This is a genomic window from Streptomyces sp. NPDC047841 (assembly GCF_040704085.1).
Lineage (GTDB): Bacteria > Actinomycetota > Actinomycetes > Streptomycetales > Streptomycetaceae > Streptomyces > Streptomyces argyrophylli.
Map to the genome: position 1 here is coordinate 49,102 of NZ_JBEYRP010000014.1, position 57,318 is coordinate 106,419.

General features: G+C 73.0%; 49 protein-coding genes and 1 pseudogene (1 of these 50 only partly in view). 25 read left to right on the forward strand and 25 right to left on the reverse strand.

Features of this window, described 5'->3' with window-relative positions:
* A partial coding sequence (locus tag AB0947_RS24010) for an AAA family ATPase (protein WP_366752394.1) occupies positions 1-219 on the reverse strand: 219 nt, incomplete at its 3' end.
* A gap of 272 nt (positions 220-491) precedes the next feature.
* On the opposite strand from AB0947_RS24010, the gene AB0947_RS24015 reads away from it, so the two are divergent.
* Entirely contained in the window at positions 492-1,646 is a 1,155-nt protein-coding gene (locus AB0947_RS24015; protein ID WP_366752395.1) for a DUF2510 domain-containing protein, read from the forward strand.
* Between the two features lie 137 nt (positions 1,647-1,783).
* Here AB0947_RS24015 and AB0947_RS24020 read toward each other — a convergent pair whose 3' ends face one another.
* Positions 1,784-2,398: a TetR/AcrR family transcriptional regulator gene (locus AB0947_RS24020; protein ID WP_366752396.1), complete on the reverse strand. Its 615-nt coding sequence runs from the start codon at positions 2,396-2,398 to the stop codon at positions 1,784-1,786.
* A 232-nt stretch (positions 2,399-2,630) separates the two neighbouring features.
* Here AB0947_RS24020 and AB0947_RS24025 point away from each other — a divergent pair, with 232 nt between their 5' ends.
* On the forward strand, positions 2,631-3,431 hold the full coding sequence (locus AB0947_RS24025) for a phosphatase PAP2 family protein (protein ID WP_366752397.1): 801 nt from the start codon (positions 2,631-2,633) through the stop codon (positions 3,429-3,431).
* Positions 3,428-4,387, forward strand: a complete 960-nt coding sequence (locus tag AB0947_RS24030) for a hypothetical protein (RefSeq protein ID WP_366752398.1) — start codon at positions 3,428-3,430, stop codon at positions 4,385-4,387. Before AB0947_RS24025 ends, AB0947_RS24030 begins: the two co-directional genes overlap by 4 nt.
* A gap of 92 nt (positions 4,388-4,479) precedes the next feature.
* Here AB0947_RS24030 and AB0947_RS24035 read toward each other — a convergent pair whose 3' ends face one another.
* The 9 genes from AB0947_RS24035 to AB0947_RS24075 form a co-directional block, all read right to left on the reverse strand.
* A complete protein-coding gene (locus tag AB0947_RS24035; RefSeq protein ID WP_366752399.1) occupies positions 4,480-5,313 on the reverse strand; it encodes a phospholipid scramblase-related protein in 834 nt (277 codons plus the stop codon).
* Between the two features lie 66 nt (positions 5,314-5,379).
* Positions 5,380-7,428 (reverse strand): phosphocholine-specific phospholipase C, encoded by a 2,049-nt coding sequence (locus AB0947_RS24040; RefSeq protein WP_366752400.1) that lies wholly within the window; start codon positions 7,426-7,428, stop codon positions 5,380-5,382.
* A 204-nt stretch (positions 7,429-7,632) separates the two neighbouring features.
* Entirely contained in the window at positions 7,633-9,810 is a 2,178-nt protein-coding gene (locus AB0947_RS24045) for a discoidin domain-containing protein (RefSeq protein WP_366752401.1), read from the reverse strand.
* Between the two features lie 114 nt (positions 9,811-9,924).
* Positions 9,925-11,529: a glycoside hydrolase family 13 protein gene (locus AB0947_RS24050; protein WP_366752402.1), complete on the reverse strand. Its 1,605-nt coding sequence runs from the start codon at positions 11,527-11,529 to the stop codon at positions 9,925-9,927.
* Between the two features lie 33 nt (positions 11,530-11,562).
* A complete protein-coding gene (locus tag AB0947_RS24055; protein ID WP_366752403.1) occupies positions 11,563-12,444 on the reverse strand; it encodes a carbohydrate ABC transporter permease in 882 nt (293 codons plus the stop codon).
* Positions 12,441-13,394: a sugar ABC transporter permease gene (locus tag AB0947_RS24060; protein ID WP_366752404.1), complete on the reverse strand. Its 954-nt coding sequence runs from the start codon at positions 13,392-13,394 to the stop codon at positions 12,441-12,443. Before AB0947_RS24060 ends, AB0947_RS24055 begins: the two co-directional genes overlap by 4 nt.
* A 5-nt stretch (positions 13,395-13,399) precedes the next feature.
* A complete protein-coding gene (locus AB0947_RS24065; protein ID WP_366752405.1) occupies positions 13,400-14,752 on the reverse strand; it encodes an extracellular solute-binding protein in 1,353 nt (450 codons plus the stop codon).
* 128 nt (positions 14,753-14,880) lie between these two features.
* Positions 14,881-15,879 (reverse strand): LacI family DNA-binding transcriptional regulator, encoded by a 999-nt coding sequence (locus AB0947_RS24070; RefSeq protein WP_366752406.1) that lies wholly within the window; start codon positions 15,877-15,879, stop codon positions 14,881-14,883.
* Between the two features lie 375 nt (positions 15,880-16,254).
* The gene (locus AB0947_RS24075; protein WP_366752407.1) at positions 16,255-16,926 is read right to left on the reverse strand and encodes a hypothetical protein; all 672 of its coding nucleotides are present in this window, start codon (positions 16,924-16,926) and stop codon (positions 16,255-16,257) included.
* A gap of 241 nt (positions 16,927-17,167) precedes the next feature.
* Here AB0947_RS24075 and AB0947_RS24080 point away from each other — a divergent pair, with 241 nt between their 5' ends.
* From AB0947_RS24080 to AB0947_RS24090, 3 genes are all read left to right on the forward strand, one after another.
* Positions 17,168-17,824, forward strand: coding sequence for a helix-turn-helix transcriptional regulator (locus tag AB0947_RS24080; RefSeq protein WP_366752408.1), 657 nt, complete (start codon positions 17,168-17,170; stop codon positions 17,822-17,824).
* 14 nt (positions 17,825-17,838) lie between these two features.
* Entirely contained in the window at positions 17,839-18,396 is a 558-nt protein-coding gene (locus tag AB0947_RS24085) for a toxin-antitoxin system, toxin component (RefSeq protein ID WP_366752409.1), read from the forward strand.
* Between the two features lie 335 nt (positions 18,397-18,731).
* On the forward strand, positions 18,732-18,959 hold the full coding sequence (locus tag AB0947_RS24090; protein WP_366752410.1) for a hypothetical protein: 228 nt from the start codon (positions 18,732-18,734) through the stop codon (positions 18,957-18,959).
* 77 nt (positions 18,960-19,036) lie between these two features.
* Here the strand turns inward: AB0947_RS24090 and AB0947_RS24095 are convergent, their stop codons facing one another.
* Positions 19,037-19,729 (reverse strand): 4'-phosphopantetheinyl transferase superfamily protein, encoded by a 693-nt coding sequence (locus AB0947_RS24095; RefSeq protein WP_366752411.1) that lies wholly within the window; start codon positions 19,727-19,729, stop codon positions 19,037-19,039.
* The gene (locus AB0947_RS24100) at positions 19,677-20,582 is read right to left on the reverse strand and encodes a metallophosphoesterase (RefSeq protein ID WP_366752412.1); all 906 of its coding nucleotides are present in this window, start codon (positions 20,580-20,582) and stop codon (positions 19,677-19,679) included. The genes AB0947_RS24095 and AB0947_RS24100 overlap by 53 nt, the downstream gene beginning before the upstream one ends.
* A gap of 369 nt (positions 20,583-20,951) precedes the next feature.
* On the opposite strand from AB0947_RS24100, the gene AB0947_RS24105 reads away from it, so the two are divergent.
* From AB0947_RS24105 to AB0947_RS24115, 3 genes are all read left to right on the forward strand, one after another.
* The gene (locus AB0947_RS24105; protein WP_366752413.1) at positions 20,952-22,070 is read left to right on the forward strand and encodes an ATP-grasp domain-containing protein; all 1,119 of its coding nucleotides are present in this window, start codon (positions 20,952-20,954) and stop codon (positions 22,068-22,070) included.
* Positions 22,071-22,207: 137 nt separating this feature from the next.
* A complete protein-coding gene (locus AB0947_RS24110) occupies positions 22,208-23,893 on the forward strand; it encodes a carbohydrate binding domain-containing protein (RefSeq protein ID WP_366752414.1) in 1,686 nt (561 codons plus the stop codon).
* A gap of 1,050 nt (positions 23,894-24,943) precedes the next feature.
* Positions 24,944-26,338, forward strand: a complete 1,395-nt coding sequence (locus AB0947_RS24115) for a glycoside hydrolase family 16 protein (RefSeq protein ID WP_366752415.1) — start codon at positions 24,944-24,946, stop codon at positions 26,336-26,338.
* 141 nt (positions 26,339-26,479) lie between these two features.
* Here AB0947_RS24115 and AB0947_RS24120 read toward each other — a convergent pair whose 3' ends face one another.
* The gene (locus AB0947_RS24120; protein WP_366752416.1) at positions 26,480-27,370 is read right to left on the reverse strand and encodes an AraC family transcriptional regulator; all 891 of its coding nucleotides are present in this window, start codon (positions 27,368-27,370) and stop codon (positions 26,480-26,482) included.
* A gap of 146 nt (positions 27,371-27,516) precedes the next feature.
* Between AB0947_RS24120 and tkt the strand changes: the two genes are divergently transcribed.
* From tkt to AB0947_RS24165, 9 genes are all read left to right on the forward strand, one after another.
* Complete coding sequence (gene tkt, locus AB0947_RS24125; RefSeq protein ID WP_366752417.1) at positions 27,517-29,592, forward strand: transketolase; 2,076 nt, start codon at positions 27,517-27,519, stop codon at positions 29,590-29,592.
* Positions 29,593-29,662: 70 nt separating this feature from the next.
* Positions 29,663-30,808: a transaldolase gene (gene tal / locus AB0947_RS24130; RefSeq protein WP_366752418.1), complete on the forward strand. Its 1,146-nt coding sequence runs from the start codon at positions 29,663-29,665 to the stop codon at positions 30,806-30,808.
* Complete coding sequence (gene zwf, locus AB0947_RS24135) at positions 30,805-32,394, forward strand: glucose-6-phosphate dehydrogenase (protein WP_366752419.1); 1,590 nt, start codon at positions 30,805-30,807, stop codon at positions 32,392-32,394. Before tal ends, zwf begins: the two co-directional genes overlap by 4 nt.
* Entirely contained in the window at positions 32,391-33,317 is a 927-nt protein-coding gene (gene opcA, locus AB0947_RS24140) for a glucose-6-phosphate dehydrogenase assembly protein OpcA (protein ID WP_366752420.1), read from the forward strand. The genes zwf and opcA overlap by 4 nt, the downstream gene beginning before the upstream one ends.
* 1 nt (position 33,318) lies before the next feature.
* A complete protein-coding gene (gene pgi, locus AB0947_RS24145) occupies positions 33,319-34,971 on the forward strand; it encodes a glucose-6-phosphate isomerase (RefSeq protein ID WP_366752421.1) in 1,653 nt (550 codons plus the stop codon).
* A 2-nt stretch (positions 34,972-34,973) separates the two neighbouring features.
* On the forward strand, positions 34,974-35,852 hold the full coding sequence (gene gnd / locus AB0947_RS24150; RefSeq protein ID WP_366752422.1) for a phosphogluconate dehydrogenase (NAD(+)-dependent, decarboxylating): 879 nt from the start codon (positions 34,974-34,976) through the stop codon (positions 35,850-35,852).
* 6 nt (positions 35,853-35,858) lie between these two features.
* Positions 35,859-36,446, forward strand: a complete 588-nt coding sequence (locus tag AB0947_RS24155; RefSeq protein ID WP_366752423.1) for a histidine phosphatase family protein — start codon at positions 35,859-35,861, stop codon at positions 36,444-36,446.
* 123 nt (positions 36,447-36,569) lie between these two features.
* Positions 36,570-38,033, forward strand: a complete 1,464-nt coding sequence (locus AB0947_RS24160) for a membrane-associated oxidoreductase (RefSeq protein ID WP_366752424.1) — start codon at positions 36,570-36,572, stop codon at positions 38,031-38,033.
* A 107-nt stretch (positions 38,034-38,140) separates the two neighbouring features.
* Positions 38,141-38,806, forward strand: coding sequence for a TetR family transcriptional regulator (locus AB0947_RS24165; protein WP_366752425.1), 666 nt, complete (start codon positions 38,141-38,143; stop codon positions 38,804-38,806).
* Positions 38,807-38,811: 5 nt separating this feature from the next.
* Here the strand turns inward: AB0947_RS24165 and AB0947_RS24170 are convergent, their stop codons facing one another.
* Positions 38,812-39,429 carry a TetR/AcrR family transcriptional regulator gene (locus AB0947_RS24170; RefSeq protein WP_366752426.1) on the reverse strand — a complete coding sequence of 206 codons (618 nt, stop codon included), beginning with the start codon at positions 39,427-39,429 and terminating at the stop codon, positions 38,812-38,814.
* Positions 39,430-39,531: 102 nt separating this feature from the next.
* Between AB0947_RS24170 and AB0947_RS24175 the strand changes: the two genes are divergently transcribed.
* On the forward strand, positions 39,532-40,410 hold the full coding sequence (locus tag AB0947_RS24175; RefSeq protein WP_366752427.1) for an NAD(P)-dependent oxidoreductase: 879 nt from the start codon (positions 39,532-39,534) through the stop codon (positions 40,408-40,410).
* A gap of 31 nt (positions 40,411-40,441) precedes the next feature.
* Here the strand turns inward: AB0947_RS24175 and AB0947_RS24180 are convergent, their stop codons facing one another.
* Positions 40,442-40,879, reverse strand: coding sequence for a PPOX class F420-dependent oxidoreductase (locus AB0947_RS24180; RefSeq protein WP_366752428.1), 438 nt, complete (start codon positions 40,877-40,879; stop codon positions 40,442-40,444).
* Positions 40,880-40,972: 93 nt separating this feature from the next.
* Here AB0947_RS24180 and AB0947_RS24185 point away from each other — a divergent pair, with 93 nt between their 5' ends.
* Together AB0947_RS24185 and AB0947_RS24190 are read left to right on the forward strand one after the other, a co-directional pair.
* Positions 40,973-41,260 (forward strand): hypothetical protein, encoded by a 288-nt coding sequence (locus tag AB0947_RS24185; protein WP_366752429.1) that lies wholly within the window; start codon positions 40,973-40,975, stop codon positions 41,258-41,260.
* Positions 41,261-41,485: 225 nt separating this feature from the next.
* The gene (locus AB0947_RS24190; RefSeq protein WP_366752430.1) at positions 41,486-42,709 is read left to right on the forward strand and encodes a serine hydrolase domain-containing protein; all 1,224 of its coding nucleotides are present in this window, start codon (positions 41,486-41,488) and stop codon (positions 42,707-42,709) included.
* A 12-nt stretch (positions 42,710-42,721) separates the two neighbouring features.
* Here the strand turns inward: AB0947_RS24190 and AB0947_RS24195 are convergent, their stop codons facing one another.
* The 4 genes from AB0947_RS24195 to ribA form a co-directional block, all read right to left on the reverse strand.
* Complete coding sequence (locus tag AB0947_RS24195) at positions 42,722-43,879, reverse strand: saccharopine dehydrogenase family protein (protein WP_366752431.1); 1,158 nt, start codon at positions 43,877-43,879, stop codon at positions 42,722-42,724.
* Positions 43,876-44,934: a saccharopine dehydrogenase gene (locus AB0947_RS24200; RefSeq protein ID WP_366752432.1), complete on the reverse strand. Its 1,059-nt coding sequence runs from the start codon at positions 44,932-44,934 to the stop codon at positions 43,876-43,878. Before AB0947_RS24200 ends, AB0947_RS24195 begins: the two co-directional genes overlap by 4 nt.
* Complete coding sequence (locus tag AB0947_RS24205; protein ID WP_366752433.1) at positions 44,931-46,076, reverse strand: FAD-binding oxidoreductase; 1,146 nt, start codon at positions 46,074-46,076, stop codon at positions 44,931-44,933. The genes AB0947_RS24200 and AB0947_RS24205 overlap by 4 nt, the downstream gene beginning before the upstream one ends.
* A gap of 81 nt (positions 46,077-46,157) precedes the next feature.
* Positions 46,158-46,829 carry a GTP cyclohydrolase II gene (gene ribA / locus AB0947_RS24210; protein ID WP_366752434.1) on the reverse strand — a complete coding sequence of 224 codons (672 nt, stop codon included), beginning with the start codon at positions 46,827-46,829 and terminating at the stop codon, positions 46,158-46,160.
* 38 nt (positions 46,830-46,867) lie between these two features.
* On the opposite strand from ribA, the gene AB0947_RS24215 reads away from it, so the two are divergent.
* Positions 46,868-47,644 (forward strand): creatininase family protein, encoded by a 777-nt coding sequence (locus AB0947_RS24215; RefSeq protein ID WP_366752435.1) that lies wholly within the window; start codon positions 46,868-46,870, stop codon positions 47,642-47,644.
* Between the two features lie 155 nt (positions 47,645-47,799).
* Here the strand turns inward: AB0947_RS24215 and AB0947_RS24220 are convergent.
* The 5 genes and pseudogenes from AB0947_RS24220 to AB0947_RS24240 form a co-directional block, all read right to left on the reverse strand.
* Positions 47,800-49,041, reverse strand: a pseudogene (locus tag AB0947_RS24220) (lysylphosphatidylglycerol synthase transmembrane domain-containing protein); the annotation flags it as partial.
* Positions 49,038-50,030: a methyltransferase domain-containing protein gene (locus tag AB0947_RS24225; protein WP_366752436.1), complete on the reverse strand. Its 993-nt coding sequence runs from the start codon at positions 50,028-50,030 to the stop codon at positions 49,038-49,040. The gene AB0947_RS24225 and the pseudogene AB0947_RS24220, both read right to left, overlap by 4 nt.
* Positions 50,031-50,209: 179 nt before the next feature.
* The gene (locus AB0947_RS24230) at positions 50,210-51,391 is read right to left on the reverse strand and encodes a glycosyltransferase family 4 protein (protein WP_366752437.1); all 1,182 of its coding nucleotides are present in this window, start codon (positions 51,389-51,391) and stop codon (positions 50,210-50,212) included.
* On the reverse strand, positions 51,388-51,786 hold the full coding sequence (locus AB0947_RS24235; RefSeq protein ID WP_366752438.1) for a 6-carboxytetrahydropterin synthase: 399 nt from the start codon (positions 51,784-51,786) through the stop codon (positions 51,388-51,390). The genes AB0947_RS24230 and AB0947_RS24235 overlap by 4 nt, the downstream gene beginning before the upstream one ends.
* Before the next feature lie 114 nt (positions 51,787-51,900).
* Positions 51,901-52,884 carry a zinc-binding alcohol dehydrogenase gene (locus AB0947_RS24240; protein WP_366752439.1) on the reverse strand — a complete coding sequence of 328 codons (984 nt, stop codon included), beginning with the start codon at positions 52,882-52,884 and terminating at the stop codon, positions 51,901-51,903.
* Between the two features lie 107 nt (positions 52,885-52,991).
* On the opposite strand from AB0947_RS24240, the gene AB0947_RS24245 reads away from it, so the two are divergent.
* From AB0947_RS24245 to AB0947_RS24255, 3 genes are all read left to right on the forward strand, one after another.
* A complete protein-coding gene (locus AB0947_RS24245; protein ID WP_366752440.1) occupies positions 52,992-53,756 on the forward strand; it encodes a CDP-alcohol phosphatidyltransferase family protein in 765 nt (254 codons plus the stop codon).
* Between the two features lie 462 nt (positions 53,757-54,218).
* On the forward strand, positions 54,219-57,062 hold the full coding sequence (locus tag AB0947_RS24250) for an ABC transporter substrate-binding protein (RefSeq protein ID WP_366752441.1): 2,844 nt from the start codon (positions 54,219-54,221) through the stop codon (positions 57,060-57,062).
* A 64-nt stretch (positions 57,063-57,126) separates the two neighbouring features.
* A protein-coding gene (locus AB0947_RS24255; RefSeq protein ID WP_366752442.1) for an HD domain-containing protein crosses the window boundary here: on the forward strand, positions 57,127-57,318 show its 5' portion. Its footprint extends 411 nt past the window's final position; the window shows 192 of its 603 coding nt (coding positions 1-192); its start codon is at positions 57,127-57,129; the stop codon falls past the right edge of the window.

Consider the following 57,318-nt stretch of genomic DNA (forward strand, 5'->3'; position numbering starts at 1 on the left):
CGCGGACCAGACGGCGCAGCCGCGGCGTTCGGCGACGCGCCGGATCTCGGCCAGCAGCGCGGTCTTGCCGAGTCCCGCCTCGCCCCGGATGACCAGCCGGCTGCCCGCGGAGGACTGGTCCGCGCACAGGACGTCGAGCGCCTGTGCGACGGTGGCGAGCTCGGCGTCCCGTTCCCACAGGGGAGCCGAGCCGGCCGCCGCCGGCCGTCCCTCCGTCATCCCGTTACCTCCCCAGGTCGCCCGAATGACGTACGGAACCCGAGCGTAGCCGTCGGGCGGGACCTCTGGTGGCGCCTCGCGGCAGCTGTTGCCCGGCCGGGTGAAACGGGGGGCGGGCGGACGACGCGGCCGCCCGCGCGACCAGCGGACGGGGTGTCAACGACGGCTGCCCGAGGGGCCCGCCGAGAAATCCGGGGAGAAATGTTCGGCTTCGCCCCCTTGGCGGCGGATCCTCTCATCCCGCTTTCACGCTCGCCTCATACGGTGGGGGCATGACGCAGGTGACTCCTCCCGGGTGGTACCCCGACCCCGGGCAGACGAACGACGGTCCGCCCACCGAGCGCTGGTGGGACGGCAAGGCCTGGACGGACCAGACCCGCCCCGCCGGCACGGCCGCCGCGTGGGGTCCCCCGGGCGGCCCGGCGGCGGACGGCGGACCGCAGCCGGCCGGTCCGCCCCACCCGGCGGGTCCGGCACCCTCGGCGGGTCCGGCGCCCTCGGCTCCCGCCGGGTTCGGCGCCTACCCGGGGTATCCGGCGCAGCAGGGGTATCCCGGCCAGCAGGGGTATCCGGGCCAGCCCAGCTACCCGGCCTATCCCGCCCAGGGGCCCGCCCCCTCCCGGCGACGGCTGCGCACGGGCATAGCCGTCGCGGTGACGGCCGCGGTACTGGCGAGCATCGGGGTCGGTGTGTACGCCCTCACCGACGACGGCGGTGGGAGCGGCGACCGCGCCGGGTCGCGGCAGGGCCCGAGCGGCGGGCAGGACGGCGGCCAGGGCGGGACGTTCGGCGGGCCCGGCGGCTCGGGCGGGAGCGGCGGTTCCGGCGGCCCGGGCGGCTCCGGCGGCTCCGGCGGGGCCTCGCCGTCCCCGGGTCAGTCCGACGCGCCGAAGGTCAAGGGCGGCGGCACCGTGGCGGACCCGGTCAACGGCATCAGCCTGCCGGTGCCGAAGGGCTGGACCGGACAGACGATCAGCGTCGGGGCGCAGGTGACCTCCGACGACGCCTACAAGTGCCCGGGCAACTCGGCCCAGACGTGCACCGCGGGCGGCGCCTACACGGCCCCGGCGGTGGCGCTGGGCATCAAGGCCGACACGGCGGAGGCGGTCGCGAAGGCGGACATCGCCGCCAACGCCAAGCAGTCGTACGGCGGCACCACCTACGGCAGCATCACCTCGCACGAGGTGCTGGCCTCCCGGGCGGTGACGGTGGCCGGGCAGAAGGGCTACCTGGTGCGCTGGAAGGCGGTCACCAGCAAGGGGTCCGACGGCTACGTCGAGTCGGTCGCCTTCCCCTCCCCCGACGACGCCCGGCAGATCGTGGTGGTCCGCTTCGGCGTGGACGTCGGACAGAAGCTGTCCGTGATCGACGAGATCCTCAAGGGGATCAAGGTCTCGTCCGGCGGCGGGAGCGGCCAGGACGTCTGAGCAACGGATCGGCCGGGTGGGATCCCCCTCCGCTCAAGGAGGATCCCACCCGGCCGGGGGGTGCGCGCCGCCCCCGTCCCCACGGTGCGGCGCGGGCAGGTCACCGTCCAGTCATCCCGTGAACGGCGGCCTGGGTCTCAGGTCAGTCCGAGCGAGGGCAGCACGGCGGCCTCCACGAAGCGGACGAGGTAGTCGGAGTCGGCGTACTGGCCGTCGAGCACCGGCCGCACGCGCAGGAGGCCGAACATCATGGCCGGGACGAACTCCAGCGCCGGGTGGCCCGCCCGGACCTCGCCCCGGGCCACGCCCCGGGCCAGGATCTCCTCCAGCGCGGCGATCTCCGGGTGCACGAGCGCCTCGCGCAGCGCCTGGGCCAGTTCCTGGTCCGCCGTCACCGCGTGCCCCAGCGCCTGGAGCAGCCGGGTGTCCTTGCCGGACCAGTCGCCGGCGGCCCGCGCGGCCTGGCGCAGGTCCTCGGCGAGCGATCCGGTGTCGATGCCGGCGAACTTCACCCGGCGGTTGGCGCGCAGCGCCGCCGCGACGAACTGCGGCTTGGTCTTCCACTGCCGGTAGAGCGTGGACTTGCTGCACCGGGTGCTGGCGGCGATGCCCTCCATGGTGACGGAGTCGTAGCCGCACTCGCGGATCTGTTCCAGCACGGCGTCGAAGAACTCCCGCTCACGCTCCGGCGTGATCTTGGAGCGGCGCGAGGCGACGACCGTGTCCGGTGCGTCCGCGGCCTGCGACGTCATGCGGTGCTTCCCCTCACTCGTGTCCGTTGCCCGTGCCCGTGCGGTGCCTGGTGCGCGTGCGTGTTCCGTGCTGTCTCCAGTGTGGCGCACATCAATCGATACGCAAGTGTACCGGTACCCGACCGTATCGGTACACTGGCGTATCGGTACGGCAACGTATCGATGAGTTCCGGTACGGACCGGGGCTCGTCCGCACCACGACACGCACCACAGTCAGCGAGGGGGCCGGGGGATGAACGCCCGAACCGAGCCTGCGGAGGCGGAAGGGGAACCGGAGACTCCGGCCCGTCCGCCTCTGATCCGTGAGTTCCTGCTGGTCGCCGGGCTCTTCCTGGTCTACAAACTGGGCCGCCGGCTGGCCACCGGCCACACCGCGGACGCCTTCCGCAACGCCCGGCGCGTCTGGCAGCTGGAGCGCGGCGTCCACCTCCCCCACGAGACCGCCGTGCAGTCCACGCTGCTGCACGGCGACACCCTCGTCCACCTGGCGAACACCTACTACGCGACCGTCCACTTCCCGGCCACGCTCGCCTTCCTGGTCTGGCTGTACCTGCGGCGGCCCGCGCACTACGTCTGGGCCCGCCGGGTCCTCGCGGTCCTCACCACCGCCGCCCTCGTGCTGCCGTTCACGTTCCCGCTAGCCCCGCCGCGCATGCTGACCGGGACGGGCCTGGTCGACACCGCCCGGGTCTACGGCCCGTCGGTGTACGGCCCGCCCTCCAGCGACCACCTCTCCAACCAGTTCGCGGCGATGCCCTCGCTGCACTTCGGCTGGGCGCTGATGGTGGCGATCGGCCTGATGGCCGCCACCCGGTCCCGATGGCGCGGGCTGTGGCTGCTGCACCCGCTGGTCACCCTGCTGGTGATCGTGGGCACGGCGAACCACTACTGGCTCGACTCGATCGTCGCCACGGCCATGCTCGGCCTCGCCCTCGCGGTCGTCCCCGCGCCGTGGCGCACGGCCAGTACGGCGGGTCGCGGCAGTGGTCTGCCGAGGCCGCGCGAGGCCGTCCTGGCGGGAGCGGGCCGATGAGCGCCGCCGCCCTGGCCGCCCTCGGCCTGTCGCTGGTGTCGGCCGTCGCCTACGCGCTCGCCGCCGTCGCCCAGGAACGGCTCGCCTCACGCAGCGCCGGCACCGGCCTGCTGCGGCTGCTGGGCACCGGGGCCTGGTGGTCGGCGGTCGGGCTGAACGCCGCCGCCGCGCTGCTGCACGTCGTCGCCCTGAAGTACGGCCCGCTGACCGTCGTACAGCCCCTGGGCGCGCTCACCCTGGTCGCCGCCGTGCCCCTGGGCGCGCGGGCGGCCGGCCGGCGGGTCAGCGCGGTGGAGTGGCGCGGTACGGCGCTCACGCTGCTCGGGCTGGCCGCGCTGCTGGTCACCGCCTCCGGCCCGGCGCCCGCCCGGGTGCTGTCGCTGACGGAGGCCCTGGTGGTCGCCGGTACGACCGCCGCCGCGATCGGTCTGCTGTCCCGGCCCGGCGCCCGGCCCGGCCTGCGGCACGCCACCGCGTCCGGCTTCGCCTCCGGGGTGGCCTCCGCGCTCACCCAGACCGTGACCGTGGCGGCGACGGACCGCTCGGGCCCGGCGCTGAGCACGGAGGTGATCGTGGTCGCCGTGCTCGTCGCCGCGTTCGCCGTCGGCGGGCTGCTGCTGTCCCAGACGGCCTATCGCGGCGGCCTCGGCGCCCCGCTGGCCGTGGTCACCCTGACCAACCCGGTGGCCGCCGCGGTGATCGGTCTGACCCTGCTGGGGCAGGGCCTGCGGGGCGGCGCGGCCGGGGTGCTGCTGGCCCTGGCCGGGGCGGGGCTGGCCTCCTGGGGCGTGCTGCTGCTGACCCGGGTGGCACCCGTGGCCGCCGGCCCGGACGAGGCCGGCGACGACGAGCACCCGGTGGCGGCCGTGCTGGCGCTGGAGCCGGGTACGGCGACCGCGGAACCGGTGCTGCTGCCCCGGCAGCCGGACCAGCCGGGGCACCTCACGGCCCTGTGACCACCCGGGCGTACGGCGGCGGCCGGTGCGCGGAACGCTCCGCGGGCACCGGCCGCCGTCGCCGTGCTGCTTGACCTGTCCGGGCGCGCCGGTCAGCCCCAGCCGCGCGCGTCCTGCTTGAGCGCGGTGTCCACCGTCAGCGCCGTGGCCACCACGAGGCTCAGCAGCGGTTCGGGCAGCTGGTAGTGGATCTGCAGGACGTAGTTGTCCGCCGTCGTGAACAGCGTCTTGGCGAGGCCCTCCCAGGTCTTGGTGATCCGGGCGACCTCGTTGTCGGCGTGGTCGACGATCGAGAAGTTCCAGGCCCGCCAGTTCTCCGCCTTGATGGCGCCGACCTGCTGGCCGTTCGCCGTCATCGCGAAGTTGATCTTCCCGATCATGTTCTTCTGGACGATCTCACCGACCGGCGAGCCGTCCGGGCGGGTCACGATCACCCGCGACTTGAAGATCTTCGCGGGCCGGGTCAGCAGCAGCTGCGGCCGGCCGTGGGCGTCGCGGATCTCCAGCTTGTGGGTGAGGAACTGGTCCAGGCTGGAGACGAAGCGCAGGATCTTGCGCAGGACGCCCTGACCGACCTGGGTGACCGAGCCGATCTCCCGGCCGTTCTGATCCATGACCTTGTACTCGTTGGTCAGCTCGATCAGCTTGGCCTTCTGGTTCACGACCAGGACGGGCTCGGTGAACAGGGTGCCGCCACCGGGTCCGCCGCCGGCGACGCCGGCCTGCTGCTGCACCTGACGCCGCACCTTGGCGTCACCGGCCTGCTGCTGCGGGAAGGCCGCCGGCTGCGGCGGGACCGGCCCGGCCTGCTGCTGGGCCGGGTTGGTGTGCTCGGTCCACTGCGTGCCGTCCCAGTAGCGGAGCGTCTGCGCCGCTCCGTGCGGATCCGGGTACCAGCCTGCAGGAGTGTTCGATTGCGTGGTCACCGGGGCACACTACCCTGATATGACCGGTACCTGACCAGTTCGCACGGAGCGGTGCTCATCGCCCGTTCACCCCGTCACGATCGCCGGGTCGCTGACGCCGGGGCGCCCGTTCTCCACGTGCCCGGTGAACCGGCGCAGGAAGGCCGGGTCGGCCTCGCAGGTCACGGTCAGGTCGTACCAGCGCTTGCTGGCCGCGAGCGCCACGGTGTGCCGCACGGTCGCTCCGGGCCGGACCGACACCGTCACCGGCTTGCCGCCGTAGCCGTTGACCAGCTTCAGCTTCGCCGTGCCGGAGCCCTGGTTGGTGAAGGTGAGCTCGACGTCGTCGCCCTGGTGCCGCGCGGTGACCTCGGGGCCGGCGGCCTTGTTGCGGCCCTTGAAGACGCGCAGGAAGCCGTTGGGGCCGTGCACGGAGAGGTCGTAGTCGCCGCCGGAGTACACCGAGTTCCAGGTGTCCGAGAGCGTCTTGCCGGCCTCCGTGGTGTACGTCCAGGGGCCGTCGGTACGGCTGTCGGACGTGACGAGGAAGACCGCTCCCGCGTGCGCCCCCGAGGCGAACGTGAGCGTGAACTTGCCGGCCGCGGTGTCCGCCGAACCGTCCACCACCGGGGCGTACTTCAGGGGGCGGGTGGGCCGGGTGCCGCGCTCCTGCCGGGGCAGGGTGCCGTTCGCGGGAGGCTTGGGCACGTAGTCGGGGTGGCGGTCGTGGTCCTTGGGCAGGTAACCGGCCGTGGAAGGCAGCACGACCCGCGCGGTGTCCTTGCGGGAGAAGTCGAAGGCGCTCGTCAGGTCGCCGCACACGGCCCGCCGCCAGGGCGAGATGTTCGGCTCCTGGACACCGAAACGGCGCTCGATGAACCGGATGATCGAGGTGTGGTCGAGAGTCTCCGAGCAGACGTACCCGCCCTTGCTCCAGGGGGAGACCACCAGCATCGGCACCCGCTGGCCGAGCCCGTAGGGGCCGGCGGCGTGGCCGGCGTCGCCCTTGAACAGGTCCGGCGCGGGGTCGACCGTCGACTTGCCCTGGGCGGCCGAGGCCGGCGGGTAGGGCGGGATGACGTGGTCGAAGAAGCCGTCGTTCTCGTCGTAGGTGATGAACAGCGCGGTCTTGCCCCACACGTCGGGGTCGGAGGTGAGCGCGTCCAGGACCTGGGAGACGTACCAGGCGCCGTAGTTGGCGGGCCAGTTCGGGTGCTCGGTGAAGGCCTCGGGGGCGACGATCCAGGAGACCTGGGGCAGCTTGCCGGCCCGGACGTCCGCCTTCAGCTGGTCGAAGAAGCCCTCGCCCTTGCGGGCGTCGGTGCCGGTGCGGGCCTTGTCGTACAGCGGGTCGCCGGGCTTGGCGTCGCGGTACTGGTTGAAGTACAGCAGCGAGTTGTCGCCGTAGTTGCCGCGGTAGGCGTCGTTGATCCAGCCCCAGCCGCCGCTCGCGTCGAGGCCGTCGCCGACGTCCTGGTAGATCTTCCAGGAGACCCCGGCCCGCTCCAGGCGCTCGGGGTACGTGGTCCAGCCGTAGCCCGCCTCGTCGTTGCCGAGGACCGGGCCGCCGCCCTTGCCGTCGTTGCCGGTGTACCCGGTCCACATGTAGTAGCGGTTCGGGTCCGTGGAGCCGATGAAGGAGCAGTGGTAGGCGTCGCAGATGGTGAAGGAGTCGGCGAGCGCGTAGTGGAAGGGGATGTCGTCGCGGGTGAGGTACGCCATCGTCGTGGCGGACTTGGCGGGCACCCACTTGTCGTACTTTCCGCCGTTGAAGGCGGTGTGCCCGTCGTTCCAGCCGTGCGGGAGGTCCTGGATGAAGGCCAGGCCCAGGTCGTCGGCGTCCGGGTGGAAGGGCAGGACGTCCTTCGTGCCGTCGGACTGCTTCCAGACGGACCTGCCGTTCTGGGTGACCGGACGGGGGTCGCCGAAGCCGCGGACTCCTCGGAGCGAACCGAAGTAGTGGTCGAAAGAACGGTTCTCCTGCATGAGGACGACGATGTGCTCGACGTCCTCCACCGATCCGGTGCGGTGGTGGGCGGGCAGGGCGGCCGCGCGCTGGATGCTGCTGGACAGCGCCGTGAACGCCGTGGTGGCGCCCGCGATCTGGAGGAAGCGCCGCCGGTTGACTTCGGGCATGGGTGAGGGTCCTCTCGTCCTGACGTACGCGATACCCGCCAGATGACGGAATCCGCGCGGAGCGAGTGTTCCAAGAGCAGCGAACGTCAGGGAAGGGTGCGGTGGCGCGCACATGAAGTCGTGGGTACGGGAGGAAACCGGGCCGGGCGCCCCGGCCCGTCGTGCTGCCGGGGCGCCCGGTCCGCGCTGTGCGGGACGGGTCGGTCAGGGGGTCTGGTACGCCTCCACCTCGCTGAACTGGCCGGCCGGCCAGCCCGTGTTGGCGGTGACGGTCAGGCGCAGGTAGCGCAGGTTCGTGCCGCTCGGCAGGGTCACGGTCGCGGTGTTGCCGGTGGCCGGGTCGAAGCGGTAGCCCTGTGCTCCCAGTACGGTCGAGTAGCCCGAGCCGTCGGTGCTGCCGAGCACCGTGACGGTCTGGGTGCGGGCGCCCCAGGCCGAGGACGGCGGCAGCTTCAGCACCAGGCGGCGCACGGCGTAGGAGGAGCCGAGGTCGACCGTGAGGGACTGCGGGAAGGCGTTGTTGGCTGACTCCCAGTACGAGTTCGCGTCGCCGTCGACCGCCTTGCCGGGGGTGTAGACGTCCTGGGAGCCGGTCGCGGTGGCCGGACGGCCCTTGGCGAGGTTGCGGTTCGGGTCGGGTTCCGGGTTGCCCTGGCCGGGCTGCGGCCAGGTGGAGCAGTCCGACCAGGTGCTCGACCAGCCGGAGTTGCCGCCGCCGTCGGTGAGGCTGAAGGAACCGGAGTTCGCCGGGTAGGGGCAGTTGTAGACGCCGGCCGCGCCGACCTGGGTGGCGGTGACGTTCTTGAAGGTCGCCGCGCCCTGCGCCTCGGCCTGGACCACGACCGTGCCGGTGTTCCGCACGGTCGCGCCGGTGACGTTGACGTTCCGCACCGGGTAGCCCTGCCCGCCGCCGGAGACGAACTCGAAGGCGCTGTAGGGGCTGTCGGTGATCGTCGTGTTGGTGATGTTGACGGTCGCGTTGATCGCGCTGTCGTAGGAGTCGACGCGCAACGCGCCCATGGGGTGGTTCCAGTTGGGGTTCAGCGCGCCGGTGCGCACCAGGGTGTTGCCGTCGACCGTGATGGTGCCGGCGAGGGGGTTGAACGGGTCGAGGAACTTCTGGTTGGAGATGGCGATACCGCTGCCGAGGGCGTTGGTGTCGGAGATCAGGTTGTTGCGTACGGCGATGTCGGTGCCGCCGTAAATGGCGATGCCGTTGGCGAGGTTGGGCTGCGAGATCGTGTTGTTCTCGAAGCTGGAGTCGGTGTCCGGGGAGTACAGCGACCACATGGCGAGGGAGTCGTCGCCCTGGTTGCGCAGGAAGTTGTTGCGGACGCGGACGCCCTTCGCCGTGCCGTTGAGGTTGAGCCCGTCGGCGGTGGTGTCGAGGATGCGGTTGTTCTCCACCACCAGGTTGTCGTTGTTGCCCGTGAGCCACAGGCCGACCTTCAGATGCTGGATCCACATGCCGGAGACCGAGCTGTTCGGCCCCAGCGAGCCGTTGACGAAGTTGTCCGGGCTGGAGTCGACCCGTTCGGTCACCTCGCCGATGACCGCGAAGTCCTTGATGCGGACGTTGCCCGCCGAGCCGGACTGGTCGATGAAGCGGGAGGTGTGCACGACCGAGTACCAGCTGCCCGCGCCCTGCAGGGTCACGTTCTGCACGCCGCTGAGCGAGGACGTGAGGCGGTAGTCGCCCGGCGGTATCCAGACCGTGCCGCCCTGGGCGGCGGCGATGGCGTCCCGGAAGGCCTGGGTGGAGTCGCCGTTGCCGCTGGGGTCGGCGCCCTTGGAGACGACGGACACCGAACCGGCGGGCTGGCTAGCGGCCGGGGCGACCTGTTCGAAGTCGGCGACGTCGACGGTGACCTGGACGCCGGCCGCCTCCACGGCGACCTTGTCGCCGGCCTGGACGTTCTGCCCGAGCAGCATCCGGGTGTTGTCGAAGAAGTGGTGCGTCTTCGCGCCGGGGATCCAGCCGGTGTCGATGTACGAGTACTTGGAGGTCACCGGGAGGGTCTTGGCGAGCCTGGTGCCGTTGACGTACACGTTCAGGGCGCCGGACTGGCCGTCCGGCACGCTGTAGGCGATGTTCACCGCGTTGGCGGCGCGCGGCACGGTGAACTCCACCCGCTGCCCGGCGGACAGCCGGACGGCCTGCCGGCCGGATGCCTCCGAGGCGAGGCTGCCCTGCGTGTAGTCCGGGCCGATCTTCGTGCCGTTGCCGGCCGCCGACTCGGCCTCCACGGAGGTGAAGGGGAGGGTGGCGCCCGCGGCCGCGTGGGCGGCCGGGGCGATGCTGACGAGCATGCCGGCGGCCAGGGCGACGACCGCCCCGATGGCCGGCATGCGCCGGAGGTGTCCGGCGGTGCTGCTGTGCATGTGCTGATCCCTTCGTGGTGGGGGTGCGTGGGATAGCAAGGTGCGTACGGGCGCGGCTCGGACGCGCGACCAGCCGCCGTGCGGCTCGGCCACGCGGCCGGGCCGTCGTGCGGCTCAGGCGCGCAGCCAGGCCGCCGTGTCCCGCGGCAGCCGTCCCGCGTCGTCCAGCGGGCCGCTGCTGAGCAGGAGCCGGGAGTGCGCGGGCAGGCCGGCGGGCGTGGCCGCGAGGTTGACCACGCACAGGGCGTCCGCGCGGGAGAAGGCCAGCACGCCGTCGGGGGCGGGCAGCCAGGTCAGGGGGCCGTCGCCGAACTCCGGGCGCAGCGCGATGGCCTCGCGGTAGAGGGCGAGCACGGAGTGGGGGTCGCGCTGCTGCCGGTCGACCGCGTACGAGGGCCAGTCGGCCGGCTGCGGCAGCCAGGGCTCCTCGCGGGAACCGAATCCGGCGTACGGCGCACCGGCGGCCCACGGCAGCGGCACCCGGCAGCCGTCACGGCCGGGGTCGGCGCCCCGCGAGCGGAAGTACATCGGGTCCTGGACGCGGTCGGCCGGGATGTCCGCCTCCGGCAGGCCCAGCTCCTCGCCCTGGTAGAGGTACACCGCCCCGGGCAGCGCCAGGGACAGCAGGGCGGCGGCCCGCGCCCGCCGGGTGCCGAGCGCCAGGTCCGTGGGGGTGCCGAAGGCCTTGGTGGCGAAGTCGAAGGCGGTGTCCTCGCGGCCGTACCGGGTGACCGTGCGGGTGACGTCGTGGTTGCACAGCACCCAGGTGGCCGGGGCGCCGACGGGGGCGTGCTCGGCGAGGGTGGTGTCGATGGAGGCGCGCAGCCGGCCGGCGTGCCAGGGGCAGGACAGGAAGGAGAAGTTGAAGGCGGTGTGGAGTTCGTCGGGGCGCAGGTAGCGGGCGAAGCGTTCGGCGTCGGGGAGCCAGACCTCGCCGACGAACACACCGCCGTACTCGTCGGCGACCCGGCGCCAGGAGCGGTAGATGTCGTGGAGCTCGTCGCGGTCGACGAACGGGTGCGGCCGCGGGTGCGCGGCGAGGTCGGGGAGGTCGGGGTCCTTGGCGAGGAGGGCGGCGGAGTCGATGCGGACGCCGGCGACGCCCCGCTCGAACCAGAAGCGCAGGATGTCCTCGTGCTCCTGGCGGACCGCCGGGTGCGCCCAGTTGAGGTCGGGCTGTTCGGGGGTGAACAGGTGCAGGTACCAGTCGCCGTCGGGCAGCCGGGTCCACACCGGGTCGGTGGAGCCGACGAACTGGGACGGCCAGTCGTTCGGCGGGAGTTCGCCGTGCGCGCCGCGTCCGGGCCGGAAGTGGAACAGCTCGCGCTCGGGGCTGCCCGGCCCTGCGGCGACCGCGGCCCGGAACCAGGGGTGCTGGTCGGAGACGTGGTTGGGCACGATGTCGACGATGGTCCGGATGCTCAGCTCACGGGCCTCGGCGATGAGCTTCTCGGCCTCGGCGAGGGTGCCGAAGGCGGGGTCGATGGCCCGGTAGTCGGCGACGTCGTAGCCGCCGTCCTTCAGCGGGGACACGTACCACGGCGTGAACCACAGGGCGTCCACGCCGAGTTCGGCGAGGTACGGCAGCCGGGCGCGGACGCCCGCGAGGTCGCCGGTGCCGTCGCCGTCGCCGTCCGCGAAGCTGCGGACGTACACCTGGTAGATGACGGCCGAGCGCCACCAGTCAGGGTCCTTCCGGGCATGGCTGGGCTGTCCCACTGGGCTTGCCTTTCTGTAGACGGGTCGGCGGCGTCAGCCCTTGGTGCTGCCCGCGCTGATCCCGGCGATGATGTGCCGCTGGAAGACGAGGAACAGCGCCACCATCGGGATGCTGGCGATCACCATCGCGGCGATGAGCACGGTGAGCTGGATGTTCTGCGACAGCTGGACCAGGGCGACGCTGATCGGCTGCTTGCCGGTGTCGGAGAAGACCATCAGCGGCCACAGGAAGTCCTGCCACACGGCGACCAGCGCGAAGATCGACACCACGCCGAGCACCGGCCGGGACATGGGCAGGACGACGGACCACAGGACGCGGAGCTTGCCGGCGCCGTCGATCTCGGCGGCCTCCAGGACATCGCGCGGCAGCTGGTCGAAGAAGCGTTTGAGCAGGTAGAGGTTGAAGGCGTTGGCGACGGCCGGCAGCCAGATGGCGAGGGGGTCGTTGAGCAGGCTGGTGTGGATCAGCGGCAGGTCGGCGACGGTCAGGTACTTCGGGACGACCAGCGCCTGCGCCGGGACCATGAGGGTGGCGAGGATGCCGCCGAGGACCACCTTGCCGAAGGCGGGCTTCAGCTTGGACAGGGAGTAGGCGGCGGCCGTGCAGAACACCAGCTGGAAGGCCCAGGCGCCGGCCGCCTGGACGAGCGTGTTCCCCAGGTGCCGGGGCAGCTCCATGAGGTCCCAGGCGTCGGTGTAGCCGCTGAGGTGCCAGTGCTCGGGGAGGAGCGTCGGCGGGGTGCGGGCCACCTCGTCCGGGGACTTCAGGGCGCCGGTCCCCATCCAGTACACCGGGAAGAGGAAGGCGAGGGCGAAGAGGACGACGACGGCAGTGAACACGGTCCAGTACAGGACCTTGCCGCGGGGGCGGGCGAGGGTGGCCGGGGAGATCAGGGTGCGGGTGCCGGTGGTCATGCGTCCCCCTCGGAGCGGGTGAGCCGCAGGTAGACCGCGGAGAAGGCGCCGAGCAGCAGCAGGAGCATCACGCTCAGGGCGCAGGCGCCGCCGAAGTCGTTGTAGAGGAAGGCGTACTTGTAGATGAGGTAGAGGACGGTGACGGTGGCGTTCTCCGGGCCGCCGCCGGTGATGACGAACGGTTCCGTGAACACCTGCATGGTGGCGATGATCTGGAGCAGCATCAGCATCAGGATCACGAACCGGGTCTGCGGGACCGTGACGTGCCGCACGCGCTGGAGGAGGTTCGCGCCGTCCAGTTCGGCCGCCTCGTACAGCTCGCCTGGGATGGACTGCAGGGCCGCGAGGTAGATGAGGACGGTGCCGCCCATGTTGGCCCACGTGGCGACGATGACCAGGGAGATCAGCGCGGTGTCGGTGCCGTTGGACCAGTTCGAGGTGGGCAGGTGCAGCAGGCGCAGCGTCTCGTTGGCGAGGCCGGCCCCGGGGTCGTAGAACCACTTCCACAGCAGGGCGCTGACCACCGGCGGGATCATCACCGGCAGGTAGACCACGACCCGGAAGAAGGCCCTGGCGTGCCGCAGTTCGTTGAGCACGAGGGCGAGGACGAAGGGGATCGCGAAGCCGATCAGGAGGGCCAGCAGGGTGAACGTGAGGGTGTTGCGCCAGGCGGCCGTGAACTCGGGGTCGTGCAGGACCCGGGTGAAGTTGGCGGTGCCGACCCATTCGGGCGGGGAGCCCGGGGTGTACTTCTGGAAGGCGATGACGACCGCGCGGATCGCCGGGTACCAGGAGAACAGGGCGAAGCAGAGCAGGCCGCCGAGGAGGAAGCCGTAGGCGCGGACCTGGTCGGCCAGGCGGCGCCGCCTCCGGTCCCCTGCCGGGGGCGGCGCCGGGACCGGGGGGACGGCGGCGTGCGCCGCCGGCCGTCGCTCGGCCGTCTTCGTCACGGCGGTCAGCTCCGGGCCAGAATGCTGTCGATCTTGCCGGACGCCTCCTTGAGGAGCTGGTCGATGTCGGCGTCCTTCTTGGTCAGGACGGCGGAGACGGTGCCGTCGAGGACGGAGTAGACCTGCTGGGCGTGCGGCGGCTCGATCTTCAGCTGGAGCTGGTGGTTGCCGTCGAGGAACGCCTGGTAGTTCTCCACCGGGACGTTGGCGTTGGCCTTCTTCACCCGCTGGTCGGTGGCGTCGGCGGCACCGGTGAACAGGCGCGGCTCGGGCAGCCCGACGGGTGCGTCGTGCTTCTTGGCGCGCGCGTAGTCGCCGAGGAAGCCCTTGCCGGGGGTGAGGAACATGTGGTCCAGCCACTTCAGGCCGGCCCGGATCTGGGCGGGCGTGGCCTTCTTGCTGAACATGTAGCCGTCGCCGCCGATGAGGGTGCCCTTGCCGCCCGGCATGGGGGCCAGGGCGAGGTCCTTGTAGTTGCCGCCCTTCTCCTTGACGAGGATCGGGATGTTGTCGGGGGCGGCGAGGTACATGCCGAGCTTGCCCGAACCCATCATCTGCTGCACGTCGTTGATGACGAGGAGCTGCTTGCTGCCCATCGAGTCGTCGGTCCACCGCATGTCGTGCAGGTTCTTCAGGACGGCGTGGGCCTCGGGGGTGTCGACGGTGGCCTTCTTGCCGTCCGCGCTGACGACGTCGCCGCCCTGGGAGTACAGCTCGGCGGTGAAGTGCCAGCCGCCCTGGTTCTGCGCGCTGTAGTCGGCGTAGCCGACGGTGCCGTCGCCGAGGGCGGCGATCCTCTTGGCGGCGGCGCGGACCTCGTCCCAGGTCGCCGGGGGCTTGTCGGGGTCCAGGCCGGCCTTCCGGAAGAGCGCGCGGTTGTAGATCAGCCCCATGGAGTATCCGGTGCGCGGGATGCCGTAGACCTTTCCGTCGACGGTGTAGATGTCCCGCAGCTGCTTCTGGATGCTGTCGTAGCTCTTGAGGTCCTTCAGGTACGGGGTGAGGTCGGCGGCCTGGCGGACGTCGACGACGTGCCGCGCGTCCGTGAAGTACGTGTAGAACACGTCCTCCATCTGGCCGCCGGCGAGCTTGGCGTCGAAGGTCTTGGGGTCCTGGCAGGGGAAGGCGTCGTGCGTGACGACGTCGATGTCCGGGTTCGCCTCCTCGAAGGCCGCGGTGTCCGCGTCGAAGAAGGAGCGGTCGAGCTTGGCGCTCTTCGGCGGTTCGCAGTTGACGGTGATGCGGGTCTTGCCGCTCGCCGAATCGTCGTCACCGGACCCGCAGGCGGTGGCGGCGAGGGCGAGGGAGGAACAGACGCCGATCGCGAGGACGGTATGGCGGAACCCGGTGTGTCTCATCGGTGGACCCCTCATGGCACTCATGGCAGGAGCGGTGGGCGTCGCACACTCAAGCACCGCCGACATCGGCGCGCAAGATGTCGCGCGGAATCTGCAATTGTTCGACAGCGGGCTGGATCTTCCCGAGTTCAGTCGCGCGGAGCTTGCGCGGTGGAGCCGCGCACCACCAGTTCCGGCTCGAACAGCAGCTCCTCGGCGGGTACGGCGGTGCCCCCGATCTGCGCGTTCAGCAGCTCCACGGCCGCACGGCCCATGGCCTCGATGGGCTGGCGGACAGTGGTCAGCGGGGGCTCGGTGCAGTTCATGAACGCGGAGTCGTCGTAGCCGACGACCGAGATCCGGCCCGGGACGTCGTGGCCCTTGCGGCGCGCCGCCCGGACGGCGCCGAGCGCCAGCGGGTCGGAGGCGCAGATGATGCCGGTGACGCCCCGGTCGATCAGGCGCGCGGCGGCGGCGTGGCCGCCCTCGAGGGAGAAGATGGCCCGCGCGACGAACTCGTCCGGCAATTCGCCGGCGATCGCCCGTGCGGCGGCCAGCTTGCGCGCCGACGGCACGTGGTCGCCGGGGCCGAGGACCAGCCCGATGCGCTCGTGGCCGAGGGAGGCAAGATGCCGCCAGGCCTGCTCGACGGCCACGGCGTCGTCGCAGGACACACCCGGGAAGCCGAGGTGTTCTATGGCCGCGTTGACCAGCACGACCGGGATGTTGCGCTCGGCGAGCAGCCGGTAGTGGTCGTGCGGGGCGTCGGCCTGGGCGTACAGGCCGCCGGCGAAGACGACACCGGAGACCTGCTGCTGGAGCAGCAGCTCGACGTAGTCCGCCTCCGACACCCCGCCCTTGGTCTGGGTGCACAGCACCGGGGTCAGCCCCAGCTGGGCCAGTGCGCCGCCGATGACCTCGGCGAACGCCGGGAAGATGGGGTTCTGCAACTCGGGCAGCACGAGACCGACAAGCCGGGCGCGCTCACCGCGCAGCTGGGTCGGGCGTTCGTAACCGAGGACGTCGAGCGCGGTCAGCACCGCCTGCCGGGTGGCCTCGGAGACTCCGGGCTTGCCGTTGAGGACCCGGCTGACCGTGGCCTCGCTGACCCCGACCTTCTTCGCCACTTCCGCAAGTCGTCGCGTCATGGACGCAAGCGTAGCGCAAATCATGCAAGCGGCTTGCGTTGCCGTGCATGCGTTGTCGGCGGGGCTCGGGGGCCGCTGGGCGGGAGGAGTCGTCGGTGCAGGGGTCGCCGATGCCGGCGGAGGCGGCTGTGAGTGACGAGGCGGCGGGTGCGGGAGTCGGTGGTGCTGACGGAGCCGAGGATTCGCCGGGTGCCGGACGAGTCGGGGGGTGCCGAGGCAGTCGCGGCGTGCCGGACAAGTCGGCGGCGCGTGCCAGGGCTCGGTGGGCCGCGCAATGGCTCGGTGGTGTGCCCGGTGAAGGCGCCGCTCAGCCCCCGCGGGGAACCGCCGTGCCGGCCCGGCGCCGTCGGCGACCTGAACGCCGGCGGTGCCGGGTCAGTCCTGCGTGGGCGGCACGACCGTCAGGTGCGAGGCGGCGTCCCGCGGGCGGCGCGGACGGCGCACCGGCACGGCGGGCCGGCGGGGGTCGCGCAGGACCATCGTCAGCCGCCGGTAGCCCAGCTCCCGCAGCGGCTCCGGGATCTCCTCGACGATGCGGCACTCGGTGCGACCGCGCCGCGGGTCCGGGTGGTGCAGGAGGCGTACGGCGCCGTCCAGGCGGCTCGCGGCCTCGCCGACGGCCCGTATCCAGTGCGGCAGGCCCTGCCGGTAGGCGGCCTCCATGATCGGGTCCTGGGCGATCTCCCGGCGCACGGACTGCAGTTCGTGGTCGTGCCCGTGGGTCTCCAGGGCGGTGCGGAGCTGGGCCAGCATCGGCAGGCACCAGCCGGGCTCGTGTTCGCCGAGGACCTCGCCGGCGTCGGGGTGGAAGAGCACGAACCGGAGAAAGTTCTCCCCCGGCATGGCCGTGGGGTGGGGGCGCACACCGTGGAAAAGTGTCTCGAACGCGCTGTTCGCCATGACCACGTTCCAGTGGTGGTCGACGACCAGGGACGGGCAGGACTGTGACTCCAGCAGCGCTCCGTAGTCCTGGAGGTACGCCTGGATCTCGCAGGTGTCGGGGACGGGCCGCGGTGCCGGCCGCTGCCCTCCTGCCTGATGTGCCATCGGGAGGTCACCCCTCTTGCCTCTGCGGCCTTTCTCGCGGCCCTGCGATCCTGCTGCCCAGGCAAGAGCCATGTCAACTATCGTGGCATTTCGTGCCGGTCGACGGCTGAAATTCGCCACAGTTGTGGCGACACCTGGATGTGAGTTCGAGACACCCGCTACTCTCCGGGAAGTTCACGGCGATCGCTCGTGAGAAGCACGGACGCATCTGAAGCCCTCTAGAGACGTAGGAGTTCTGTCGGTGACGGATGGCTACGAGGATCCGGGCGCCTCGGCGACCGCCCAGCTGCCGGCCGTCGTCGCCCGCGTCACCGCGCTCGCCGACCGCCTCGGCGTCCCGCACGCCGAGGTCTTCGACGTGGGCCGGCTCTCGATCGCCTGCGGGGTGCCGGAGCCGGTGGTCAAGGCCCTGCTCAGCGGTCGGCCCGCGGGTGAGCCGGACGTCCAGGCCCGCTTCCTGCAACGCCTGGACCTGCTGCGCCGCACCCGGCTGAAGCCGGGCGGACGCCGGTACACCCAGCAGGAGATCGCCGACGGCGCGGGCATGTCCCGGCAGCAGGCCGGCGCCCTCATCAACGGCGACCGGCGGCCCACCATGGAGCACTGCGACGCCCTCCAGCGCTTCTTCCGGGTGCACGCGGGCTTCCTCACCGCGGAGGACCCCGAGGCGCTGGCGGGCGCGCTGCAACGCACGGAGCAGGAGCTGCTGCAGAAGCTCGCGGACCGGGAGCGGGCCGCCGCCGAGGCCCCGGAGGACCCGCTGGAGCGGCTGCTGCAGGACCACGGCGTGCGCGGAATCGCCTGGCGTGCCGCGCAGTTGCCCACCGACCAGCACCGGGACAAGGTCGCCGAGTGGCTCGACATGCTCCTGGAGAGCGTCAAGCGGCCCGAGTCGTGAGCCGGGGGAGAACTGTGGGCATCGGCAGGGACATGCGCCGGCTGTGCAACGAACTGGTGGGCGGGCTCACGCTGCCCGTGCCCGCGCCCCCGGACGAGCTGTACCGCGCGCTGTGCCAGGCGATGGGCCGCCGGCGCGGGCGCCCGGTGCACTTCCGTACGGCGGCCTTCCCGCCCGGCACGGCCAGCGGACTGTGGCTGGACCTGACCGACCGGGACGTCGTCGTGGTGGAGGAACGCACCGCCCCCGACCACCAGTTGGTGATCCTGGGCCACGAGCTGTGGCACATGCAGGCCGACCACTGCGGGCTCCACATGGACGGCGTCGGCGCCGCCACCCGGCTGCTGGGCGACCACACCGACCAGGAGGCGCTCCAGGCGGCGGTGCAACGCGTCGCGGCACGCAGCCGCTTCGACGTCGCCGAGGAGCGGGACGCCGAGACCTTCGGGCTGCTCCTGGCCAGCAAGTGCCGCACGTGGCTGGCGGGTTCGGCGTTGCGCGGGCCGGTGCAGCGCGACGGCGTGGCCGGCCGCATCGAGGCGTCGCTGGGGTACCCGGGCCCGCAGGGCTGAACCGGACCGGCCCGCAGGGCTGGACCGGACCCATCTCGCCGTCCGGGTGGCCCCGTGCCGCCAAGGCGCGCTCGGCGCCGTGCACGCGGGGGGACGGTGCCCGCCGCGCCGGGAGCGGGGTGTGGGGCACGGAAGTTGAGAAACGTTTCGCCGGGTCGGGCGGCACGTCGTGCGGGGTGATCGGGGCGGATCCGCCTCGGCTATGCGGGCTAACCGGCGCGGGGCCGGACGGCGTTGTCAGTGGTGGGCGGCAAGCTGGGAGTGTGCGCCGTCCGAAGCGGTGCACGGCGCCGCAGGGCGCGTGACCGTGACGCCTACTCGGGGAGAGCCGACCGATGCCCACCGCCGTACTGACCGACCGCGAGCGCACCGCCGTACAGGCCTACCTGCGTCTGCTGCACACGGTGCGCGCAGCCTTCGACGGGCCGCCGGGCGAGGACCGGCCCGCCGTCGTCCCGCCCGTCGTGCTCGCGGAGGCGGAGCAGGCACTGGCCCGGGCCGGGCTCGCGGGCAACGAGGCGGAGTTCTTCCGGCTCCTGCACGACTGGTGCCGGCCCGACTGAGCGCCGTGCCGGTCCGGTGCCGCCGCCGTCACCCGGACGACGGGCGGCGGTGGCGGTGGGGGCCGGCGGGTTCGCCGTCAGAGGCGCGGGGCGGGGTGGGGTATGACCACCGAGGTGGCCACCACGCCGTGCCGTACGGTCCACCGGCCCTCGAAGGTCTGGAGCCGGGCCCCGCCGACCAGGGGGCCGGGGACGAGGAGCTCGGCGTGCAGGGCGCCGGAGGCTTCGTCCTCGGCGTCCGGCCGTACCGTGATGTCGGCCTCGGAGAAGTCCAGCCACTGGCGGGTGAGCGGGAACCACGCCTTGTAGACGGACTCCTTGGCGCTGAACAGCAGCCGGTCCCAGTGCACGGCGGGCCACCGCGCGGCCAGCCGGTCGAGCCGCTCGGCCTCGGCGGGCAGGAAGACGGAGGGGCCCACTCCTTCCGGCAGCGGCCCGTGCGGTTCGGCGTCGATGCCCAGGGAGGCGAGGTCGGTGGCGCGGACCAGCGCGGCGGCGCAGTAGCCGTCGCAGTGGGTCATGCTGCCGAGCAGCCCGTCCGGCCAGTGCGGGGCGCCCCGCTCGCCGGAGAGCACGGGCTGCGGCGGCACGCCGAGCTTCTCCATGGCGCGCCGGGCACAGCCCCGGACGGCCGCGAACTCACGGCGCCGCTTGGCCACCGCGCGCGCGACGAGCGCCTCCTCCGCCGGGTGGAGCGGGGAGTCCCACAGCGGGTCGTCAGCGTGCGCCTCCACGGTCACGACCGACTCCGGGAGCAGCTCCTCGATCACCTGCTTCGACCTCCATCGGCAGGACGCGGCGCAGCCTTCCCGGCGGATCCGGACGCTTGCGCCACTCACGGGGGTATCCCACGGAGACCTCCATGAAGCGGACTCCGTCGTGCCAGGTGGTGCGGGGGATGTGCAGATGGCCGTAGACCATGGTGGCGACCCGGAACCGGCGGTGCCAGTCCGCGGTCAGCGTGGTGCCGCACCACATGGCGAACTCGGGGTGCCACAGGACCTCGGTGGGGTGCCGGTCCAGCGGCCAGTGCCCGGCCAGCACGGTCGGCAGGTCCTCGGGCAGCTCGGCGAGCCTGCGCTCGGTCTCGGCGACCCGGGCCCGGCACCAGGCCTCACGGCTCGGGTAGGGGTCGGGGTGCAGCAGGAACTCGTCGTTGCAGACGATGCCCGTGCTCTCCGCGTAGGCCAGGCCCTCCGCCTTGGTGGTGGAGCCGGCCGGCAGGTACGAGTAGTCGTAGAGCAGGAAGAGCGGGGCCACGGCGACCGGGCCGCCCGCGCCGCGCCAGACCGGGTAGGGGTCCTCGGGGGTGACCACGCCCAGCTCGCGGCAGACCTCGACCAGGTGCTCGTAGCGGGCGACGCCACGCAGCGTGACCGGGTCGCTCGGGTGCGTCCACAGCTCGTGGTTGCCGGGTGCCCACAGCACCTTGCTGAAGCGGCTCGCGAGCGTGCCGAGGGCCCAGCGGATGTCGGCGACGGTCTCGGCGACGTCACCGGCCACGATCAGCCAGTCGTCGTCGCTGTCGGGGCGCATGCCGTCGATCAGGGCGCGGTTGTCCGGATAGCCGATGTGGAGGTCGCTGATGGCCAGCAGCTGTCCGGCCCCGGCCGTCGACTCCACCCCGCACACCCCTTCCGATCATCCGATGGCACAACGAGAACACATGCCCCGGGCACCGGACAAGAGGTTCCCCCGCCGCGTGTCGCGATCCGGGCCCGGTCCGCCTCGCGCGCGTCCGCGACCGGGCGGCCCGCGAAGCCGGTGCCGGAGGGGCCGCGATCCGTGACCGGACGGGCCCGGAAGCCGTGATCGGACGGGCCGCGGATCCGTAACACCCACGTTGCACGAGGGACCCTTGGAAAGCCGTATGATCGCCCCGACACCAGCGCCCTCAACCCCCCTTTTTCCGGGGCTGTTTGGTGACCCTTCCTCCCTCCTGCCCGGGCACGGGCCGCTCCGCCCTGCCCGCACACCCGAAAGGCGGCCTGCATGCCCTCTCGCGTACGCGTCTGGCTCAACCGCACGTACGCGGAGAACGTGTTCTTCATGGATCAGCTGCGGAGAAATCCCAGCGACCGCGCGGTGGAGATCCACGCCACGCACGGCGACCCCGACTCCCCCGTGCTGGCCGCCGCCGACACCGCCGAGCTGGAGCCGGAGGGCCTGTCCCCGGCGGCGTACGTCGAGTACGCCCTCGACCAGTGCGCCCGGCGCGGCATCGACGTGTTCGTGCCCCGGCTGCACCAGGCGGCGATCGTGGCGCACCGGGCCGAGTTCGCGGCGGCCGGCACGGCGCTGCTGGCGCCGACGCCCGAGGCGGTCGCCGTGTTCGAGGACAAGGCGGTCGCGTACGAGGCGGTCCGCTCGGTGGGCGTCCCGGTGCCGCCGTGGCACCGGGTCCGCACGGCGGACGAACTTCTCGCCGCGGTCGAGGAGTTGGAGGCGGCCGGGCACCGGCCGTGCTTCAAGCCGGCCGCCGGCGCCGGCGGGGTCGGCTTCCGGATGATCACCCGGGCCCCCTTCTCGCTCGCGCACCTGACCGGCTTCCCGGGCCCGTACGTCCAGCTGGACCTGGTCGAGGAGGCGCTGCGGCGGGCCGATGAGCCCGTGGACTGGCTGGTGATGCCGCGCCTGGAGCAGCCCGAGGTGTCGGTCGACTGCCTGACCGGGCCGGACAACCGGGTCCGGCTCGCGGTGGGCCGCACCAAGAACGGCCGCCGCCGGGGCTTCACCCTGGACGAGCGGTGGCTGGCCCCGGCCCGGCTGATCGCGGAGGGCTTCGGACTGCACCACCTGTCCAACATCCAGTTCCGGATGCTCGGCGACCGGCCGGTGCTGCTGGACGTCAACACCAGGCCCGCCGGGGGTTTGCACCAGCTGTCGCTCTGCGGCGTGAACGCACCGTGGGCCGCCGTGCAGGTGGCGCTGGGCGAGGACCCCGGGGTGATCGAGCCGCCGTTCCTGGGGCAGGACTACACGGTGGTGTCGGGGCCGCGTCCGCTGGCGCCCGCGGCCCTTCCGCGGCAGCGGGTGGATTCCGAAGTCCTGCTGCCCGCGGTGCCGGTGCCCGTGCGGGCCGCCTCGGCGGGTGAGGTGCTCCCCCTCTGAGGCGCTCACGCCCACCGGTATGGACCAATTCCGCTCTGCTTCTTGACAGGGGCGATTGGTCCATACCAAATTCGTTGACGCAACGCTTCCGCACTCCCCAGCACTCCCGAACACCCCACCCCTGACAGGGAGATCGCGTGCGCGACACACTCGGGCGTCCCAGACGCCGGCTTCTCGCCCTGCTCGGCTCCGCCGCCCTCGCGGTCGGCGGGGCCATCGCCCTCCCCGGTACGGCCCAGGCGGCCAACATCCTCACCAACGCCGGCTTCGAGTCCGGCGGCCTCTCCCCCTGGACCTGCACCGGAAACCTCGGTTCGGTCGTCTCCTCCCCCGTGCACGGCGGCGCCAAGGCGCTCCAGGGCGCGGCGTCGTCCAGCGACAACGCGCAGTGCAGCCAGACGGTCGCCGTGCAGCCGAACACGACGTACAGCCTCAGCGGCTGGGTGCGCGGCAGCTACGTGTACCTGGGCGTCAACGGCGGTGCCTCCACCTGGACGTCGTCCCCATCGGCGTACAGCCAGCTCAGCGTCTCCTTCACCACCGGCGCCTCGCAGACCAGCGCCACCATCTATGTGCACGGCTGGTACGGCCAGGGCACCTACTACGCCGACGACATCAGCCTGGACGGCCCGGGCGGCGGGGGCGGCGGGGACACCCAGGCGCCGACCGCGCCGAGCGGGCTCACCTCCACCGGCAAGACGTCGTCCAGCGTGTCGCTGAAGTGGAACGCGGCCACGGACAACACGGGCGTGACGGCGTACGACATCTACAGCGGAGCCAACCAGCTCCTGAGCGTCTCCGGGACGTCGGCCACGGTCAGCGGGCTGTCGCCGAGCACGAGCTACACCTTCACCGTGAAGGCGCGGGACGCGGCCGGGAACACCTCGCCGGCCTCCAACTCCGTGACCGTCACGACCGACGCGGGCACCGGCGGCGGCACCGGCTTCAAGCAGGCGGCGCCGTACCTGTACGAGGGCTGGGGCGATCCGCCGAACCCGACCACGGTGATGAACGCGACCGGCGCCAAGTGGTTCACGATGGCGTTCGTGCTGGACTCGGGCGGCTGCACCCCGGCCTGGGACGGCAGCAGGCCGCTGACCGGCGGCGTGGACCAGTCGGCGATCAACCAGATCCGGTCCGCCGGCGGCGACATCGTGCCGTCCTTCGGCGGCTGGTCGGGCAGCAAGCTGGGCGCCAACTGCTCCTCCGCGAGCGCGCTCGCCGGGGCGATCCAGAAGGTGGTCGACGCCTACGGCCTGAAGGCCATCGACTTCGACATCGAGAACACCGACGAGTTCGAGAACGAGGCCGTCCAGGCGAAGATCCTCACCGCGCTGAAGACGGTCAAGGCCAACAACCCCGGCCTGAAGACCATCGTCACGTTCGGCACGTCCACCACCGGGCCGACGTACTACGGCAACCGGCTCATCGAGCAGGCGCAGGCGCTGGGCGCGAACATCGACGTGTTCACCATCATGCCGTTCGACTTCGGCGGCGGCTCGGACATGTACGGCAACACGGTGAACGCGGCGGAGGGGCTGAAGAACAAGCTGAAGTCCACCTTCGGCTGGGACGACGCCACCGCGTACGCGCACATCGGCATCTCCGGCATGAACGGCCTGTCCGACCAGCAGGAGACGACGACCACGGCGATCTGGACGCAGATCCGGGACTGGGCGAACTCGCACCACATCGCGCGGCTGGCCTTCTGGTCGGTCAACCGCGACCGGCCCTGCCCGGGCGGCGGTGTCGCCGAGAACTGCTCCGGGATCAGCCAGAACAACTGGCAGTTCACCTCGATCACGGCCGGCTTCACCGGCTGAGGCACCGGTGGAGACGACACGGAGGGCCGCTCGGCGGAGCGGCCCTCCGTTGCCGTGTGCGGTACGCCGGGCCCGGGTGGACCCGGCCTCGCCGCCGTGGACGGCACGGGGGCGTGAAGGCCGTTCCGGTGGCCGCCCGGCAACCCGGTCCGGCGCCGGCGAGCACTCCCTCTCGACCGCACGCACCGGGCCGGTGGCGTGGCCGGGCACCGGCTCGGCGGCGCACGGGTGCGCGCCACCCGCGTCCGCCGGACACGCGGCCTCATGACCGCGTCGGCGGCCAGGACGGAGACGAGGCGAGCCAGGCGCCGGGTGATGCCGACGGCGAGGGGCGCGGTGCGCAGGCCGTAGGCGGTGCCGCCCGCTCCGACGCCCTCCTGGCCGGGCAGCCGTTCGGCGAGCGCGCCGGATCGTGGACCCGGGGCGGCCATCGGGTCGAGGAGTGCGGTGGTGACGCGGGCCCACGGGAGCGCCGGTCGGGGTTCGTTGCCATCGGCACGAGGGAGCGTGGCCGGTGACCGACAGCGGGTACGGCACCCCGTTGGCCGGCGGCCGCCCGGGAGCCGGCCCCGGCGTCCGGCCGTCGCCCTGCCGCCGCCGGGCCGCCGGAATCGCGGCCGGACGGCACCGCTGCCGTACCCCTGCCGTGGGACCGCCAAAGGACAGCGGTCCGCAGAGGCGTACGCGGTGCGAGCCGCTGCGGGCGCCGGCTCCGCTGCCGCCGAGCCGGCGAAGTGAGCCGCCATCGGGAGGGAGGTGAGCCCGGCCCTGCGGTGGGCCTCGCGTGACCCGCCCGGGAAGGGGCCCCGCGGACCGGTGCCGGAGCCGTACCGGGCCGACTGGCGGGCGGCGCGGTCTGCGCCGGTACGGGTGGCTTCACCCCGTGAACTGCCCTGCCCGACAAGGACTTTCCTTGCTTCAACTCTTGACGGTCCCCGGGCCGGAGAGCACATTGGCGGCACCGTGAGAGCGCTCTCAAGCAGCGCAGGGAAGTCTGCGTGAGAGCGCTCTCACGAAACCCCCGCACACACCCGTACCGAGAGGCTCCCCATGAGCGCATCCTCCGGCATCCCCAGACCCCGCCCGCTGCGGCGCGCGTTCACCGCCGCCGTCGCCACGCTCGGCCTGGCCGCGGCCCTCGCCACGGCCTCCACCGCACCCGCCGACGCGTCCGCGCCCACCCCGCCCTCGGGCTGGACGCAGGTCTTCGTGGACGACTTCAACGGCGCGGCCGGCTCGGGCGTCAACACGGCCGACTGGCAGTACGACACCGGAACCTCCTACCCCGGCGGGGCCGCCAACTGGGGCACCGGCGAGGTCGAGACGATGACGTCGAGCACCGGCAACGTCGCGCTCGACGGGAACGGCAACCTGCTCATCACCCCGCGCCGCGACGCCTCCGGCAACTGGACCTCCGGCCGGATCGAGACCACCCGCACCGACTTCCAGCCCCCGGCCGGCGGGAAGCTGCGCGTCCAGGCGCGCATCCAGATGCCGAACGTCACCGGCGCCGCCGCGAAGGGCTACTGGCCGGCGTTCTGGATGCTCGGCGCGCCGTTCCGCGGCAACTACTGGAACTGGCCGGGCATCGGCGAGCTGGACATCATGGAGAACGTCCAGGGCCTGAACACCGACTGGGCCACGATGCACTGCGGCACGAACCCGGGCGGCCCGTGCAACGAGACCTCCGGCATCGGCAACTCCACCTCCTGCACCGGCACCACCTGTCAGGCCGGCTTCCACACCTACGCGATGGAGTGGGACCGCTCGACCAGCCCCGAGGAGATCCGCTTCTACCTCGACGGCGTCAACTTCCACACCGTGCGGGCGAACCAGGTCGACGCGACGACGTGGGCGAACGCCACGAACCACGGCTACTTCCTCATCCTCAACGTCGCGATGGGCGGCGGCTTCCCGGCCGCGTTCGGCGGCGGCCCGGACGGCGGCACCGAGCCGGGCCACCCGATGGTCGTCGACTACGTGCAGGTCCTGCGGTCCTCGGGCGGCGGCACCACGCCCCCGCCGACGGGCAACCGGGACGCCTACAGCCCCGTCCAGGCCGAGTCGTACGACAGTCAGTCCGGCGTCGTCACGGAGACCACCACGGACACCGGCGGCGGCCAGGACATCGGGAGCCTCGCGAACGGCGACTGGGCGCTGTACAAGGGCGTGAACTTCGGTTCCACGGCGGCCACGCAGTTCTACGCCCGGGTCGCGAGCGGTGCGGCCGGCGGGGTCAGCGGCCTGGTCGAGGTGCGTCTGGACAGCCGCGGCAACGCGCCCGTCGGCAGTTTCGCCGTGGGCAACACGGGCGGCTGGCAGTCCTGGCGGACGGTCCCGGCCAACATCGGCGCGGTGACCGGCACGCACGACGTCTACCTCACCTTCACCAGCGGCCAGCCGGCCGACTTCGTGAACGTGAACTGGTTCGACTTCGGTCACTGACCGGGCGGGCCCGCGGCGCCGGGGGCCGACGTGCACGTGGACGTCGGCCCCCGGCGCCGCCGTCATGCGGCCCCACCGGCCGTGCCCGCACGAGGCGCGCCGGATCCGGCACCGGGCGGACACCCTCGTCCACGCGGGCGCTCAGCGCAGCTCCGCCCGGAACGCCACCGGTGTCTGCCCGGTGTGCAGGTGGAAGAACTTCGAGAAGTTCGCCGCGTCGGGGAAGCCCACGGCCACCCCGACGCGGCCGATCGGCAGGTCCGTGTGGGCGAGGAGGCGCTTGGCCTCCAGGACGACGCGCTTGTCGATGAAGCCCTTCGGCGTCTCGCCGGTGGCCGCGCGGACGGCGCGGACGAGGGTGCGGCGGGAGTAACCGAGGGCGTCGGCGTAGGCGCTGACGCTGTGGTTGGTGGGGAAGCCCCGCTCGACGGCGTCCCGGAAGCGGGTGAAGGTGCTGTCGGTGTGCTGCCGGGAGGTCTCGGCCGCGCTGGTGGCGAGATGGGCGAGGCGCAGCAGGCACGCGGTCAGACTGTGCCGCAGGACCGCCGTGTGCAGGCCGGGCGGGAGCGTCTCGGTGTCCTCGTACTCGCGGCGCAGCTGGTCGAGGGCCGCGTGCAGCGCGGCCAGCTGCGCGGGGTCGGGGTGCAGCAGCGGCGGCAGGTCGTAGCGGTACAGGCCGGCGGCCTCGACGGTGGCGCGGGGCAGGAAGCCGGGCTGCATGGTCAGGACGGTTCCGCGGTACACGGAGTCACGGGAGAACCGGTGGACCTGTCCGGGGCGGATCCACAGGAGGTCTCCGGCGGCGGCCTCGTACTCGGCGAAGTCGATCATGTGCCGTACCGGGCCGCCGGTGAAGAGCATGACGACGTGGAAGTCGATACGGTGGACGCGGTGCAGGGGGGCGTCGACGTGCCAGCGGTGGTCGGTGCCCATCGGGCCGATCTGCATGCCGACGCCGCCGACGGCCAGATCGGCCGGGAAGGGGAACGTTCTGATCACGTCACCCTCACCTTGGTGTCTTATGCCCGTCATGCCCGGTTCTTCCTATCTCTGTCGCGTGATCACTGTCCCAGATTCACCACAGGCTGACACACCCCGACCTTTCCCCGAAAAAGTCAGACTTTTAAGTTTGAACGCGTCCGGCCAGCCATCCCGCACTGAACGAGGACTTCTTGAAGATGACTACGCAGACTTCCGAGAGCTTCGAGTGGACCGACCTCGACCGGCGTGCCGTGGACACCGCCCGAATTCTGGCGGCCGACGCGGTGCAGAAGGTGGGCAACGGACACCCGGGCACCGCGATGAGCCTGGCGCCTGCCGCGTACACGATCTTTCAGAAGGTGATGCGACACGACCCGGCCGACCCGGAGTGGACCGGCCGTGACCGGTTCGTCCTCTCCCCCGGCCACACCTCGCTGACCCTCTACACGCAGCTGTTCCTCGCCGGCTACGAGCTGGAGCTGGACGACCTGAAGGCCTTCCGCACGCACGGCTCGAAGACCCCGGGCCATCCCGAGTACGGGCACACCGCGGGCGTGGAGACCACCACCGGCCCGCTCGGCCAGGGCGTCGCCAACGCCGTCGGCATGGCGATGGCCGCCCGCTACGAGCGCGGCCTGTTCGACCCGGAGGCGCCCGCCGGCACCTCCCCCTTCGACCACACCGTCTGGGCCATCGTCTCCGACGGCGACCTGGAGGAGGGCGTCTCCGCCGAGGCCTCCTCGCTCGCCGGCCACCAGAAGCTCGGCAACCTGGTCTTCCTCTACGACGACAACCACATCTCCATCGAGGGCGACACCGCGACCGCCTTCTCCGAGGACGTGCTGGGGCGGTACGCGGCCTACGGCTGGCACACCCAGCGCGTCGAGCCCACCGCCGAGGGTGACATCGACGTCCCCGCCCTCCACGCCGCGCTGAAGGCCGCCCAGGCCGAGACCGAGCGGCCCTCGATCATCGCGATGCGCACGATCATCGCCTGGCCGGCCCCGAACGCCCGGAACACCGAGGCCGCGCACGGCTCCGCGCTCGGCGAGGACGAGATCGCCGCCACCAAGCGCCTCCTCGGGTTCGACCCGGAGCAGACCTTCGAGGTCGCCGACGACGTCCTGAAGCACACCCGGCGGGCCCTGGACCGGGGTGCCGAGGCGCACGCGGCCTGGGACAAGCGGATCGCCGAGTGGCGTGCCGCCAGCCCCGAGCGGGCCGCGCTGTTCGACCGCGTCAGCAAGGGCGAGCTGCCCGAGGGCTGGGAGGAGAGCATCCCGGTCTTCGAGGAGGGCAAGTCCGTCGCCACCCGCGCCGCCTCCGGCAAGGTGCTCCAGGCGCTCGGCCCGGTCCTGCCCGAGCTGTGGGGCGGTTCCGCCGACCTCGCCGGGTCGAACAACACCACCATCGACAAGACCAGCTCCTTCCTGCCGGAGGGCAACCCGCTGCCCGGGGCCGACCCGTACGGCCGTACCGTGCACTTCGGCATCCGCGAGTTCTCCATGGCCGCGGAGATGAACGGCATCGCCCTGCACGGCAACACCCGGATCTACGGCGGCACCTTCCTGGTGTTCTCCGACTACATGCGCAACGCCGTGCGGATGGCGGCTTTGATGCAGCTGCCGGTGACGTACGTGTGGACGCACGACTCCATCGGCCTCGGCGAGGATGGCCCCACCCACCAGCCGGTCGAGCACCTGGCCTCGCTGCGCGCCATCCCGGGCCTGAACGTCGTCCGCCCGGCGGACGCCAACGAGACCGCGATCGTCTGGGCCGAGATCCTGAAGAGGCACGCCACGCACCCCGCCCCGCACGGGCTCGCGCTCACCCGCCAGGGCGTGCCGGTGTACGCGCCGAACCCGGACGCGGCCAAGGGCGGCTACGTGCTGCGCGAGTCCTCGACGGAGGTCCCGGAGGTGATCATCATCGCGACGGGCTCCGAGGTGCAGCTGGCCGTGGCCGCGCGGGAGCGGCTGGAGGCCGAGGGGATCGGCACGCGCGTGGTGTCCATGCCGTCCGTGGAGTGGTTCGAGGAGCAGCCGCGCGAGTACCGCGAGCGGGTGCTGCCGCCGGCCGTGAAGGCCCGGGTCGCCGTCGAGGCCGGCATCGGCCTGACCTGGTACCGGTTCGTCGGTGACGCCGGACGCATCGTCTCGCTGGAGCACTTCGGTGCCTCCGCCGACGCCAAGACCCTGTTCGCCGAGTTCGGCTTCACCCCCGAGAACGTCGCCGCGGCGGCCCGCGAGTCGCTCGCCGCCACGCGCGCCTGACACCGACGCACCACCAAGCACACCAAGCACACCAAGCACACCGACGCACCGAAGATGCACGACAAGAGAGATGAGCACAGTGACCGAAGCAATCCCCACCCCGGGAGCCCTCAAGCGCCTCGCCGACGAGGGGGTGTCCATCTGGCTGGACGACCTGTCCCGCAAGCGGATCACCTCGGGCAGCCTCGCCGAGCTGGTGGCGAGCGGAAGTGCCGTCGGTGTCACCACCAACCCGTCCATCTTCCAGGCCGCCATCGGCTCCGGTGAGGGCTACGAGGAGCAGCTGACCGACCTCGCCGTACGCGGGGTGACGGTCGACGAGGCCGTACGGATGATGACGACCGCCGACGTGCGGGACGCCGCCGACGTCCTGCGTCCCGTGTACGACGCCTCGGGCGGCCGTGACGGCCGCGTCTCCATCGAGGTCGACCCCCGGCTCGCCCACGAGACCGAGGCCACCGTCGCCGAGGCCAAGCAGCTGGCCTGGCTGGTCGACCGGCCCAACGTGATGATCAAGATACCGGCGACCAAGGCGGGCCTGCCGGCGATCACCGAGGTCATCGGGCTCGGCATCAGCGTCAACGTGACCCTGATCTTCTCCCTGGAGCGCTACCGCGAGGTCATGGCCGCCTACCTGGCCGGCCTGGAGAAGGCCCGCGAGCGGGGCGTCGACCTCGCCACGATCCACTCCGTGGCGTCCTTCTTCGTCTCCCGCGTGGACAGCGAGATCGACAAGCGGCTGACCGCCCTCGGCACCGACGAGGCCCTCGCCCTCAAGGGCCGTGCGGCCCTCGCCAACGCCCGCCTCGCCTACGAGGCGTACGAGGAGGTCTTCGCCTCCGGCCGCTGGGCGGCGCTCGCCGCGGACGGGGCGAACAAGCAGCGCCCGCTGTGGGCGTCCACCGGTGTGAAGGACCCCGCCTACAAGGACACCCTGTACGTGGACGAGCTGGTCGCGCCGGGCACCGTCAACACCATGCCGGAGGCCACGCTCAAGGCGGTCGCCGACCACGGCGAGATCACCGGTGACACGGTGACCGGCGGCTACGCGCAGGCCCGTGCCGACCTGGCCGCCATCGAGCGGCTCGGCATCTCCTACGACGAGGTCGTCCGGCAGCTGGAGAACGAGGGTGTCGCCAAGTTCGAGGTGGCCTGGCAGGACCTCCTGGACGCCGTTGCGAAGTCCCTGAAGAGCAAGGGAGTTGACGCCCGATGACCGAGAACGCACCCGCCCAGGCGCCCGCACCCGAGGAGGTGCGCGTGCCGGTGGCCCCGGCCGCCGACTGGGTGAACCCGCTGCGGGACGCCCGGGACCGCCGGCTGCCCCGCATCGCCGGGCCGTCGGGCCTGGTCATCTTCGGGGTGACCGGCGACCTGTCCCGCAAGAAGCTGATGCCGGCCGTGTACGACCTGGCCAACCGCGGTCTGCTGCCGCCGGGCTTCTCCCTCGTCGGGTTCGCCCGCCGGGACTGGGCCGACCAGGACTTCGCGCAGGTCGTGCACGACGCCGTGAAGGAGCACGCCCGCACCCCGTTCCGCGAGGAGGTGTGGCAGCAGCTCGCCGAGGGCATGCGGTTCATCCCCGGCGACTTCGACGACGACACCGCGTTCAAGCAGCTGAAGGACGCCGTCGACGAGCTGGACTCCTCCCGGGGCACCGGCGGCAACTTCGCCTTCTACCTCTCGGTGCCGCCGAAGTTCTTCCCGAAGGTCGTGCAGCAGCTGAAGAAGCACGGCCTGGCCAGCCCGCCGGAGGGTTCCTGGCGGCGCGCGGTCATCGAGAAGCCGTTCGGGCACGACCTGGACAGCGCGCGTGAGCTGAACACGATCGTGCACGAGGTGTTCGAGCCGGACCAGGTGTTCCGCATCGACCACTACCTCGGCAAGGAGACCGTCCAGAACATCCTGGCGCTGCGCTTCGCCAACCAGATGTACGAGCCGATCTGGAACCGGTCGTACGTCGACCACGTGCAGATCACCATGGCCGAGGACATCGGCATCGGCGGCCGGGCCGGCTACTACGACGGCATCGGCGCCGCCCGGGACGTCATCCAGAACCACCTGCTCCAGCTGATGGCGCTGACCGCCATGGAGGAGCCGATCGCGTTCGACGCGGAGGCGCTGCTCACCGAGAAGCTGAAGGTGCTGAAGTCGGTGCGGCTGCCGGAGGACCTGGGCCGGCACACCGTGCGCGGCCAGTACGCGGCCGGCTGGCAGGGCGGCGAGAAGGTCGTCGGCTACCTCCAGGAGGACGGCATCGACCCCAAGTCGAAGACCGACACCTTCGCCGCGATCAAGCTGGGCATCGACAACCGCCGCTGGGCGGGCGTCCCCTTCTACCTGCGCACCGGCAAGCGGCTCGGCCGCCGGGTCACCGAGATCGCGGTGGTCTTCAAGCGGGCCCCGCACTCGCCGTTCGACTCCACCGCCACCGAGGAGCTGGGGCAGAACGCGATCGTCATCCGCGTCCAGCCGGACGAGGGCATGACCGTGCGGTTCGGCTCGAAGGTGCCGGGCACGTCGATGGAGATCCGGGACGTCTCGATGGACTTCGCCTACGGCGAGTCGTTCACCGAGTCGAGCCCGGAGGCGTACGAGCGGCTCATCCTGGACGTACTGCTCGGCGACGCCAACCTGTTCCCCCGCCACCAGGAGGTGGAGGAGTCCTGGAAGATCCTCGACCCGATCGAGGACTACTGGGCGTCGCACGGCAGGCCGGCGCAGTACGCGTCGGGCAGCTGGGGACCGAGTGAAGCCGACGAGATGCTCGCACGAGACGGACGGAGCTGGCGCAGGCCATGAAGATCGACCTGACCGACACCACGGCAAGCAAGATCAACAAGGCGTTGGTGCAGGGCCGCCGCGCCATCGGGACGCCCGCCGTGGGCATGGTCCTGACGATGGTCATCGTCACGGACGAGGAGAACGCCTACGACTCGATCAAGGCGGCCGAGGAGGCCTCGCACGAGCACCCCTCGCGCACCCTGGTCGTCATCCGCAGGCAGGCCCGCACCCTGCGCGACCGCACCCACTCGCGGCTGGACGCCGAGGTCCGGGTCGGCTCCGAGGCCGGCACCGGCGAGACGGTGGTGCTGCGCACCTACGGCGAGGTGTCCGACCACGCCGACTCGGTGGTGCTGCCGCTGCTGCTGCCGGACGCCCCGGTGGTCGTGTGGTGGCCGGTGGACGCGCCCGAGGCCCCGTCCAAGGACCCGCTGGGCGCGCTCGCCCAGCGCCGGATCACCGACCTGTACGCCGTCGAGCGGCCGCTGGACGTCCTGAACGCCCGGGCCCGCACCTACGCCCCCGGCGACACCGACCTGGCCTGGACCCGGCTGACCCTGTGGCGGTCGATGCTGGCCGCCGCCATGGACCAGGCCCGCGTGAAGGTGACCTCGGCGGCCGTCGAGGCCGAGGCCGACAACCCCAGCGCCGAGCTGCTCGCCCGCTGGCTCCGGGTCCGCCTGGGCGTCCCGGTGGACCGGGTGCACAGCGCCGGCCCGTTCGTGACGACCGTACGCCTCGGCACGGCGAACGGCGAGATCGTCGTCGACCGCCCCGAGGGCCCGCTGGCCACGCTGACCCTGCCGGGCCAGCCGCCGCGCACCCTCGCCCTGAAGGTCCGCCCCACCTCCGAACTGATCGCCGAGGAACTGCGCCGCCTCGACGCGGACGAGATGTACGCCATCGCCCTCCAGGGCGAGGGCACCAAGGAGAACGCCTGAGATGGCCGAGTACCCCAAGCTCACCCACCGGCCCGAGTGGACGGCCCTCGCCGACCACCGCGCCCAGGGCCAGCCGCACCTGCGCGAGCTGTTCGCGGCGGACCCCGGCCGCGCCGAGCGGTACGTCGTGCGGGTCGGTGACCTGCACATCGACTACAGCAAGCAGCTGATCACCGACGAGACCCTGGCCCTGCTCCAGGAACTCGCCACCGCCACCGGCGTGTTCGCGCTGCGGGACGCCATGTTCCGCGGCGAGAAGATCAACCTCACCGAGCGGCGGGCGGTGCTGCACACCGCGCTGCGCGCCTCCCGGGACGCGGTGGTCGAGGTCGACGGCGAGAACGTCGTGCCGAAGGTGCACGCCGTGCTCGACAAGATGGCCGGCTTCGCCGAGCGGGTCCGCTCCGGCGAGTGGACCGGGCACACCGGCCAGCGCATCCGGAACGTGGTCAACATCGGCATCGGCGGCTCCGACCTCGGCCCCGCGATGGCCTACGAGGCGCTGCGCCCGTACACCGCGCGGGAGTTGACGTTCCGGTTCGTGTCGAACGTGGACGGCTCCGACCTGCACGAGGCCACCCGCGACCTGGACCCGGCCGAGACGCTGTTCATCGTGGCGTCCAAGACGTTCACCACGATCGAGACGATCACCAACGCCACCTCCGCCCGTTCCTGGCTGCTGAGGGCCTTCGACGGCGACGAGAAGGCCGTGGCGAAGCACTTCGTGGCGCTGTCCACGAACGCGGAGAAGGTCACCGAGTTCGGCATCGACCCGGACAACATGTTCGAGTTCTGGGACTGGGTCGGCGGGCGGTACTCGTACGACTCCGCGATCGGGCTCTCCCTGATGATCGCCATCGGCCCGGACCGGTTCCGCGAGATGCTGGACGGCTTCCGGATCGTCGACGACCACTTCCGCACCGCGCCCGCCGAGGCCAACGCGCCGCTGCTGCTGGGCCTGCTGGGCATCTGGTACGACAACTTCTACGACGCCCAGACCCACGCGGTGCTGCCGTACTCGCACTACCTGTCGAAGTTCACCGCGTACCTCCAGCAGCTGGACATGGAGTCCAACGGCAAGTCGGTGCAGCGCGACGGCAATCCGGTGGAGTGGCAGACCGGCCCGGTCGTCTGGGGCACCCCGGGCACCAACGGCCAGCATGCCTACTACCAGTTGATCCACCAGGGCACCAAGCTGATCCCGGCCGACTTCATCGGCTTCGCCCGGCCCATCGGCGAGCTGAGCGAGGAACTCAAGGCCCAGCACGACCTGTTGATGGCCAACTTCTTCGCCCAGACCCAGGCGCTGGCCTTCGGCAAGACCGCCGAGGAGGTCCGCGCGGAGGGCGTGGCCGAGGAGCAGGTCGCGCACCGCACCTTCCGCGGCGACCACCCCACCACCACCATCCTCGCCGCCGAGCTGACCCCGTCGGTGCTCGGCCAGCTGATCGCCCTCTACGAGCACAAGGTGTTCGTCCAGGGCGCGGTGTGGAACATCGACTCCTTCGACCAGTGGGGCGTGGAGCTCGGCAAGGTGCTCGCCAAGCGCGTCGAACCGGCCCTCACCGAAGGCGCGGACGTGCCGGGTCTCGACCCGTCCACCACCGCCCTCGTCGCCGCCTACCGCACTCTCAAGAACGCATCGGAGAACTGATCATGCAGCTCGGTCTCATCGGTCTCGGCAAGATGGGCGGCAACATGCGCGAGCGGATCCGCCGCGCCGGCCACACCGTCATCGGCTACGACCGCAACCCTGAGGTCTCCGACGTCAAGAGCCTCGCCGAACTGGTCGAGAAGCTCGACGCGCCCCGCCACGTGTGGGTGATGGTCCCGGCCGGCACGGCCACCCAGACCGTCATCGACGAACTCGGCGACCTGCTGTCCCCCGGCGACACCGTGATCGACGGCGGCAACTCCCGCTGGACGGACGACGAGAAGCACGCCGCCGCGCTCGGCATCAAGGGCATCGGCTTCGTCGACGCCGGTGTCTCCGGCGGTGTGTGGGGCCTGGAGAACGGCTACGCGCTCATGGTCGGCGGCGACAAGGAGAACGTGGACCGGCTCCAGCCGGTCTTCGACGCGCTCAAGCCGGACGGCCCGTACGGCTACGTCCACGCGGGCCGGGTCGGCGCCGGGCACTTCTCCAAGATGGTCCACAACGGCATCGAGTACGCCATGATGCAGGCCTACGCCGAGGGCTGGGAGCTGCTGGAGAAGGTGCACTCGGTGGAGAACGTCCGCGAGGTGTTCCGCTCCTGGCAGGAGGGCACGGTCATCCGTTCCTGGCTGCTGGACCTCGCGGTCAACGCCCTGGACGACGACGAGCACCTGGAGAAGCTGCGCGGCTACGCGGAGGACTCCGGCGAGGGCCGCTGGACCGTCGAGGCGGCCATCGACAACGCCGTGCCGCTGCCCGCGATCACCGCGTCCCTGTTCGCCCGGTTCGCCTCGCGGCAGGACGACTCCCCGCAGATGAAGATGATCGCCGCGCTGCGCAACCAGTTCGGCGGCCACGCGGTCGAGAAGAAGGGCTGACCTGCCGTGGGGGACCTCCTGCTGGTCCGCCACGGTGAGACGGAGTGGAGCCTGTCGGGACAGCACACCAGCTGGACCGACCTGCCCCTCACGGAGCACGGCGAGGAACAGGCCAAGTCCCTCGCCCCGCTCCTCACCGGACGGACCTACGCCCTGGCGCTCGCCAGTCCGCTGAGCCGCGCCCTGCGCACCGCCGAACTGGCGGGCATACCCGGGGTCGTGCCCGACCCCGACCTGCACGAGTGGGACTACGGCGGCTACGAGGGCATCACCACCGCCGAGATCCACCGTTCCCGGCCCGACTGGGACCTGTGGACCGACGGCGTGCCGCCCGGCCCCGAAGGGCACCCCGGCGAGTCGCCGCAGGAGATCGGCGCGCGCGCCGACCGGGTCCTGGCCCGCCTGTCCCCGGCCCTGGCCGAGGGCGACGTGGTCCTCGTCGCCCACGCCCACTTCCTGCGCGTGCTCACCGCGCGCCGCCTGGGCCTGCCGCCCGCCGAGGGCCGGCTGTTCCAGCTGGCCACCGGCACGGTCAGCCGTCTGTCGACGGAACACGACCGTCCGGTGATCACGGAGTGGAACGTCAGGCCGTAGCCGGCACCGCACAGCCGTGTGCCCCCGGGTCCGCCGACAGCGGAACCGGGGGCCCTCGTGTTCAACCCCCCGTCCGTCCGGGCGGATTGACAGCCGCCCGCCCCTCGGGTGAGAGTCCCGCTGGTGGAGATCAGCGACCTGACGGCGGCCGAGGAGCGGGTGTGGCGGGCCTTCCCGCGCGGGGAGGCCGTGGACTTCCGGGAGTCACCCGACGAGGACCCCGCCGACGGGGCGGACTGGGGCGCCGGACGGACCGTGCGGGCCCGGGTGCTGCGGGCACTGCTCCTCGGCGGCCCGCGGCAGGACGGCGAGACGGCCGCGCTCAGTCTGGCGGGCGCCCGGATCACGGGCCGGCTGGACCTGCAGTACGCGACCGTCGACCACCCCGTGCGGCTGCGACACTGCCACTTCGACGAGGCCCCGCGGTACCACGCCGCCCGGCTGCGCGAACTCAACCTCAGCGAGTCCGTCCTGCCCGGACTGGTCGCCCACGCCGTCCAGGTCGACGGTGCCGTGCGGCTGACCCGGGCCCGGTGCACGGGGATCGTGCGGCTGGGCGGCGCCCGGATCGCCGGCAGCCTGTACCTGGAGGGCGCCGAGGTGGCCGCGCCGGACGCGCAGGAGCCGGTGCTCCAGCTCAACCAGGCCGCGATCGGCGCCGACCTGTGGGCGCCGGGGCTGCGCACCCGCGGGCAGACACGGCTGAGCGGCGCGACCGTCGCCGGATCGGTCAACCTCGCCGAGGCCCGGCTCGACAACCCCGGGCACGCCGCGCTGGAGGCGGAGACCTTCGCCGTGGGCGGCGACATGCTGGTGCGGTACGCGCAGGTGCGCGGCTCGACGGGCCTGCGCGGCGCCCGGATAGCCGGACGGCTCGACCTGTCGTACACCGCCCTGTCGCATCCGGGCGGTTCGGCGCTGCGGGCCAGCAGCACGGCCATCGGCGAGCTGTGGCTGCGCAAGGGGCCGCCCATGGACGGCGCCCTCAACCTGCGCCGCGCGCAGATCGACGTCCTGTTCCTGGAGCCGGAGTGCGCGCCCGGCGAGGTGCTCCTCAACCACCTGTCGTACACCTCCCTGGTCCCGCACGAACCCGCCGAGCGCCGGCTGCCCGTGCTGGAGCGGGACCGCGACGGCTACACCCCGCACGCCTACGAGCAGTTGACGGCCGCCTACCGCCGCGTCGGCGACGACCACGCGGCCCGGCTGGTGCAGCTCGCCAAGCAGCGCCGGCACCGCCGCACGCTCCCCTGGTACGGCCGGCTGTGGGGCCTGCTCCAGGACGTCACCGTCGGCTACGGCTTCCGGCCGCTGCGCGCCGCCGGCTGGCTGCTGTCGCTGCTCGCGCTCGGTTCCGTCGCCTTCGCGCTGCACCACCCCCTGCCGCTGAAGGCGGACGAGGCCCCGCCGTTCCAGCCGGTGTTCTACACGCTCGACCTGCTGCTGCCGGTGATCTCCTTCGGGCAGGACTCCGCGTTCGCGCCGCGCGGCGGCTACCAGGTGCTCGCCTACGTCCTCGTCCTCACCGGCTGGATCCTGGCGACGACGGTGATCGCCGGCGTCACCCGCGCGGTCAGCCGCCAGTGAAGCCGCGCACCGCGTGCTGGGCCGCCGGGTGCCGGAGCCCTGCTTCTACAATCACCGGCACGCGTACGAGCGCGCCGCACCGGCGCCTCACGGCCCGAAGGACAGCGATGACCAGCGTCGACGAACCGGTACGACCCGGTGGGCGGGCGCGCGACGCCGCCCGCACCAAGGCCGAGATCCTCGACGTGGCCACGCAGGAGTTCGCGCGGGCCGGCTACGACGGCGCCCGCGTGGACGAGATCGCCGCCCGCACCCGTACCACGAAGCGGATGATCTACTACTACTTCGGCGGCAAGGAGCAGCTGTTCACGGCCGTGCTGGAGCGGGTGTACGGGGTGATCCGGGACGCCGAGCAGGAGCTGGACGTGGACCACCTGGACCCGGTGGCCGCGATCCGGCGGCTGGCCGAGCTGACCTTCGACCACCACGAGCGGCACCCGGACTTCATCCGGCTGGTCAGCATCGAGAACATCCATGGCGCCGAGCACATCGCGGCCTCCGAGAAGCTGGGCCGGATCGGCTCCCCGGCGCTGGACGTGATCCGCCGCATCCTCGCTGCCGGGCAGGAGTCCGGGCTGTTCACGGCCGACGTGGACGCGGTCGACCTGCACGCGATGATCAGCTCGTTCTGCTTCTTCCGGGTCGCCAACCGGCACACGTTCGGCGCCCTGTTCGGCCGGGACCTGGTGGACCCGGCGCAGCGTCAGCACTACCGGACCATGCTCGGTGACATGGTGATCGCCTATCTGACGGCGGAGCGGGCGGCCGGCTGACGGTTTCACGGGCGGGTGCGGCGGCCCTCGTCTCCGGGGCCCGTGGCGGCGTCCAGCAGGGGGCGCAGTTCCTCCACGACCGTCGTGAGGGGCCGTACGTCCCGCTCTGCGCGTGCCATCAGGATGGCCCCCTCCAGCGTGCTGATCATGAGCGTGGCCAGGGACTCGGCGCGGGCCGGGGGGACGCCCATGTCCGACAGCGCCTCGGCGACCGGGCCCCGCCAGGTCGCGAACGCGGTGGCCGCCGCCTCCCGGGTCGAGTCGCCGGACGTGGCGCAGTCGACCGTGGCGGCGGCGACCGGGCATCCCGCCGCGAAGCCGTCCGCCGCGTACTCGTCGGCCCACTGGGCGGCCATCGCCGCGAACAGGCCGCTCGGCGTCGGCCGGTCGAGCCCCGCGAGGAAGCGGGCGACCCGCTTGCCCGCGTACCGGCCGGCCCACGCGACCGCCTCGTTGACCAGCTGCTCCTTGCCGCCCGGGAAGTAGTGCTGGAGGGAGCCGCGCGGCGCGTCCGCGTGCGCGGCGACCTCGCGCATGCCGGTCGCGGTGACCCCCTGCCGCCGGATGAGCTGAGCCGCGCTGAACACCATCCGCTCCCGCGGTCCGCGCCGCGCCTGCGTCATCGTCGACCTCCGTTCCTCCGCCGCCACTGTATGACCGGCGTCATAGCGGCGGCTACTATGACCGTTGTCATAGTCGACCCGGGGCACGGAGGGCGGCCAGCCATGCACGTCGGATTCATCGGTCTCGGAGTGATGGGGCGGCCCATGGCCCTGCGCCTGGCGTCGGCCGGCACACCCCTGGTGGTCTGGAACCGGACCCCGGAGCGGGCGGAGCCGCTGCGCGCGGCCGGCGCCGAGGTCGCCGAGGACGCCGGCGAGGTGTTCGCGCGGGCCGGGGTGGTGCTGCTGATGCTCGCCGACGAGACGGCGACGGACGAGGTCCTCGGCCGGGGCACGCCCGCACTGGCCGCGCGGGTGGCGGGCCGGACCGTGGTCCACATGGGCACGACCTCGCCGGAGTACTCCCACGCCCTGGAGAGCGCGATCCGCGCCGCCGGCGGCCGGTATGTCGAGGCGCCCGTCTCCGGGTCCCGGGTGCCGGCGGAACAGGGGCAGCTGGTGGCCATGCTCGCCGGGGAGGAGGCCGCCGTGGCAGCCGTACGGCCACTGCTCGCGCCGGTGTGCCGGCAGGCGTTCGCGTGCGGTGCGGTGCCGGGTGCGCTGCTGATGAAGCTGGCGGTGAACATCTTCCTGATCACCCAGGTGACCGGGCTGACCGAGGCGTTCCACTTCGCCGAGCGGCAGGGCCTGGACCGCCGGCTGTTCCTGGACGTCCTGGACGCGGGCCCGATGGCCAGCGCGGTGTCCCGGATGAAGGCGCCCAAGCTGCGCGAGCGGGACTTCGCGGTGCAGGCGGCGGCGCTGGACGTGCTCAAGAACAACCGGCTGATCGCCGAGGCCGCCCGCAAGGCCCGTATCGCCTCGCCGCTCCTCGACGTCTGCCACACCCTGTTCGAGGAGACGGTGGCGCGGGGGTACGGCGGCGAGGACATGGTCGCCGTCCTGCGGGCGATCGAGACGCGCACCGCCGAGGCGCCGTGAGCGGGCGGGCGGCCGCGGGGCCGCCCCGGGGTCAGCCCTTCGGGATGCCGTACGCCCGCTCGACGCGCAGCCGGACCACCAGGCGGCGGTCGCGGACCATCGCGGCGCGGTAGTCGTCCCAGTCCGGGTGCTCGCCGAGGACGTCCCGGTAGAGCCGGATCAGCTCCTCGACGGTCTCGTCGTGCGGGTCGGCGGCGACCGGCGTCAGCTCGGCCGTGCCCTCGGCGACGGTGTACGCCCAGCGGTCGTCGCTGGTGACGTGGTACGAGGCGCGCGGGTCCCGGCGCAGGTTGCGGGTCTTGGCGCGGTCGTCGGTGACCGAGATCCGGATGATCCGCTCCTCGGGATCGTAGGCGTGGCTGACGTTGGACAGCTGGGGGCGCCCGTCGCGCCTGAGGGTGACCAGTACGCCGGCGTGTCCCGCGGAGAGGAGGCCGAGCAGCGCGTCCTGCGAGGAGTCCTGAGTCATACCCGGGTCAACCCCCGGCGGTTACCCGTCCATTCCCCCGCCGCCGGCGAGCAGGGGGCAGGAGAACTGCTGGGCGCCGGGTGCGGCACGGTGATGGTGGCGGCCACGCAGGTGATCGTGCGGCGGGCGGAGGTGACGGTGGCCGGGGTCGCGGGCGGGTTGCGGCAGACCGCGCTGAACGTCGGCCCCGCCGTGGGCGTGGCCTGCCCGACCGCCCTGCTGGGCACGGGCACCGGCCCGGCCCTGCTCGCCCTGGCGGCCCTGACCGCCCTCGCCGTCCCGGCGGCCCTCGCGCTGCCCGCCCGCGCTCGCCCCACCTCGCCGGCCGCGAGCACGCCCTCGCGGACACCGGCCCCGGCCGGTGCTCCCCCGCCCTCCTGAGAAGGACCGCCGCGAGAAGCCGGCCCCCACCCCGCCCGCAGCGCCGACCGGCCCCACGGGCGGCGCCCCCGGCCGGTGCCCTGCCCTCCACGCACAACGTCGAATCGATCACACACACCCCGGATGGGCCCCTCCCGACCAGGCGTCCTGCGCGACGATGAGAGGTGGGTGCGGGCCCGCGCGGGAGTCGGGACGCATCGGGGACGACGCGACCGGAGGAGAGCGATGGGACTGCTGCGACAGGACGTGGAGCCGGCGGAGGCGGGGCTGGACGCCGAGGCGCTGGACCGCCTGGACCGGCACTTCGCCGAGCACGTCGACGCGGGACGCCTGCCCGGCTGTCTGGTGGCCGTGGCCCGCGGCGGCCGGGTCGCGCACCTGACCACGTACGGTCTGCGGGACGTGGCCGCCGGGCTGCCGGTCGAGCCGGACACGCTGTGGCGGATCTACTCGATGACCAAGCCGGTGACCGCGGTCGCGGTGCTGCTGCTGGTGCAGGAGGGCCGGCTGTCCCTGGACGACCCGCTGGAACGTCATCTGCCCGCCTTCGCCGACCCCCGTGTGTACGTGGAGGGTTCGGGCGCCGGCGTGCGCACCCGCCCGGCCGCCGGTCCGATCCTGATCCGGCATCTGCTCACCCACACCGCGGGCCTGACCTTCGGCTTCTACCACCGCCACCCGGTGGACGCGCTCTACCGCGAGGCGGGCCTGGAGTACTCGGTGCCGCCGGGCAAGGACCTCGCGGAGACCGTCGAGGTCTACGCGCGCATGCCGCTGCAGGCCGACCCGGGCACCCAGTGGAACTACTCGGTCGCCTCCAACGTGCTGGGCCGGGTCATCGAGGTGGTCTCGGGGCAGCCGCTGGACGCGTTCTTCGCCGAGCGGATCCTCGGCCCGCTCGGCATGACCGACACCGGCTTCCACATCACGCCCGAACAGGCGGGCAGGCTCGCCGAGTTGTACGGCGAGACGGACGAGGGCGGGATCGAACCGGTGCCGGGCCTGCCGGTGCGCGGCCGGCCGCGGTTCCTGTCGGGCAGCGGCGGCCTGGTCTCCTCCGCGTACGACTTCCACCGGTTCATGGAGATGCTGCGCCGCGGTGGCGAGCTGGACGGCGTACGGCTGCTCGCGCCGGGGACGCTCGCCCTGATGACCCGCAACCAGCTGCCGGGCGGGGCCACCATCCGCTCCTTCGGCGCCCCGGTCCACCGGGAACCGGCCATGGACGGCCTCGGTTTCGGCTTCAACGTCTCCGTCGTCACCGACCCGGCCCGCACCCTGGCCCCGTCCCACCCGGGCACGTACGGCTGGACCGGCGTGGCCACCACCGCGTTCTGGGTCGACCCGGCCCACGACCTGACCGTGCAGTTCATGAGCCAGGTGCGCCCGAAGAGGCTGAAGGTGTTCCCCGAGCTGCGGCGGCTGGTGCACGCGGCGGTGACGGACTGACCCGGCGGCCGGCTACTGGCCCAGGGCAAGGGTGAACTCCATCCCGTCGTCGGCGAGTTCGGCCAGCCACCGGTCCGCGCGCTGGGCGGTCCCCGCCGCCCGGTGCAGTCCGGCCCGCAGGCTGCCGTCCAGGATGTGCCGGACGCCGAGGGCGAGCGGGCGGGAGACGCAGCGGGCCATCGCGGACTCCTCGGCGTCACCGGTCAGGTCGAGCAGGTAGGCGCCGGTCCAGGGCCGGCCCTCGCCCGCTTCGACCGTGAGGGAGACGGAGAGCACCACCCGGTCGCGGTCGGCGTCCGTGATCGGGTGGGCCGCCGCCAGCCGCCGTGCCAGCGCGGCGATCCGCTCGTCGTCGCCCGTCGTCAGCTCCTCGAAGACGGGCTGCCACGCCTTCAGCCAGCCGTCCAGCCGGAGGGTGCCCCGGACGAAGGTGCGCGGGGTCCAGGCGGCGGGCAGCCCGTACTGGGCGACGAAGGGGGTGCTGTCACGGTTGGGGTAGGCCTCGAAGGTCTCGCCGTCCAGGACGAGCGGGCGGGTCGCCTCCCAGGGCCGGCCCGCCGTGGTCTCGACGCCGTCCTCCAGGTACCGGGCGGGCGAGCGCAGGGCGCCGAGCACACCGAGCGGCGCCCAGCTGAAGCGGTAGCGGAAGTCGTTCGGCACGGCCGGGACGCCGCCGCAGTACGAGGTGAGCCGGTAGGCGGCCGGGGTGTGCTCGCCGACGCGCGCCCGGGCCCGGCCGACGAGGCTGTGCGCGAAGAGGTGGTCGATGCCCGGGTCCAGCCCGGTCTCGGTGAGCACGACCAGGCCCGCCGCCCGCGCCGCCTGCGCGTGCGCCAGCAGCTCCGGTGAGACGTAGCTGGAGCAGGCGAAGTGCGCCCCGGCCCGCACGCAGACGGCCAGCAGCCCGGCGTGCTCCGGCGCGGGCAGCATCGACACCACGACGTCGCCGGGCTCCAGCGCGGCGGCGAGGGCGTCCGGGGCGGTGAGGGCGCGTGGCTCGGCCCGTCCCGTCAGGCCGAGGCCGGCCAGCGCCCCGGCCGCGCGGTCCTCGGTGCGGTGCCACAGCAGCACCCGGCCGGCCGTACGGCACAGCGCGGCGAGCCCGCTGCCGGTGGACAGTCCTGCGCCGATCCAGTGGACGGTTCCGCTCGCCGGGACACGGTCGGTCATGGGTGCGACTCCCCTTGGTGGATGCCGAGTTCACGGCAGGCCTGGTGGAACCGTTCGAGACAGCGGCCCCAGGCGCCGCCGGGGCCGAAGGCGAGCAGCTGCGGCAGCAGGGCCGCCGAGAAGTCGACGCTGGACTCCCGGGGCAGCAGCGACGGCAGGTTGTCGATGGCGATCAGGTCCAGCGGCGGCTCGGCGCGCAGGCGGCGCACGGGCTCGGCCCAGTCGGTCGTACGGTCGTAGACCGGCAGGACGTTGAACGGTCCGCCGACGTCACAGGTGACGTCGCACAGGGTGCGCAGCCGGCGGGCCGGGGAGTCGAGGTCCTCCTCGCGCAGGAACGGCGGGACCAGGCTGGTGGCGAGGACCGCGTTCACCATCGCGTCGTGCCCGAGCAGGGCCCGCCGGTCCAGGTCGCGGGTCTCCGCCAGGTCCCAGCGGGTCGCCTCGACACCCGCCGTGCCGAAGGCCGCCGACGCGCCGCGCCCGCTGCGCCCGAGGGCGCCGATCACCAGCGCCGTGAACTCCGTGTCCCCGGCCGCCGGGCGCAGTACGGCGTCCAGGTCGTCCTTCGTCGTGGGGGTGAGCGGTGCCGCCAGCCGGCCGCGGTGCTGGAGCACGGCGAGCGCGGCGCCCAGGTACCCCGCCCAGTAACCGAAGGCGGCGAGCCGGCGGCCCTCGTCGTCCACCAGGTACTCCAGGTCGAGCAGCGCCCCGCCGCCGGCCGCGAACCGGCGCAGCAGCCCGGCGGCGCCCGGCTGCTGTTTGTAGGCGTGCCCGAAGAAGATGTGCCGGTGGACCAACTCGGCGGGTTCGTCGGGGAGTTCCTTGAGGCCGAGGATCACGGTGCCGCGGGGTGCCGCCGCCCAGGAGCCCGCCGGGGCGCGGCGGCAGCCGGCCGCCTCGTACTCGTCGGTGGGGAAGATCCGCTGCGGGGACTCCTCGACGGTGAGCGTGACTCCGCTGTCGACCAGGCGGCGGGCGTCGGCGGGGACGACGGGCGTGCGCCGTTCGGTCGTACGGGGCTCGTGGCGCAGCCACAGGTGGAGCTCGGTCATACCAGGTTGGCCTCCGGGCGCGGGGCGTCGGCCGCGAACCGGCCGGCGCTCAGCGGGCTGATGTCCAGGAAGGGTACGCGGCCGAGGTACAGGTCGCGGATCACCTCGCCGACGGCGGGCCCCTGGAGGAAGCCGTGCCCGGAGAAGCCGGTCGCGTACAGGAACCGGGACACGTGCGGTGCCTCGCCGATCAGGGCGTTGTGGTCGGGGGTGTTCTCGTACAGGCCCGCCCAGCCGCCCGTGCGGGGCGCGTCGAGGAGGGCGGGGGCGCGCCGCCGCATCGCCTCGGCGAGCCGCGGGATCCACCGGTCGTGGGTGTCGGTGGCGAAGCCGGGCCGCTCGTCGGGGTCGGACATGCCGAGCAGCAGGCCGGGGCCCTCGCGGTGGAAGTACAGGCTGGTGGTGAAGTCGATGGTCATGGGCAGCGTGGGCGGCAGGCCCGGCACCGGTCCGGTGACGGCGATCTGCCGGCGCAGCGGCCGTACCGGCAGCTCCACGCCCACCATGGCGCCGACCGCGCGGGACCAGGCGCCGGCCGCGCAGATCACCGTGCCGGTCGCGATCCTGCCGAGGGTGGTGGCGACCGCGGTGACGGTGTCGCCGCGCAGTTCGATGCCGGTGACCTCGGTGTGGCGCAGGATGCGGGCGCCATGGGCGCGGGCGGCGGTCGCGTAGCCGTGGACGACCGCCTCGGGGGTGCAGTGGCCGTCGTCCGGGGAGTACGCGGCGGCCAGCAGGCCGTCGGTGCGGATCAGCGGGGAGAGCCGGCGGGCCTCCTGCGGGGTGAGCAGGCGGCTGGGCACCCCGAGGGAGTTCTGCAGCCGCACCCCCGCCTCGAAGGAGGCCACCTGCGCGGGCGTGGAGAGCAGGAACAGGTAGCCGGCCCGGTGCAGCCCGATGTCCTGCCCGACCTCCTCGGCGAACCGGCCGAACGCCTCCAGGCTGCGCGCCCCCAGCCGGATGTTCAGCTCGTCGGAGAACTGGGCCCGCACTCCGCCCGCGGCCTTCGAGGTGGAGCCGGCGGCGAGTTGGTCCCGTTCGACGAGGACGACGTCCCGGACGCCGGCGCGCGCCAGGTGCCAGGCGATGCTCGTGCCCATCACCCCGCCGCCGACGATGACCACCTCGGCCCGAAGGTCCACGCCGCCGCCTCCTCCACCGCGCCGTACGTCCGTCGCCTGATCCTTTCCGGATCCCGGCCCGCCGAACCGGCGAGGGGGCGTTCAGGAGCCGTGGGCGACGGCGTCCAGATGGGGCAGGTGGTGGTCCATCCGCTCCCGCTTGGTCCGCAGGTAGGTGATGTTGCTCTCGCACGGCTCGATCAGCAGCGGCACCTGCTCGGCGACCTGGACGCCGTGCCGGACCAGCGCCTCCCGCTTGCGCGGGTTGTTGGACATCAGCCGTACCGAGCGGACCCCGAGGTCGCGCAGGATCTCGGCGGCCACGCCGTAGTCGCGGGCGTCGACGGGCAGGCCCAGCGCGAGGTTCGCCTCCACGGTGTCCAGGCCCTCCGCCTGGAGCGCCATCGCGCGCAGCTTGGCGAGCAGGCCGATGCCGCGGCCCTCGTGCCCCCTCAAGTAGACGACGATGCCGCTGCCTTCGGCGGCCACCGCGCGCAGGGCGGCCTCCAGCTGGTCCCCGCACTCGCAGTGCCGGGAGCCGAACGCGTCCCCGGTCAGGCATTCGGAGTGCAGCCGGGTCAGCACGTTGTCGGTGCCGATCTCGCCGTACACCAGGGCCACTTGCTCGTCACCGCGGTCGTGGTCGAGGTAACCGACCGCCTGGAAATTCCCGTACACGGTGGGCAGCGGTGCATTCACGACGCGTTCCGCGCCGGAACGCCGCGGGGACTTCTTGCCCAGTACGCCGATGTTGACGCCGGTGTTTTCTGTCATGATCTGATTCCTCAACAGAGACGAAAGGCCGTGAAAAGATGAGTGGTTCGGGCGCGCGGACGGCGGCGTACGGGGTGGTGAGCGGCGTGCTGCCGACGGACACCACCGAGGACGTACGGACCCGGGGGGCGGGCGTGTCAGCACAGGTCGCCGTCCTTCCCGTCGGGAGCTTCGAACAGCACGGTCCGTTCCTTCCGCTGGCGACCGACACGCTGGTCGCCTGCGCCGTGGCGCGCGAGATCGCCGCCGCGTACCCGGTGCACCTCCTCCCTCCGGTGACGGTCTCCTGCTCGCACGAGCACGCGGCCTGGCCGGGGACCGTCAGCATCTCCGCCGTGACCCTCCACGCGGTGGTCTCGGACATCGCGGCGTCGCTGCGCCGTTCGGGCGTCGGCGCGCTGGTCGTCGTGAACGGGCACGGCGGCAACTACGTGCTGGGCAATGTCGTCCAGGAGGCCTCCGCGCGCGGTGAGCGGATCGCGCTGTTCCCGGCCGCCGAGGACTGGGAGGCGGCGCGGGAACGGGCCGGGGTGGTCACCTCGCTGCTCACCGACATGCACGCGGGAGAAATCGAGACCTCGATTCTGCTGCACGCTCACCCCGAATTCGTCCGCCCTGGTCACGAGTCCGCCGATTTCGTCGCCGACGACCGTCGCCATCTGCTCACCGTGGGAATGTCCGCCTATACCGAATCGGGTGTCATCGGCCGTCCTTCCCTGGGTTCGGCGGAAAAGGGGAAGGAACTGCTGGCGAGCCTGGCGGAATCCTTCGGCCCGTATTTCCGGCTGCTCACCCCGGCGCCGGACCGGGACTGACCCCGGCCGGCGGCCGCCTGCCGACCGGGACCCGTGGGGGCGGCCCCGGTCGGCGGGCGGTCGTCGGGGGCGGCGGTGGCGGACGGTGCGGGGGCCGGCCCGGTGCGCAGGGTGCCGTACCAGCGCAGGACGAGGACCACGGCGCCGGGCAGACTCGCTACGAAGCTCAGCACGCCGTAGACGACGGCGACCGCGACACCGGTGTCCGCGCCGAGCCCCGCCGCGCCGAACGCCCACGCGGTGACGCCCTCGCGGGGGCCGAAACCGCCGACGTTCAGCGGCAGTCCCATGGCCAGCAGCGCCAGCACCGCGAGCGGCAGCAGCACCGCGGCCGGAGCGGTGGAGCCGGCCACCCGGGCCGCCACGACGAACATGACCAGGTGCCCGGCCAGGACCACCGCGGAGGACAGCGCCACACCCGGCCCGCTGCGCCGGGACGCCAGTCCCCGGCGGGCCTCGCCGAGGGTCCGGCGCAGCGCGCCGTGCCGGCGGGCCGGCGGACGGTTCATCCGGACGGCGAGCACGACGGCCAGCGCGCCGGCTGCGGCCGCCACCGCGAGCGGGGCGAAGGCACGGACCTCGGCACGCACCGGCGACGGCAGGGTCAGCAGCACCGCCGCGCCCGCCACGGCCAGCGCGAGCTGCCCGGCGACCCGCTCCAGTACGACCGCCTTCACCCCGCGCCGTACGTCGCCCGCGCTCTGCCCGTGCCGGACCGCGCGGTGCACGTCGCCCAGGATGCCGCCGGGCAGGGCCGCGTTCAGGAAGAGCGCCCGGTAGTAGTCGGCCACGGCCGCTCCCAGCGGCAGCCGCAGCCGCAGGCCCCGGGCCACCAGCTGCCAACGCCACGCGCTGCACACGGTGGTGACCCCGCCGATGGCCAGGGCCGCCAGCACCGACACGGTGTCGATCCGCCGCAGCCCGTCCAGCAGGGCACCGGTACCGAGCCGCCACAGGAGCGCGCCGAGGATGCCGGCCCCGACGAGGCTGCCGACGTGGGTACGGAGGGCCCGGGGGCCGCGGCGCCGGGGGGTGGGGGGAAGGTGGGGCTCCGCCGGTGCCGGGTCCGGCCGCGACGCCGCCGCGTCCAGGAGGAGCGTTTGCGGCACGCGGGAGCGCACGGGCGCCGGATCGGGCGCCGCGCACACCGGTTCCGCCGGTACCGGGTCCGGCCGCGTCGCCGCCGGGTCCGGGGCCGCCGTGTCCGTGTGAAGCTCCCGCCCCCGCGGCACGCGCGCGTGCGCGGGAGCCGAGCCGGGTGCCGCGCACGCCGGTTCCGCCGGTGCCGTACGCACGCGCGTGCCGGTGTCCTCGCCCGCCGTCGACGTACGCGCGTCCGTGGCCGTGACCTCCCCGGCCGGCACCCTCGTGCCCGTCGCCGTCGTCCGCCCGCTCACGCCGCCGCGCCCCTCGGCCGGGGCAGGGCCAGCAGGTCGGTGTGGTGGACGGTGACCCGCAGCGCGCCGGCCGCGCAGTCGGCGAGCCGGGCGTTCAGGTACGCCTCGGCCCGGTCGCCGAGTTCCGGCCGCTGTTCGACGGCCGCGCCCACCCAGCCGCGCAGCCACTGCCCGGTCAGTGCGGCCTCCTCGGCGCCGAGCCGCCAGGGGCTCGCGTGCACCCGGACCGTGGCCCCGCGCTCGGCGAACGCCTCGCAGGCCACGGTGACCGCGTCCGGGCCGAGGAGCCCGGCGCGCCGCTGGTGGGCGTTGAACGCCTCGGCGATCTCGGCGTCCAGCGGGTCCTGCGGGGCCAGTTCGACGCGTCCGGCGACGGAGAGGGTGAGCAGCGCCGGGCAGCCGGCACCCGTGCAGGCGTCCGCCAGGGACTCGATCTCCTCCCGGGTGAGCACGTCGAGCAACGCGGACGCGGTCACCAGCGAGGCCCCGCTCAGCGCGTCCGGGGTGAGCCGGGCGACGTCACCGCGCCGGGTCTCGACCGTGACGCGGCTGCCGTCGGCGGCGGCGCGCGGGGAGGCTGCGGCGGCGAAGTGCAGCAGGTAGGGGTCGCGGTCGTGCAGGATCCAGTGCTGGGCGCCGTCGAGCCGGGGTGCGAGCCAGCGGCCCATCGAGCCGGTGCCGCAGCCCAGGTCGTGCACGACGAGTCCGCCGGAGCGGCCCGGCAGACCGGCCAGCCGGATCCGCAGCGGGTCGAGCAGTTCCCGCGCGCGGGCCGCGGCGTCGGCGCCTTCGCGCAGTCTCAGCCACTCGGGCGCGTACCGCGGGGGCTCCTCCGGGTCGCCGTCCCGCAGCCGTACGGTGGCCTGCTCACCCGGGCCGGCCACGGGCCCGGCACCGGCGATGACCGGACCGGCGGCGCTGGGCGCCCCCTCCCCGGCGGGGTCCCCGGCGCGCGCCTGCGCGTCCAGCTGCGTGCCCACGGTCTCCACGCCCGGTACCTCCTCGCTCCGCGCACGCGCGGCTTCCCGTACGAACTGCCCGGCCCGGGGTCCGGGCCGAGCCGGGACCAGGCCGTATGCACCCGGTCGGACGGCCACGTCACCGTCCCCCGGTCCCCTCGTCTCCGCGCGGACCGGCCCTCTCTCCCCGCCCGCGTCCCGGTGCCCGTTCACGCCGTCCTCCGCGGTGGTTCCGGGAGGCGGCCGAGGACCGTCGCGAGGCTGCGGGCGGTGGCGGCCCAGCCGTCGAGGGCGGCGCGGCGGCCGCGGGCGGCGGCCTTGAGGCGGCGGCGCACGTCGGGTTCGCCGAACCAGCCCCGCAGTTCGGCGGCGAGCGCCGCGGGGTCCTCCGGCGGGACGAGGATGCCGGGCACCCCGCCGTCCGGGGCGCGGCCGACCGCCTCGGGCAGTCCGCCGACGTCGGTGGCGAGGACGGGGATGCCCCGGGCGAGGGCCTCGGTGACCGCCATGCCGTAGGTCTCGGCGTAGGAGGTGAGGACCATCAGGTCGGCGGCGGCGTAGGAGGCGTCGAGGTCGGCTCCGGAGCGGGGGCCGGTGAGGCGCAGGCGGTCGGTGAGGCCGTACCCGTCGATCAGCTCCCGCAGGCGGGCCACGTACGCGGGGTCGTGGCCGAGGCCGCCGACGCACTCGCAGGTCCACGGCAGGTCCCGGACCGCCGCGAGGGCCTCCACCAGCCGGTGCTGCCCCTTGCGCGGGGTCACGGCGGCCACGCACAGCAGCCGGGAGACGCCGTCGGTGCCGGGGGCGAGGGGCGCGATGTCGGCGCCGGGCGCGGCCACGTGCACCCGGTCGGGGGCGAGTCCGTGGTGGGAGACGAGCCGGCGGACCGCCCAGTCGCTGGTGGCGATGACCGCGGGGACCGCCCGCAGCACCGTCCGCTCGCGCGCGTCCAGGCCGGCGGCGACGGCCGGGTCCAGGCCGGTCTCGTCACCGAGGGGGAGGTGGACGAGGACCGCGAGGCGCAGGCGCCGTGCCTCGGGGACGACGGTCTCCGGGACTCCGCAGGCGACCAGGCCGTCCAGGAGGACGACGGAGTCGTCCGGGAGGCTCCGGAGCGTGCGGGCGAGCGCGTCGCGGGCGGCGGCGTCCGGGCGCGGCCAGGTGCCGGGCACGGCGTGCCGGGTGACCTGCCAGCCGAAGCCGGGCAGGTCCAGGCAGATCCGGCGGTCGTAGGCGTTGCCGCCGCTGGGCGCGGCCGGGTCGTCGACGCCGCCCGGCATCACGAAGTGCACACTGCGCAGGGACATGGGGATGATTCCGGCGTTCGGGGCGGCGGTGGGCTGCGCGGGCACGTACCTGAGGCGGGCCCGCTCCACGGTCAGGTCGGTCACAGACCACGCTCGTGACTCGCCCAGGCGATGTGCGACTCGTGGAGCGTGACGGTGATCCCGGCGAGGCCCTTGGCGCCCTCGCCGAGCGCGCCCTTCGCGATCCGCTCGGCGAGCCGGTCGGCGATGACCCCGGCCAGGAACTCGGTGGAGGTGTTGACGCCGGCGAACTCGGGTTCGTCGTCCAGGTTGCGGTAGTTCAGCTCCGCGGTGACGGTGCGCAGTTCCCGCGTGGCCAGGCCGATGTCGACCACGATGTTGTCCTCGTCCAGCTGCTCGCGGCGGAACGTCGCGTCCACGAGGAACGTGGCGCCGTGCAGGCGCTGCGCGGGTCCGAAGACCTCGCCGTGGAAGCTGTGGGCGATCATGATGTGATCGCGGACGGTGATGCTGAACAACGGACGACCCTCCAGGTGCGGCGCGTCTGGTCCCCCGCCCTGCCCGCCGGGGGATGCCGTGTAGTACGGCTCCCCGCCGCCCCCTGTTCAGCCGTCGCTCACTCTTTTCTCAGGTCAGGCCGTCCCCGTGTACCTGACCCGGTGGCACAGGGCAGGGATCTCACCGGACACCAGCCTGGGCATCACGTCCGGGAGTTCCTCGAAGGCGCTCTCCCCGGTGATGAGCGCGTCCAGCGCCGGGTCGGCGAGCAGGTCCAGGGCGAGCGCCATCCGGTCGGCGTAGGTGCGGCCGGAGCGGGCGGCCGGGGAGACGGTGCCGACCTGGCTGCCGCGCACGGTGAGCCGGCGGGAGTGGAAGGCCTCGCCGAGCGGCAGGGTCACGCGCCGGTCGCCGTACCAGCTCAGTTCCACGACCGTGCCCTCGGGGGCGAGGAGTTGCAGGGCCCGGGTGAGGCCGGCCTCGGTGGCGCTGGCGTGGACGACGAGGTCGCAGTCGCCGAGGGCGTCGGCCGGTGCGGCGAAGTCGATGCCGAGGGCCTCGGCAGTGCCGGCGCGGGCCGGGTCGGCGTCGACCAGTTGGAGGCGGACGCCCGGGAAACGGGCGAGCAGCGCGGCGACCGAGCAGCCGACCATGCCGCCGCCGACGACCGCGATCCGGTCGCCGAGCAGCGGGGTGGCGTCCCACACGGCGTTGACGGCGGTCTCGACGGTCCCTGCGAGCACGGCCCGCCCGGCGGGCACCCGCTCGGGCACCACGGTGACGGCGCTCGCCGGAACGACGTACCGGCTCTGGTGCGGGTAGAGGCAGAAGACGGTACGGCCGGTCAGTGCGGCCGGGCCCGCCTCGACCACGCCGACGCTGAGGTAGCCGTACTTCACCGGTGCCGGGAAGTCGCCCTCCTGGAACGGCGCCCGCATCACGGTGTGCTGGCTCTCCGGCACGCCGCCCCGGAAGACGAGGGTCTCCGTGCCCCGGCTGACTCCGGAGTACAGCGCCCGTACCAGGACCTCGTCCTCGCCGGGCTCCGCGAGGCTGACGTCGCGCAGCTCTCCGTGGCCGGGCGAGCGGAGCCAGAACGCGCGGGCCGAACGGTTCATCGGCATCCTCCTGAACGATCGGGAAGTTGTTCACGTACCGAGTTGTGCACAGGCCGCGCACAGTACGCGGCGTTGATCGTCTCTGTCACTCGGCCGGAGGATGCGCGGTGGCCCTGAACAACACGTACGACGCGAGGCTCCAGCAGGAGACCGCTCTGGGAGCGGGAGCGCAGATCCTGCTGCTGGCCCTGCTCGGCCCGGCGATCGGCATGGGGCCGGTGGGCTGGCTGACGGGGCTCGCCTTCGCGTTCGCCACCTGGGCGGTCCTCTCCCGCGCCGTGCACCGCTCCCGGCTGCGTTCCTTCGGCCCCGCGAACCGGGTCACGCTGGGCCGGGCCACCTTGGTCGGCGGGGTGACCGCGCTGGTCGCGGACTCCTTCGAGAGCGCGCCGCCGGTGACGCTGCTGGTCGCGCTGACCGCCGTGGCCCTGCTGCTGGACGGCGTGGACGGCAAGGTCGCCCGCCGCACCGGCACCTCCTCCGCGCTCGGGGCGCGCTTCGACATGGAGGTCGACGCGTTCCTCATCCTGGTGCTGAGCGTGTACGTGTCCACGCAGCTCGGCCCGTGGGTCCTGCTGATCGGCGGCATGCGGTACGCGTTCGTCGCCGCGGCCCGGCTCGCGCCCTGGCTGACGGCCCCGCTGCCGCCGTCGTTCGCCCGCAAGACCGTGGCGGCGATCCAGGGCATCTGCCTGCTGGTCGCGGGCGCGGAACTGCTGCCGGCCGCGGCCAGCCTCGCCGTCGTCCTGCTGGCGCTGGGTTCGCTGGTGTGGTCCTTCGGACGGGACGTGCTGTGGCTGTGGCGCACCTCGCGGACCGCACGTCCGGCACCGACGCGGCCGGCACGGGAACTGGTCCCGTCGGGCCGCTGAGGGGCGGCGCCGCGGACCGCCGGTGCCGCGGAGGGCCGGTGCCGCGGAGGGCCGGTGGCACTGACGCCCGGCGCCACCGACGGCATCCGGCACCCCTGCCGGCCGATGCCAGCCGATGCCGGCCGAGACCACCTGTCTTCCCCGATCCCCACGACTCCCCCGGCCTCCCACCCCGACGTGCCCCGGGTACGCCCCCGCCCAGGCACGCGCCCACCCCCTCCTCCATGGGACAGCGGCTCCTGATCCCCCGTAAGGAGACGCACGTCCCCCTCGCTGAAAACGCACCACCGCGCCACCACGCCACCGCGCCACCGCCGCGCAGCGCTCCGCCGGGAGCGGTTGTCACTGCCGGGCGATATCCTCAAGAGCGCTTGTGACACATGTGTCTTCAGACCACGGGGGGTGTCCATGCAAGGCCGTGACCACGGCTTCCCACAGGACTGCCCGGGTGATCACCCGGGCATGTCGACCGAGGCCGGAATCGACGTCCAGCGGCAGCTGGAGTCCCTGATCCAGGACTTCCGGACCGGCGACCGCCCGATGCCGGTCATCGTGCTGCACGCCGAGGACCCCGCGGACGACGACCGCGTGACCGAACTCGTCGACGAGCTGCGCGAGGGGCAGCAGCGCCACGGGACGCGCCTGGCCGTCGCCCCGACCGAGCCGCAGCCGGGGGACGTCGACCCCCTGGCCAGGGCCACACGGCTGCTGTGGGACCTTGGCGACTCCCGGAAGTGGGGCGGCCGGTCCGCCGCCTACCGGCCCTACTCCTTTCCGCGCCTCAACCTCGTCCGCGCCCTCCAGGAGGCCACCGACGCCCCGGAGATGCGCGAGCACTGGCCGACCGCCCCCGCCGGCACACCGGACGGCAACGCGCAGCGGGAGCAGGCCCAGACCCACCTGCTGCGCATCCTGGCCCGGCAGCGCTGGCGGCCCCGCAGGCCCTCCCGCTGGCACCGGCAGTTACTCCTCAACGACGTGCAGCAGTTCCTGCCCATGGGCATCCTGGGCGCGTTCACCGCACTGCTCACCCGCCCCGAGTGGTACGTCGCCGCTCTGGCGGGCATCGGGCTGATGATCCTGCTCGCCGGCCTCAACCACGTACCCGGACGCGCTCCCCTCTTCCTGTGGCTGCGCAGGGAGAGCCGGTGGTTCCTGACCACGACGTTCCTCCAGTCCGCCGCCCGCCGCCGGTCGACCAGCGTGCGGCTGCTGCGGCCCGTCAACTCCTGGAGGGCGATAGCCGCCCGCGCCTACGACGTGGCCGAGGCGATGCGGGAGGGCGGCCCGTTCCCGCTCCAGCTGTACGTGCTGGCGCTGTTCGAGGACCTGCGGGACAACCACCGGCGCGGCAGCTGGGACCTTCGGGGGCTCAAGCGGACGCGTCCACCCGTGCTGTTCCTGCGCCGGATCAGCCGGGAGAACGGCGGCGTCGAACTGGTCAGGGCGGTCAGCGACGTGCGCAGCCGGCGCAGCGAGCTGGACCCGTTGCTGATCGTGGCGGGCGTGGCGACGGGCGACGCGGCGCTGCTCGACCGCGGCACGGACGCGGAGCCACCGGACGGCCGGCCGCAGCCCCCGCGCTGGCGCCTCGAACAGCGGTTGCGGCACTGGTACGACGAGTGGGCGGGGAACCTCCGGGCCGACCAGTCGCCGAGCCGGACCAACGCCCTGCCCTGGGTGCTCAGGGTGCCGCTGCCGCGCGACGAGCTGGTGCAGCTGCGGCAGACGGAGTGGCGGTGCGTGCGGGCCAGGCACCGCCCGCCCCTCGCCCGCGTGGTGTGGTCGGCGTACAGCCTGGTCCTCGTCCTCGTCCTCGTCGGCACCGCGGGTGTCGTGCACTCCCTCGAGCTGCACCGTGCGTACTGCTCGGCGGGTCTGGTGAGCGCCGATCGCGACACCGTACGGCGTCCCGCGCCCGGCGGCGGGACGGAGTGCGTCGGCATAGCCACCGGGGACGTCCGGTTCGGCGCGTACCTCACGGGCGGGGCCGACGGGGACGGCAGGCGGATGCGCGAGCTGGAGGACCTGGTGCGCGCCGAGAACGCCGACGTGCTGCACCACCCCGGCACGTACGTCACCGTGGTGTACGCGGGACCGCTGAGCTCCTCCGCGACGGACTCCTCCCTCGTCAAGGGCGCCGAGGAGCTGGCCGGCGTGTACCTCGCCCAGCGCGTGGTCAACGAGAACTACACGGTGAAGCTCCGGGTGCTGCTCGCCAACGCGGGTGTGGACATGGGGCAGCAGCGGGTGGCGGCGGACGCGATCGCCCGGTACGCCGACCGCGACCCGACCGTCGTCGGGGTGGTGGGTTTCGGACGTGACCTGCAGAGCAGCACCTACGTCACGCGCCGGCTGCACGCGGTGGGACTGCCCATCGTCTCCGGCACCAACTCGGCGACCTACCTGCCGAAGCGGTTCTCCAACTGGTTCAGTCTCGCGGCCCCCGACGAGCACCAGGCGGAGGCGCTCGGCTTCGTCGCCCGGCAGCTGCGCGCCCGGCAGAAGGAGCCGTACGCGCTGGTGCTGGCCCGCGACACCAAGGACTCGCAGGACCGCTACACCGGCGAACAGGCGGCCTACGGCGGGAAGATGCTGCTCAAGGAACGGTTCCGGATGCTGCCCGAGCAGCGCTACCGGGTGGCGAACGGCAAGCCCGAACTGCGGCAGCGCGCGGAGAGCATCTGCCGGGCGGGGAACGTCCCCTCGGTGATCTACTTCGCCGGACGGGTCGAGGACATCGGCCCGCTGATGACCCAGCTGGGCACCGAACCGGGCTGCGCGGACCGGGAGATCTCCATCCTCACCGGCGACGACCTGAGCAAGGCCAGGTTCTCCGGCACGGGCGGCCGTGACGGCGTGGCCCCGCGGATCACGCTCTACCACACCGCCCTGGCCGAGCTGAAGGAGGCGGCGTCCGCCACCGCCTTCTACCAGGAGGCCGCCAAGTACCTCCCCTGGCTGGAGGGGAAGGATGTCACGTACGACTCCACCGACTTCGCCAGCGGCCAGACGGCCCTCTCCCACGACGCCACCCGTGCGCTCTACTGGGCGGCCAGCCTCGGCGACGTGCGCCAGAGCCGCGCGGCGACCTGGGTGAACCTCAGGGGCGTGAAGCTCGACGGGATGGCCACCGGGACGATCGACTTCACCGACGCACCGCTGTACGGCGAACGGCGCGGCCACAGCATCGTGATCAAGCGGGTCCGCAGGACCCTTCGGGGCACCTCGGAGACGGAGGTGCTGTGCAGCAGACCGGCCGGCAGCACCAGGCCGCTCAGTGTGAAGGAGTGCTCGATCGGCTGACCGGAACCGGCCCGGGGCGGGAGGGCCGTACGCACCCCTCCCCGGCGGTTGTTACGCTCACCGGATGAGCATTCCGGGACCCGACGAGATCCGTGCGCTGCACGAGAAGTACGCGCCCACCGCCGAGGCGTTCGCCCTCGTCCACACGCACTGCGAGATCGTCTGGAGCGTCGCCCGGCAGCTCCTGTCCGCCCCGCACCTGAGCCACCTCGACGCCGACCTGGCCCGCGCCGGCTGCCTCCTCCACGACATCGGC

Bases quoted from the DNA above. Each gene is read 5' to 3' on its own strand.
- AB0947_RS24015 (WP_366752395.1), top strand. From the start codon at position 492: ATGACGCAGGTGACTCCTCCCGGGTGGTACCCCGACCCCGGGCAGACG.
- AB0947_RS24020 (WP_366752396.1), bottom strand. From the start codon at position 2,398: ATGACGTCGCAGGCCGCGGACGCACCGGACACGGTCGTCGCCTCGCGC.
- AB0947_RS24025 (WP_366752397.1), top strand. From the start codon at position 2,631: ATGAACGCCCGAACCGAGCCTGCGGAGGCGGAAGGGGAACCGGAGACT.
- AB0947_RS24030 (WP_366752398.1), top strand. From the start codon at position 3,428: ATGAGCGCCGCCGCCCTGGCCGCCCTCGGCCTGTCGCTGGTGTCGGCC.
- AB0947_RS24040 (WP_366752400.1), bottom strand. From the start codon at position 7,428: ATGCCCGAAGTCAACCGGCGGCGCTTCCTCCAGATCGCGGGCGCCACC.
- AB0947_RS24045 (WP_366752401.1), bottom strand. From the start codon at position 9,810: ATGCACAGCAGCACCGCCGGACACCTCCGGCGCATGCCGGCCATCGGG.
- AB0947_RS24055 (WP_366752403.1), bottom strand. From the start codon at position 12,444: ATGACCACCGGCACCCGCACCCTGATCTCCCCGGCCACCCTCGCCCGC.
- AB0947_RS24065 (WP_366752405.1), bottom strand. From the start codon at position 14,752: ATGAGACACACCGGGTTCCGCCATACCGTCCTCGCGATCGGCGTCTGT.
- AB0947_RS24070 (WP_366752406.1), bottom strand. From the start codon at position 15,879: ATGACGCGACGACTTGCGGAAGTGGCGAAGAAGGTCGGGGTCAGCGAG.
- AB0947_RS24075 (WP_366752407.1), bottom strand. From the start codon at position 16,926: ATGGCACATCAGGCAGGAGGGCAGCGGCCGGCACCGCGGCCCGTCCCC.
- AB0947_RS24090 (WP_366752410.1), top strand. From the start codon at position 18,732: ATGCCCACCGCCGTACTGACCGACCGCGAGCGCACCGCCGTACAGGCC.
- AB0947_RS24105 (WP_366752413.1), top strand. From the start codon at position 20,952: ATGCCCTCTCGCGTACGCGTCTGGCTCAACCGCACGTACGCGGAGAAC.
- AB0947_RS24115 (WP_366752415.1), top strand. From the start codon at position 24,944: ATGAGCGCATCCTCCGGCATCCCCAGACCCCGCCCGCTGCGGCGCGCG.
- AB0947_RS24120 (WP_366752416.1), bottom strand. From the start codon at position 27,370: ATGACGGGCATAAGACACCAAGGTGAGGGTGACGTGATCAGAACGTTC.
- tkt (WP_366752417.1), top strand. From the start codon at position 27,517: ATGACTACGCAGACTTCCGAGAGCTTCGAGTGGACCGACCTCGACCGG.
- tal (WP_366752418.1), top strand. From the start codon at position 29,663: ATGAGCACAGTGACCGAAGCAATCCCCACCCCGGGAGCCCTCAAGCGC.
- zwf (WP_366752419.1), top strand. From the start codon at position 30,805: ATGACCGAGAACGCACCCGCCCAGGCGCCCGCACCCGAGGAGGTGCGC.
- opcA (WP_366752420.1), top strand. From the start codon at position 32,391: ATGAAGATCGACCTGACCGACACCACGGCAAGCAAGATCAACAAGGCG.
- pgi (WP_366752421.1), top strand. From the start codon at position 33,319: ATGGCCGAGTACCCCAAGCTCACCCACCGGCCCGAGTGGACGGCCCTC.
- gnd (WP_366752422.1), top strand. From the start codon at position 34,974: ATGCAGCTCGGTCTCATCGGTCTCGGCAAGATGGGCGGCAACATGCGC.
- AB0947_RS24165 (WP_366752425.1), top strand. From the start codon at position 38,141: ATGACCAGCGTCGACGAACCGGTACGACCCGGTGGGCGGGCGCGCGAC.
- AB0947_RS24170 (WP_366752426.1), bottom strand. From the start codon at position 39,429: ATGACGCAGGCGCGGCGCGGACCGCGGGAGCGGATGGTGTTCAGCGCG.
- AB0947_RS24175 (WP_366752427.1), top strand. From the start codon at position 39,532: ATGCACGTCGGATTCATCGGTCTCGGAGTGATGGGGCGGCCCATGGCC.
- AB0947_RS24180 (WP_366752428.1), bottom strand. From the start codon at position 40,879: ATGACTCAGGACTCCTCGCAGGACGCGCTGCTCGGCCTCCTCTCCGCG.
- AB0947_RS24185 (WP_366752429.1), top strand. From the start codon at position 40,973: ATGGTGGCGGCCACGCAGGTGATCGTGCGGCGGGCGGAGGTGACGGTG.
- AB0947_RS24190 (WP_366752430.1), top strand. From the start codon at position 41,486: ATGGGACTGCTGCGACAGGACGTGGAGCCGGCGGAGGCGGGGCTGGAC.
- AB0947_RS24195 (WP_366752431.1), bottom strand. From the start codon at position 43,879: ATGACCGACCGTGTCCCGGCGAGCGGAACCGTCCACTGGATCGGCGCA.
- AB0947_RS24200 (WP_366752432.1), bottom strand. From the start codon at position 44,934: ATGACCGAGCTCCACCTGTGGCTGCGCCACGAGCCCCGTACGACCGAA.
- ribA (WP_366752434.1), bottom strand. From the start codon at position 46,829: ATGACAGAAAACACCGGCGTCAACATCGGCGTACTGGGCAAGAAGTCC.
- AB0947_RS24215 (WP_366752435.1), top strand. From the start codon at position 46,868: ATGAGTGGTTCGGGCGCGCGGACGGCGGCGTACGGGGTGGTGAGCGGC.
- AB0947_RS24240 (WP_366752439.1), bottom strand. From the start codon at position 52,884: ATGAACCGTTCGGCCCGCGCGTTCTGGCTCCGCTCGCCCGGCCACGGA.
- AB0947_RS24250 (WP_366752441.1), top strand. From the start codon at position 54,219: ATGTCGACCGAGGCCGGAATCGACGTCCAGCGGCAGCTGGAGTCCCTG.